Origin of the sequence: Halopelagius inordinatus (genome assembly GCF_900113245.1) — an archaeon.
In the GTDB taxonomy this organism is placed as follows: domain Archaea; phylum Halobacteriota; class Halobacteria; order Halobacteriales; family Haloferacaceae; genus Halopelagius; species Halopelagius inordinatus.
Window position 1 is genome coordinate 1,387,798 of the sequence record NZ_FOOQ01000001.1, and the last position, 54,717, is coordinate 1,442,514.

Genomic DNA, 54,717 nt, shown 5'->3' on the forward strand with positions numbered 1-54,717 from the left:
ACTGATAACCTACCTCCCCGACGTGGCGGGCGAGAAACCGCCGCAGTCCGAGACGGTGCCGCCGAAGTACTCCCCCGACGGCATCGACGAACTCATCCCCGAATCGCCGAACCGCCCCTACGACGTCCACGACCTGTTGGACCGAATCGTGGACGCGGAGTCCGTCTTCGAACTCAAACCCGACTACGGCGAGGAGATAGTCACCGCCTTCGCGCGCATCGACGGCCGCCCCGTCGGCGTCGTCGCCAACCAACCGACTGCGCGTTCGGGAGCCATCTTCCCCGACGCCGCCGAGAAGGCGGCGGAGTTCATCTGGACGTGCGACGCCTACGAGATTCCCTTACTCTACCTCTGCGACACGCCGGGGTTCATGGCCGGGTCGCAGGTGGAGAAAGACGCCATCTTGGAGAAAGGAAAGAAGTTCATCTACGCCACCTCCTCCGCGACGGTGCCGAAACAGACCGTCGTCGTCCGGAAGGCGTACGGCGCGGGCATCTACGCGATGGGCGGCCCCGCGTACGACCCGGAGAGCATCATCGCCCTGCCCTCCGGAGAGATAGGCATCATGGGGCCGGAAGCGGCCATAAACGCCGTCTACGCGAACAAACTGAACGAGATAGACGACCCGGGGGAACGCCGGAAGCGAGAGGCGGAACTCCGCGAGGAGTACCGCGAGGATATCGACGCCCACCGAATGGCCAGCGAAGTCGTCATAGACGAGATAGTGCCGCCCTCGGACCTGCGCGCGGAACTCGCCGGGCGCTTTGCCTTCTACGAGACGGTGGAGAAGTCCCTCCCCGACAAGAAGCACGGCACCGTCCTGTAGGCCGTTCCCGGACGCTAAGGAGAGTCCGTACCGACGGCTATCGTGGCCGAGAGCCGGTCTTCCCGCCACGCGAGACTGAACGTCGCTTTCGGGTCGTCGGTTTCGTAGTACGTCTCGGGCCGGTATCTGTGCGTCCACTCGTTCGTCTCACCGGCGTCGAGTTCGAGCGAGACGCTCTCGACGGGCATGTACGCTATCTCCGGTCCCTGTCGGTTGAGTGCCCCGACGAACGTGCCGGGCGCGTCGCCGACGTTCTCGACTGTCACCGTCACCGTCGCCTGTTCGCCCCCCGCCACGGAGTCGGGCGCGGTGAGTTCCGCGTCGAACTCCGTCGGGGGTCGGTTCAGGGCGTCGAGAGCGCTCTCGCCTAACGGCTCCGACCCGTCGGACCACCGGAGTTCGACCGACTCGGCGTCGAGGGGTTTCGGGAGGGAGAAGACGAGGACGTTCTCGGGGACGTTCCGGTACTCGCCGTAGTCCCAGATGCCGTTCGTGAACCGCCCGCCCTCGTCGTCCGCGACCGGGTCGTACGTCGCGTCTCCGGCCGCCAACGCGAACTCGCTTTTCTCGGGGAACGGTTCGTCGTCCGAGAGGGTGACGACGAGGAACTGTTCGTCGCGTTCCCCGACCGTTCCGATGGAGTCGGGTGAGTTCGGCGAAACGACCGCCGGCGTGACCTCGACGCGTCGGAATGCGACGGTCGTCTCTGTCGTCGGTTCGGTGGTCTGCGGTCCGTCTGTCGGCGTCGCGGAGGACTGCGCTGTGGGGTCCGACCGGGTCGCGCAACCGGCCAGCGAAGCGAGTACCGCCCCGCCGAGGAGGAGGACGCCGCGCCGAGACTGCGTGGAGGGCATGGTGGTTCGACCTTCGACAACGCCGGAATAAGTCTTCTGTGCCGACCGGTCGGCGCGCGAACGGGCGAGGTTCCCGTTGGAAACCCGATAAGACGCGCCTACCGTCGGGGGTAACGTTCTATTTATCCTGATAGTCGTTCCGTATGCGACGATTACTGAGGGTAGTCCCCGCTGACGCCTGAGGCATGGCCGCGCCGAACTCGACAGCGTTCCCGTCGCCTCTCCCGGCCGCCCTCGACGCGGTGGCCGAACACGAACGGAGCCTCTGGGCTCTCGTCGTCGTGACGTTCGTCCTCGACGTTCTCCTGACGGCCTACGGACTGGAAGTCGGCTTCACCGAGGGGAACCCGTTCGCGCGGGCGGTCATCGCGTCCGTCGGCCCGTTGCCGGCGATGGTCGGCCTGAAAGCTCTCGTCGTCGCGTTCGCCGTCGGTGCGGCCCGCCTCGTTCCGCAACGGGGACGACCGCTCATCCCCCTCGCTGTGGCGACGCCGTGGGGTCTCGCGTCGGTTTCGAACTTCGTCCTCGTCGCCGGACTGTGAGCGTCGCGAGAGCGGACCGACTTCGTGACCCGGAATCCGCGGCGAGAGCTCACTCCTCTCGGAGAGAGTCGAGAAGCACGGACCACGCCAGTCCGGTGAGTCCGACGTCGCGAGCGAGGACGTCGCCGAACAGACCGGCTTCGAGAACGAAGACGGCGGCGAGATAGAGACAGGTCGCAGAGAGCGACACGGCGGCGACGGCACTCGCGAGGGCGGTGTACCGGTCCGCGAGAATCGCCGCGCCGAACCCGATTTCTAACACCCCGTTGACGAGCATGAACGCGACTGGGGAGACGACCACCCACGGCGCCAGCCAATCGACGACGTAGACGGCCCACGCCGCGGGGTCGAGCAGTTTGTGGACGCCCGCGGAGAACACCATCAGACCCAACCCGACGCGAGCGACCGTCGACGCGTCGGGCGCGAACGCCGCGGCGTCGCGGAGGCTACCGACGACCCGTCGCGTGTCCATGAGATATCCTCGCGTCCGAGTCGCAAAAACCGGTTGGTCGCCGTCGCCCCCGGCCGCCGCGGCGCGGGCGTCAGGAGTCGTCGCCCGGCCGTTTCAACGACAGCACCGTCCGCTCGAACGAGCAGACGACCGTCTCCGTTTGGTTCAGGACCTCCACGCGCATCGTCACGACGCCGCGTTCGCCGTCCGACGTCTCCCGTTTCTCCGTCACCGTAGACCGCGCGCGGAGCGTATCGCCGTGGAACACGGGTTCCGGATGCTCTACGTCGTCGTACGAGAGGTTGGCGACGATGGTGCCGTCCGTCGTCTCCGGAATCGTGAGTCCGACGCCGAGAGAAAGCGTGTAAAGGCCGTTGACGAGTCGCTCTCCGAACTGGGTCTCGGCGGCGAACTCGGCGTCGAGATGCAACGGCTGTTGGTTCATCGTCGCGTCGCAGAACCGTTGGTTGTCGGATTCTGAGACGGTTCGGCGCTTCTCGTGTTCGATAGTCTCTCCCACCTCGAACTCCTCGTAGTACCGCCCGGTCATGGGCGCACGTCGCGGGCGAGAAGAAAAGGTGTACTGGTGGACCCCGTCCGCGCCGCGTAGTTTCAACACGCCGCCTCGCGTAGAGCGAGTATGGCACGACGAAGTTTGCTCTTCTCGCCGGGGGACCGTCCGAAACTGATGCGAAAGGCACCCGAAACCGGTGCCGACGTCGTCTGTTTCGACCTCGAAGACGCCGTCGCCCCGGCGCGAAAAGACGAGGCTCGCGACGCGGTTCGGAGCGTCTTGGCGGACCCCGAGTTCGACCCCGACGCCGAAGTCGTCGTCCGCCTGACGGCCTCCGAGTTCGAGTCCGACCTCGCGGCCCTCCTCGACGGCGACGGCGGCGACGTGCGCCTCGACGCGGTGATGGTCCCGAAAGTCGGCTACCACGAGGACGTGCGCGCCGTCGCCGACGAACTGGACGCCCGCGGACGACCGCGTCCCGTGTTCGCTCTCGTCGAAAGCGCACGCGGCGTGTTGAACGTCTCGGAGATCGCCGCCGCGGACCCGACGACTGCGGTTCTCTTCGGCGCGGAGGATTTGGCCGCCGACGTCGGCGCGACGCGAACGCGCGAGGGGACGGAGGTGCTGTACGCCCGAGAACGCGTCGTCCTCGCGGCGGCGGCCGAGGGCGTGGACGCGATAGACACGGTCTACACCGACTTCGAAGACGAGTCGGGACTGCGCGAGGCGACGGCGTTCGGCGCGACGCTCGGATACGACGGCAAGATGGCGATTCACCCCGCACAGGTCGCGCCGATAAACGAGGCGTTCACCCCCGACCCCGACCGAGTCGAGTGGGCCAGACGGGTGATAGCGGCCCGAGACGACGCCGACGAAGCGGGGAGAGGCGTCTTCCGCGTGGACGGGGAGATGATAGACGCACCCCTCGTCGCGCAGGCCGAGCGGATTCTGGACCGCGCCGGATACGATTCGGCGTCCTAGTACAATATCGAGAGTGGGGTAGACAACGGTAGAAATCCCGGCAGACTTAACGTGCGCCCCACGGGTGAGTGAACTATGTCCGAGGAGGCAAACCCGTTCGAGAGTCTGCAGGAGCAGATAGACGACGCCGCGGGGCATCTCGACGTCAGAGACGACGTTATCGAACGTCTGAAGCACCCCGAGCGAGTGCTCGAACTCAACCTCTCTGTCGACATGGACGACGGCCGAGTAGAGCGATTCGAGGCGTTCCGGTCGCAGTTCAACGGCGACAGGGGTCCGTACAAAGGTGGTATCCGGTATCACCCGAACGTCTCCCGCGACGAAGTGAAAGCGCTCTCGGGGTGGATGGTGTACAAATGCGCCGTCGTCGATATCCCGTACGGCGGCGGAAAGGGGGGTATCGTCATCGACCCGACGGAGTACTCCGAGAGCGAACTCGAACGCATCACGCGGTCGTTCGCCGAGGAACTCCGTCCCATCATCGGCGAGGACGAGGACATCCCCGCCCCGGACGTGAACACGGGTCAACGGGAGATGAACTGGATAAAGGACACCTACGAGACGCTCGAACACACGACGGAACCCGGCGTCGTCACCGGGAAAGCGCTCTCCTCCGGCGGGTCCGAAGGTCGAGTCGAGGCGACGGGTCGGTCCACCATGCTCGCCGCCCGCGAGGCGTTCGACTACCTCGACATCGAGATGGAAGACGCCACCGTCGCGGTGCAGGGGTACGGTAACGCCGGGTCCATCGCGGCGTATCTCCTCGAAGAGTTGGGAGCGAACGTCGTCGCCGTCTCCGACTCCAGCGGCGGAATCTACGCCGAGGGCGGACTCGACGCCCGCGGAGCAAAGCAGTTCAAAGCGGAGACGGGGTCGGTCGTCGGATACGACGAGGGCCAAGAGGAACTCACGAACGAGGAACTCCTGACGCTGGACGTCGATCTCCTCGTGCCCGCGGCTTTAGAGAACGCCATCGACGGCGAACTCGCGGCGGACGTGCAGGCCGACGTGGTGGTCGAAGCGGCGAACGGACCGCTGACGCCCGACGCCGACGACGTCCTCACCGACCGCGACGTGACCGTCGTTCCGGACATCCTCGCGAACGCCGGCGGCGTCACCGTCTCGTACTTCGAGTGGGTGCAGAACCGCCAGCGCTTCTCGTGGACCGAAGAGCGAGTGAACGACGAACTCGAACGCGTCGTCACGGACGCCTTCGACACCCTCGTCGACGCCTACGAGACGCACGACCTGCCGAACTTCCGAACCGCGGCGTACGTCGTCGCCATCCGTCGCGTCGCGGACGCGTACGCCGAGAGCGGCAACTGGCCCTGAACCGCCGAATCCCGGTCGCGACGGATGCGTCCGGTCGACCTTTTCTGTTCGAACGCGTATCAAAAAGAGATATACGGTGCGTCACCGAGCCACATACATGTCCCTCCTCGAACTCGTCGCAGAGGTCGAAGCCGAGCGAAAGACGCTCTACGTCAACGCGGCGGACGAGGACGCCGTCGAATCGGTCGAACGGACGTTCGCGGACCGGAACCTGCGAGTCGTAGCGGTGCCGCCGGAGTCGGCCCCGCCGGAGTTCGCGATGTTGACCGACGGCGACGACGTTCTCTCTGCGACGTCGCTCTCTGCTCTCGTCGCGGACGACGATTCGCGGCGCGCGCCGGGGTTCGACGCCGACCCGTACCGCCCGATTCTCGACGAACTCGACGAGACGTTCTTTACGTCCTACGACGCCGCACAGATGCTGTCCGCCTCCCGTGAGATAGAAGACCGAGCGTGGCGGACGGGGTCGGGTCGCCTCTACGCGGGGTTTCAGACGTACTCGGTTCTGGCGGCGCAACTGCCGGTCTACGAGCAACTCGGGACGAAATCTGGACTGGACGTCGTCGCCCTCGCGGCACCCGACGGCGAACTGCCGCCGTACGAAGAGACGTTCGCCGTCTGCGGGCGTTCGACGCCCGAAGTTCGGAGCGTCTGGTTCGTCGCCTTCGACGGCGGGCCCGCCGCGGACGACGCGTGCGCTCTCGTGGCCGAAGAACGCGAGGCGGGGCGGTTCTACGGCTTTTGGACCTACGACCCCGACACCGTCGACGACATCTTCGACTACGTCACGGACCGGTATCTCGGGTCGAGAGACGATGCGCCGTCGTCGCCGCCGACTCGAAGCGACGCGTAGACCGCAGTGCTCGACGGGGGATGCACAGACGTGTATATCTCGCAGCGTTCTGAACCCGAGTGATTCAAGTCGGTCCATCACCCGCTACTCAACGATGCGTCAGGACCACCTCATCTCCGCGGCACAACTGTCGCGGGAGGATATCGAGGCGGTGCTCGACCGGGCGGCCGAAATCGACGCCGACCCGGCGGCGTGGCAGCAACGTCGCGCCGGGCAGGTTCTCGGCCTCTGCTTTTTCGAACCCAGCACCCGCACTCGGATGAGTTTCGACACCGCCATGAAGCGATTGGGCGGTCGCACCGTGGACATGGGCCCGGTCGAGTCCTCCTCCGTCAAGAAAGGCGAGACGCTCGCGGACACCGTCCGCGTCGTCGAAGGATACGCGGACGCCCTCGTCCTCAGACATCCCTACGAGGGGGCGGCTTCGATGGCCTCGGAGTTCGTCGACGTCCCCCTCGTCAACGCCGGCGACGGCGCGGGGCAACACCCCTCCCAGACGCTTTTGGACCTCTACACCATCCGCGAGAACGTCGGACTCGACGATATCACGGTCGGAATCATGGGCGACCTGAAGTACGGCCGAACGGTCCACTCGCTGGCGGAGGCGTTGACCAACTTCGACGTCCGTCAACACTTCGTCAGTCCCGAGAGCCTGCAACTGCCCCGGAGCGTCCGCTACGACCTCCACGAGTCGGGCGCACAGGTGCGAGAACACACCGAACTCCACGACGTCCTCCCTGACCTCGACGTCCTGTACGTCACGCGCATCCAGCGCGAACGCTTCCCCGACGAAAACGAGTACCGGAAGGTGGCGGGCGAGTACCAGATAGACGTCGACGACCTCTCGCGCGCGAAAGAGTCGCTTACGGTGATGCACCCGCTTCCGCGCGTGGACGAAATCGCGCCGGAGATAGACGAGACGGCCCACGCGAAGTACTTCGAACAGGCGCACAACGGCGTCCCGGTTCGGATGGCGCTTTTGGACATGCTGTTGGAGGGAGAGCGATGACGTCCGACGCAGACAAGCAACTCCGCGTCTCGAAGATTCGCGACGGAACCGTCATCGACCACGTCACCGCCGGGCAGGCGTTGAACGTCCTCGCCATCCTCGATATCGACGGGTCGGGCGGCGAGAGCGTCTCCATCGGTATCAACGTCCCCTCGGACCGCCTCGCGAACAAAGACATCGTGAAGGTCGAAGGCCGGGAACTCAGCCAATCCGAGGTGGACGTCCTCTCGGTCATCGCCCCGGAGGCGACGATAAACATCGTCCGCGACTACGAAGTCGTAGACAAGAAGCGAGTCGAACGACCCGCGGAGGTCACGGGAATCGTCTCCTGTCCCAACCGCAACTGCATCACGACGGCTGACGAACCCGTCAGCACCAGATTCGAGGTGCTCTCGGACGGCCTGCGCTGTGCGTTCTGCGGGACTATCGTCCGCGACGACGAGATAGGCGAACATCTCGCTGTCGCCTGACCGCCTCGATACCGGCCCTCTTTACCGCCCCTCTCGCCGTCCCCGTCGATTATCTGCGCTCGTGAATTCGAACCGCGCGCCGCCGTCAGTCCCCGACGTGAGCGACACCGCCCACCCCTGCGCTTCGGCCAGCGAACGGACGATGTTCAGCCCGATTCCCGTCCCGCGAGCGGTGGAGGTGACGCCCGGGTCGAAGACGCGTTTCCGGTCGGACTCGGGGACTCCCTGTCCGTCGTCTTCGACGTAGAACCCGTCGGCTAACTCGCCGACGCGCACGGCCACGTCGGACGCGACGTGGTGCGACGCGTTCCGAAACAGGTTCTCGAAGATGCGTCTGAGGCGCGCTTCGTCCGCATCGACGCTCGCGTCCGTCTCCACCGACAGCGTCGCGTCCACCGTCTCGACCGACGCCCACGCCGCCTCCGCGACGCGGCGCAGTTCGACGGGCGCGGTGCGTTCGACCACCTCGCCTTCGCGCGCCGCCGCGAGGACGTCGTCGATGATGTCGTCGACGCGTTCGAGGGCCGCCGCGGCCCGCCCGAGATACTCGGAGTCGTTCGTCCCCCGTTCGAGTTCGAGATAGCCCATCGCGACGGAGAGGGGGTTCCGAAGGTCGTGGCTGACGACGCTCGCGAACGTTTCGAGGCGGTCGTTCTGGCGGCCGAGTTTCCGTTCGTTGTGTCGTTGCGTCGTGATGTCGCGTCCGACGCCCGCGACGCCCGCGACGCGTCCGTCCGGCGCGTTCACGCTCCGACCCGTCAACTCGAACAGGACTCGACCCTCGGTCGTCTCCGCGCGGGCTTCGACCTTCGTCTCGCCGTCGACGAGTGCCTCCTCGAAGGCCGCTTCGACCGCCCGCCCGTCCTCGGGGAGGAAGAACTTCTCCGGGGTCATCTCCGAGAGTTCCTCGTCGGTCAGGTCGAACAGTTCGTTCAGGCGTTCGTTCCACCGTACGAGGCGACCAGTCGGGTCGAAGAGGTAGAACACGTCGTCGAGAGCGTCGAGTGCGCCCTCGAGGAGCCAATCGTCGGGGGCGTGTTCCTCACCGATATCGTCGTGTGCGGGCATCAGAATCTCTTCCTTCGGGTAACAGGCGACGTAAGTCGTCAAAAGCGTTCCGCGGGCGGCGTCGTCCGCCCGTCGGACACCGTTCTCGAAGCGAGAATATCTCGGGTCGAAATCACTTTGTATCCGGTGGACGAAGGACGCGGTATGTCCGGAAAGGCGAAACTCGTCCTCGTACTGGCCCTCGTAGCGACTCTCTACCTGACGCTCTCCGGTGGGTCCGAACCCATCGACGTGGACGTCGAAGAGTAGCGACGGAGACAACGTCGGCGGCGAACCGCGCGTCGAACGTCCGTTTTTTCGGCCGACAGCGAACGACTCTTCAGCGTCGGCGAGAAAGAAGAATGCATGTACGGCGTCGTCACGCGGAACGAGGAGGAAGTCGAGGGGGACGTCTTCGACCGCGGGTTCTACGAGGTCAAAGACGTGACCGGACGGGCGGCGGCCCCGTTACCGAACGCGGTGAACATGGTGTCTTGTTTCGGCGACACCGCCGCCGCGAACTCGGACCCCGAACTCGTCCCCGTCGACGACGAGGGGAACCTCGCGACGCGCGACCAGACGTACTTCGATTGGGCGTACATCTGCCCGACGAACGAGGAGTACCGAAGCGGCCTGCTCGAAATCGTCGAGGACTGTGCCGCCGAGAACGACGACGTTCGACTCGACGACGTGGGCTTTCCGCGCGAGGAGTACTGCCGGTGTGACCGCTGTGACCGACTCTTCGAGGAGAGCGACCACGACGACCGGATGGCGTGGCGCGCCGAGGTGATAACGGAGTTCGTCGCGGAGGCGGCCGACCGCATCCCCGGGCGGACGTATCTGACGCTCTACCCCGACCCGTATCCGGGGCATCTCTACCGGCGGGCGGGACTCGACGTGGAGGCACTCGCGGAGTACGTCGACGAGTTCGTCGTCCCCCTCTACGACGTGGACTACGGGACGACCTACTGGCTCGAGACCATCGCCAAAGGGTTTCAGACGCTCCTTTCTCCCCTCGACGTGCCGTTCTCGATAGAACTGTACGCCGTCGAGGTGGACGTGGACGCTCTCATCCACGCGACCGAGGTGGCCTCGGAGTACGGGAAAGACGTGTTCTTCGGCTACGACGCCTCGAACGCCACCGCGGCGCTTCGGCGGATGAACGCCGACGACCGGTCGGGCGTGACGCACCGCCCCGACGACGCCGAGTGAGAGGCCTCAGGTCTCAGAGATACCCCGACAGGACGAGGATGGCGAGGACGCCGACGACGAACACGAGGAAGGCGAAGACGAACAATCCGTAGAGGAGGCGACGCTGTCCCGCGGTCGGTTCTGCCATATCTAGCCGATAGGGAGCCACGCGTTTATTTCGAACGGTGGGGACAGTGGAGGCGAGGCGCGGGAACGACAGTCGGCGCGTCAGTCGCTCAGATCTTCGAGCGGTTCGACGTTGCCGTAGTTCGGCGTCGGTCCGTCGCCCGGTGCGGCCCACTCGGCGGCGTTCGCGAGAACGTCGCGCACGTCGTCGCGGAAGTAGATGGGGTACGTCTCGTGGCCCGGGCGGAAGTAGAAGACGCGACCCGACCCGCGGGCGTAACAGCATCCCGACCGGAACACCTCGCCGCCCTCGAACCAACTGGTGAAGACGAGTTGGTCCGGCGCGGGCACGTCGAAATGTTCGCCGTACATCTCTGCTTCGGGTATCTCGATGTACTCGCCGACGCCGTCGGCGATGGGGTGAGAGGGGTCGGTCACCCAGAGGCGTTCTTTCTCGCCCGCCTCGCGCCACTTCAGCGAACACCGCGTCCCCATGAGTCGCTTGAACGGTTTCGAGTAGTGCCCCGAGTGGAGAACGAGAAGTCCCATCCCGTCTAGAACGCGTTCGACCACGCGTTCGACCGCCTCGTCGTCCACCTCGTCGTGCGCGCGGTGGCCCCACCACGCCAACACGTCGGTGTCGTCGAGAACCTCCTCGGTCAGGCCGTGTTCGGGGTCGTCTAACGTCGCCGTCCGCGTCTCGAACCCTCGGTCCTCGTATCCCTCGGCGATGGCCTCGTGGATGCCGTCGGGGTACACCTCCGCGACTTCTTCGTCCTCCTTCTCGTGGCGGTACTCGTTCCAAACTGTGATGCGTACGTCGGACATACTCTCGGGTCGCGCGGGGCGAGTAAGTAGCCTGCGTTCGGCGGCTATCGGCCCTCGAACTCCGGGGGACGCCGTTCGAGGAAGGCGTCGATTCCCTCCTCGTGGTCTTCCGTTCCGAACAGCGCTCCTTGGGCGGCGGCCTCGTGTTCTATCGCCGTTTCGAGCGACACCTCGAACCCCCGCCGGAGCAGACGCTTCGACGTGCGCAACGCGGCCGTCGGTCCCTCGGCCACGTCGGAGACGAACGCCGCAGTCTCCGCTTCGAAGGCGTCAGCGTCGAAGACGCGGTTCGCGAGTCCGAGGTCCGAGGCGCGTTCGGCGTCGAGAACCTCGCCGGTGTAGACGAGTTCCTTCGCGACGCCCGCGCCCACCTCGCGGGGGAGGAGATAGGAGACGCCGGAATCGACCGCGAGCCCGAGTTTCTCGAAGCCGAATCCGATCCGCCCCTCGGTCGAAAACAGGCGAACGTCGCAGGCGAGAGCAACGGCCGCGCCCGCGCCGATGGCCGGGCCGTCTATCTTCGCGACGGTGGGATACGCGCAGTCGTGTATCCGCTTTACGACGCCCGCGGTGTCCTCTATGACGTGGCGAACCGCCTCCTCCGTGGTCCACTCGTCACCGCGCAGTCGGAGCATGGCGTCTACGTCGCCGCCCGCACAGAAGGCGTCGCCCGCGCCCTCGAAGACGACACAGCGCACGTCGTCGTCGAGTCCGTCGAGCGCGTCGCGCACCCCCGCGGTCACGTCCGTCGTCAACGCGTTCCGCACGTCGGGTCGGTCGAGCGTCACGGTGACGACGCCTCCGGTCGAAGAAACGAGAACCGAGTTTTCAGTTTCGTCGCTCATGCGCGACCCGACGGCTGCAGGGAACAAAAGGTCACGGTCGATAGAGAGATTCGAGACCCGTTCCGAGTCCCGGCCCCTCGGGGACGCGGAGTTTCCCCTCCGAGACGGGTGCGGGGTCCGAAGCGAGGTCGGACGACAGCATCGACCCCGTCGCGAGTCCGCAGGCGGGCACGTCGGGTATCGCGGCGGCGACGTGCGCCGCACCGACGCGCGCGACGACGGCGTCTATCGTCGTCGTCACGACGGCGTCCGCGCCCGCGTCTCGGGCGCGCCGAACCGCCGCGAGCGTCCTGTCGGGGCCGCCCAACGCCATCGGTTTGCAGACGAGGACGTCCGCCGCGTCGGCGTCGAGGACGGCCGATACCGTCGTCGTCGCGAGTGACTCGTCGAGTGCGACGCCGACGCCGCGTCCGCGGAGGGCGGCGTGTTCGGACGCCTTCTCGGCGGGAAGCGGTTGCTCGACGTACGAGTAGTCGAGTTCGGCGGCGGTATCGAGCATCCGTTCTGCCGTCTCCTGGTCCCACGCGCCGTTGGCGTCGGCGCGGAGTTCGACCGAATCGCCCGCCGCATCGCGGGCGGCCCGGAGGCGCGTCTCGTCCGCGTTCGGCGCGCGCGCGCCGACTTTCAGTTTCACGCAGTCGTAGCCCTCCGCGACGGCGTCTCTCACGGCGTCTCTCGTCTCCGCTACTGACCCGTCGCCGACGGTGGCGTTGACGGGGACGGACTCGGCGGCGGGGACGGGACGTCCCGCATCCGCGGCGAGTGCGTCGCAGAGACGCTGACCCGACTCGCGCGCCGCGGCGTCGGCGCGGGCGAGGGAGTAGCCGTGTCTGGCCGCGGGCGTTGACGAGCGTTGCTCGTCAGGCCATCGGACGTGGTCCGATGAGGCCGAACCGTCGGGATTCCCGGCTTCGAGGGCCTCTCGGCACTCCGCGAGCGATTCCGTCCACCCCGGAAGCGGCGTCGCCTCGCCGAGACCGGTCCCCTCGTCGGTTCGGACGAGAAATCCAGTCCGCGACTCGATGGTCCCGGCGGCGGTGCCGAGAGGGCGGGCGAGTTCGACGGAGAAGCGTTCGAGACGCATCAGACGGGGAGTTCGACGGCGAGTCCGACAGCGAACAGGGCGGCGTACAGAGCGAGCAGTTTCCCCGTGCGTTCGAGTGCGGGGTTGAGCGCCTCGCCGGACGTCTCGGTTCGGACGGTTCGGGCCACGGAAGCGGCGTACGGAAGCGTCAGGAGGGGAAGCAAGACGGAGACGCCGTAGTCGGGGCGGGCGACGAACCAGAGGGGAACGAGGTACGCGAGTGCGGACAGTCCGACGAACTCCGCGCGGGCGAACCCGTAGCCGAACCGGACGGCGAGCGTCCGTTTTCCGGTCGTCGCGTCCTCGTCTCTGTCGCGGACGTTGTTGACGACGAGGATGTTCGTCGAGATGGCGGCGACGGGGAGGGAGGCGACGACTGCCGCGAGGGGGAACGTGTTCGGCGGAACGCCGACGGTGAACGGGGCCGCAAGAACGGACGCGGCCTGCACGTAGTACGTCCCGGTGACGGCGACGACGCCGAAGAAGACGAAGACGAACACGTCGCCGAGTCCGTGGTAGCCGAGGGGGTACGGCCCGCCGGTGTAGGCGATGCCGGACGCGACCGAGAGGAGGCCGACGACGAGGATGGGCACCCCGCCGACGTAGACGAGGTACGTCCCGACGAGGACGGCGGCGGCGAAGGTGAGGTACATCGCGCGCTTGACCTCGGCGGGGTCTATGAGGCCGCCCGCGGTGACGCGGGTGAACCCCTCGCGGTTCTCGGTGTCTGCGCCCTGTATCGCGTCGTAGTAGTCGTTCGCGAAGTTGGTCCCGATTTGGATGAGAGCGGCCCCGACGAACGCCGCAAGCGCCGGAACTGCGGCGAACACGCCGTCGTGGAACGCCAACCCCGCGCCGACGAAGACGGGGGCCGCCGCCGCGGGCAACGTCTGCGGACGCGCGGCGATGACCCACGCCCTCGTCCGCGAGATGTTCTGCGTACTCATTGCGTCTCTCTCGGGACGCGGTGAGCCTGAAAGTTGGCATCTCGCGCCGCCGCCGGGGGCAGTCCGCCCGCGCCGTCCGGGAGACGCAGCGCGAAGAATAATATTCAAATATAACTCGTGGAGTATTAGAATATATGACAGAGAGCCCGCAGACGGGAGGTGAACCGCAAACGTTCGGCCGGTGCGCCGAATGTGGCGAAGTCTACCCGGTACAGAGAGCCGAAAACGGGTTGCGTCCGGTCGGAACGGGCGGGGCCTGCGCGTGCGGATGCGACGATTTCGAGTCGGTCGAGGAAGGGTAGCGACGGGCGACGGCGAAAGAGCGGAGAGGGGAGCGTTCTGCGGCGGCGGTGTGGGGGGTGCGAGAGTTCTGTACCGCGCGGGAGGCCGTCGGCCGACCGCGCGGCCCTTGTTGGTCCAGATTTTTCGAGGGCGCACTCGAACCCCCTCGAAAAAGGTGGGTTAGTAGTACCAGGGGTACTGTCGGAACTCGGGTTCGCGCTTCTCTAAGAACGCGTCGCGACCCTCTTGGGCCTCCTCGGTCATGTAGGCGAGACGCGTCGCTTCGCCCGCGAACACCTGTTGGCCGACCATGCCGTCGTCGGCCATGTTGAACGCGTACTTGAGCATCCGCATCGCCGTCGGCGACTTCTTCGTCATCTCGTCGGCCCACTCCAGAGCAACGTCTTCGAGTTCCTCGTGCGGAATCGCCTCGTTGGCCATGCCCATCTCGACGGCTTCCTCGGCGGAGTAGGTCTTTCCGCGGAAGAACACCTCGCGGGCCTTCTTCTGGCCGATCTGTTTCGCGAGGTACGCGGAGCCGAACCCGCCGTCGAAGGAGGCCACGTCCGGGTCGGTCTGGAGGAACTTCGCGTGTTCCTCGGAGGCCAACGTCAGGTCGCAGACGACGTGAAGCGAGTGGCCGCCGCCGACGGCCCACCCCGGGACGACGGCGACGACGGGTTTCGGCATGAAGCGGATGAGTCGCTGGACTTCGAGGACGTGGAGGCGACCGGCCTTCGCCTCGCGGACGAGTTCGTCGTCGGACTCGTCCACGTCGTCGCCCTCGCGGTACTCGTAGCCCGACCCCCCGCGGACCGACTGGTCGCCGCCCGCACAGAACGCCCAGCCTCCGTCCTTCGGCGACGGGCCGTTCCCGGTGAGGAGGACACACCCCACGTCCGCCTGTTTGCGGGCGTGGTCGAGTGCGGCGTACAGTTCGTCCACCGTCCCCGGGCGGAACGCGTTCCGGAGTTCGGGTCGGTCGAACGCGATTCTGACGACCGGCACGTCCTCCGCGCGGTGGTAGGTGATGTCGTCGAACTCGTCCGCGCCGTCGACCTGACGCCACCGCTCTTCGTCGAAGATGTCGGAAACCATGGCGGAGAGGGGGACGGCGCGCGCAAAAAGATTCGCTTCCGTAGCGCCGTCGCCCCGAGTCAGACCCCGCGAACCGTCTCGATAGCCGCGGCGGCCGACGACAGTGAGAGGACCGCGACTGCCGCGACACCGCCGCCGACGAACCCGGCGACGACGAGTTCCGACGGCGCGACGGGGGTGGCGGCCGACGTCGCGCCCACGAAGAGCGCAGCGACCACGGCGACGTTGTACCACACGACGCGGAGGAGGACGAAGGCGGTGTTCATCGGCGGCCACTCGGGACCGACCGAGAGGCGGCCGTTCCTGTACGCCGCGATACCGACCGAGAGGACGACGGTGGCACCCATCGCGGCCGACGACGCGGCGATATCGCTGGAGAGGATGGAAAACAGGAGCGCCGGGATGGCGAGGACGACGGCCTCGGCCGTCCCGTCGAACAGGTCTTGGAGCCATCGACCGAGCGGGTCGTTCTCGGACTCCTCGCGCGCTCTGAGGCGACGCTTTTCGGTCGCGGGGTCCGTGCCTCGCTGGGACATGGTCGATAGTTCGGCCAGTACCGTCAAAAACGTACTGCGGAGTCGCAGTCCGACCCACCGAGTGGCCGAGGCGACGAGCGAGAGTCAGCCGCCGTCGGTCAGTCGGTCCACGACGCGTTCGTGGAGGCTCTCGCGGGCGCGGTGGCTTTCCTCCGCGTCGGTGACGACTTCGACGACGTGCGACCCCGCCGAGGACGTCGCTTCGGCGTACGCCTCGCGGAAGCCGTCTCGGTCGTCGCCCGCGACGCGCGCGTACGAGAGTCCGTAGAGGTCGGCCGTCGGTTCGAAATCGAGGCCGTGCGGCGTCTTGAACTGCGAGGTGAAGGGTGGGTCGTACTCCTCTATCGGGAGCATGTGGAAGATGCCGCCGCCGTCGTTGTTTATCAGCACCACCGTCGCGTCCACGTCGCACCGGTCGAGAGCGAGCAGTCCGTTCGTGTCGTGGTAGTAGGCGACGTCACCCGTCACGAGAGTCAGGTCGTCGGTCGTCGCGCTTCCCGCGCCGAGTGCGGTGGAGGCGATGCCGTCGATACCCGAGGCTCCGCGGTTCCCGAGGACGGTCCGCGCCTTCGTCGTCGGGCGGGCGAACCGGTCCGCGTCCCGGACCGGCATCGAGTTCGAGACGAAGACGGTCGAGGGTTGGGGAGCGAGTTCGGTCACGTCCGCGAGGACGCGCCCCTCGGCGGGGAGGTTCTCCTCGTCGTCGAACGCGTCCCAGTGGGCATCTTCGGCCGCCTCGAACCGCCGACGCCACTCGGCGCTTCCGGGCCCGGCGACGAGACGAGAGAGGCGAGCGAGGAGTCTGGAGGGGTCCGCGACGACGAGTTCCGTCGCGGTGAACTCCGCCTCGCGCCACTCGCCGCCCGGGTCTACGACGAGTTGTTCTGCGTCCGTCCGAGCGAGGTAGTTCCGGAGCGTCTTCGAGGTGGGTGACGCGCCGAAGCGAATCACCACCTCGGGGTCGGGCCACTCGGCGGTGACGCGCGGGTCGAGAAAGGAGTCGTACCCTCCGAGCGTCGGCGTGACGCGGACGTGGCCGCCGAATCGGACGCTCGACAGGGGGTCCGCGAGGACGGGGAATCCGCTCGCGTGCGCGAACGCGGCGACCGCTTCCGCGTCCACGCCGGGGGCGTCCGCCGGTCCGGCAACGACGAGTCCGCGCGGCACCGAGATGCGTTCCGCGAGCGACCGCAGTTCGTCGTCGGAGAGTTCGGGGACGCCCGGCGTCGTCTTCACGAACGCGCCGTCTCGGCCCGACGCCGCCAGTTCGGACAGGTCGTCGGGCACGTCGCCCGCCACGGGCGTCGGTTCCAGCGGTTTGCGGAACGGGACGTTGAGGTGGACCGGTCCCGACGGCGTCCCCGTCGCAGTAGAGAGGGCGCGCGCCGCCGTCGTCCGAAGCGAGCGGAGTTTCCGCGAGTCCGCCTCGGGTTCGGGGAGGTCCTTGTACCACCGGACGGCGTCGCCGTACAGTTTCTCTTGGTCTATCGTCTGGTTCGCGCCGGAGTCGCGGAGTTCCGGCGGGCGGTCCGCGGTCAAAAGCAAAAGCGGGACCCGCGACTGGTACGCCTCTATCACCGCGGGGTGGAAGTTCGCCGCGGCGGTGCCCGAGGTACAGACGAGGGGCGTTACGTCGCCCGTCCGCCGTGCGCGGCCGAGTGCGAAGTACGCAGAGGAGCGTTCGTCGAGGTGCGAGAAGACGTGGATATCCTCGTGTCGGTCGAACGCCGCGGTCAGCGGCGTCGAGCGACTACCGGGGGTGATACAGACGGCGGAGACGCCGCCTTCGGCCAGTTCGTCTACGAACGCGCGCGCCCAGAGGGTGTTGCGGTTAGGTGCGGTCATAAGCGTGGTGTGAGTCGGAGAGTCGTCAGGGACGTTCCAGTTCGTCGAGTATCGGTCGGTACTTCAGTTGCACTTCGTCCCACTCGCGGTCCGGGTCCGAGTCCGAGACGACGCCGACGCCCGCAAACAGCGTCGCCGCGGTACCGCGGGAGACCGCAGACCGGAGGGCGACGGCGAACGAACCGTAGCCTGCGGCGTCTATCCACCCGACCGGGGCGGCGTACCACCCGCGGTCGAACGGTTCCGTCTCGCGTATCGTCGCGAGCGCGCGGTCCGGCGGTAACCCGCCGACGGCGGGCGTCGGGTGAAGCGCCTCGACCAGAGAGAGAACGTGTTCGTCCGCCGCGAGTTCCGCCGTTATCGGCGTCCAGAGATGTTGGACGGTGGCGAGACGCTTCACCCGGCGCGTCCCGGCGTTCACCGACGAGGCGAACGGCGCGAGTTGGTCGCGAATCGTCTCCGCGACGAGTTCGTGTTCGTGGACGTTCTTCTCGTCTTCGAGCAGTTCGGTCGCCAGCCACTCGTCTTCGGCAGGCGTCTCGCCGCGACCCGTCGTTCCGGCGAGGGCGTCCGTCTCGACGGTCCGCCCGCGGAGGCCGACGAGTCGTTCGGGCGTCGCGCCGAAAAAGGAGGCCCGCGGTCCGTCGTCGTCGCCGTCGGGTTCGACGAGGAAGCGATAGCAGTCGGGGTACGCCTCGCCGAGTCGAGCCAGAACGTCCGGAACGGAGAGTTCGTCCGCCAAATCGACGTCGAGAGCCTGCGCGAGGACGACTTTCTGCAGGTCGCCCGCGCGGATGCGTTCGACGGCGGCGTCGACGCTCGACCGCCAGTCGTCTTTGGCCGTGGTCCGTCGGCGTCCGACGACGCCTGGCGGACCGCCCGAGTCGCCGGACGCAGAGAGCGACCCGAGGCGTTCGCGGTGGCGGTCGAGTTCCGCCTCGACCGCATCGGAGTCCGCGTCGGGACCGACCGCGTTGACCGTCAGCCACGTCCCGTTGTCGGCGTACGTCACCTGCACGCGCGGGAGGACGAAGCGCGCGCCGGGGAACTGCTCCCACGGCGACCCCGAGACGCTGTCGTCGTGAAACGCGAACCCGCCGAACAGTCGGGGACGGGCCGCCTCGGTTCCGGCGTGGACGTCCCCCGACGAGAACAGCGATTCCGCGGCCTCGCGGACGCGTTCGAACCGGTTCGGGCCGTTCGCGGTTATCGTCGCCGCCGCGTCGCTTCCGACCACCGTCGCCTCGTCGGGCGCAGACCAGACCGTCCGCGGCGCGTCCGCGGCGCGAAGGACGGCGCGGAACGGCGGTTCCGAGATACGGACCGACCTGCTGACGGGACGCGAACCCACCTCGTCAGTCCCCAGCGATTCCATCGGCAGAAACTGAGGACGCCACGCTCTTTTACCTGACTATCCCCGTCAAGCGTCGAATCGGACGGCACAGTCGGTCGAGACCGGTAAAATCCTCCGCACGTCTCGCCTCAACTGTACCGCTCTTCGTTCCACGGGTTCGCCGTGTTCGAGTAGCCGCGTTTCTCCCAGTAGCCGCGTTCGGGTTCGGTGAGGAACTCGACGCCGGAAACCCACTTTGCGCCCTTGTAGGCGTACTTGTGGGGCGTCACGACGCGGAGGGGGCCGCCGTGGTCCGACGGGAGGGGTTCGCCGTCGTACTCGTAGACGAGCATGACCTCTCGGCGCTGACACTCCTCTAACGAGAGGTTGGTCGTGTAGCCGTCGAGGGCGTGGAACATGACGTGGACCGCCTCGTCGTCCACTCCCGCCCGTTCTGCGAGTGTCGGAAACGTGACGCCGGTGAACTCGCAGTCGAACTTGCTCCACCCGGTGACGCAGTGGAAGTCCTGTCGTTGCGTCTCGGCGGGGAGCGAAGTGAACTCCTCGTAGGAGAGAGCCAGGTCGTCTTCGACCGCTCCCCACACCTCGAACTGCCACGAGTCTCGGTCCCACGAGGGGGTTCCGCTCTTCGAGAGGACGGGGAACCGAGACGTCTCTCTCTGTCCCGGCGGGAGTCGCTCGTCGCCGAACTCCTCGTACAGGCCCGTGACGTCTTTCGCCATGCCCGACTGTTCGCGGCGACGCACCTAACGCTGACGACTGCGACGGCCGCCGACTACGGGAATCGGCAACTCAGTTTCGGCAGCCCGAAAGGAATCTCTCGGAAACGTCGGCTTTCGTTTTTCGAACGGTAACGCGGGGCGTAGGAATTAAATAACCCGGCTTCAAACCCCCGGACGTTCAGATGCCCAAAGTCAACATAAACGTACCAGAGCACCTCGAGATGCAGATCGCACAGCTCGTCGAACAGGGCGAGTTCGTCAGCCGCGAAGAGGCGATCTCCGAACTCCTCTCGACCGGAATCCGCGCGTTCAAAACGAGCGGCCCTATCGACGACGACGACCGGGGGTACGAGGACGACGGAATGATGGGTCACGAAGACGAGTACGTCTTCTGAACCCTCCGTGAGACGAATAGCCAAAAACTCTTAAACCGACTTCTCGCCTAACTTCGGACATGCACAAGGACGAACTCCTCGAACTCCACGAACAGATGCTCATCATCAAAAACAACTTCGCCGCGCGCGAGGACGTCGATTCGTCGATATTCGACGCCTACGACCAACTCGAAGTGGACCCCTCGCACGTCCACAAATCCAAGAGCGAACACAAACACGCCGTGTTCGTGCTCGGAAACGCTCTCGCGACGGCGATGAGCGAAGACGAGTTCTCGAACGCCGGGCGCGTCGGAAAGCGGATGCAGGAACTCGCAGACGATGCGGAATCGAAGCTCTGAGGCGGCGATATCTCCTCTCTTCTCTGCCGTTCGGCGCGCGACGCCGACGGCGCGTTCTCCGCTCTGTACTATCGATTTCGTGGCTGTCTCGAATACCGACACGAGTATCAGGCCCGAGCGCGTAGCTCGTGGTAACGCCCCGCACGAAAATCGCCGACGTCGGCGGTGAACGGTCGGCGAGAGGTTGATAACGGGGCCGTAGAAGTCATACGCATGATTGACGTTCCGGGATGGGTACCGATACAACAGGGGGCGATAGTCGTCGCGTTCCTCGTGGCCGGAATCGCCGTCTACGCGATCGACCGACCGGGGGGTCGGTGGGGGGCCGCGCTCCGTCGGCGGTTCCTGCTCGGGATTCCGTGGGGGACCGTCGTGACCGTCGGGTTCGTCGTCGGGGTGTATCTGTTCTTACAGGGCGGACTCCGTCACTGGCATACGCCGGTGACGATTCCGTTCCGCGCGTGGTCGTACTTTTATCCGCTCGGCATGGTGACCGCCGGGTTCTCACACAACGGCGTCGGACACCTGCTCGGGAACCTCGCGGCGACGCTGACGCTGGCTCCGTTGGCCGAGTACGCGTGGGGCCACTACCCGCGCAAACGGGGGTCTACGTCGATGTCGTCGTGGCGGACGAACCCCTACGTGCGAGCGTTTGTCGTCTTCCCCGCCGTCGTCCTCGTCGTCGGCCTCGCGACCTCCGTCTTCGCGCTCGGACCGGTAATCGGGTTCTCCGGCGTCGTCTTCGCGTTCGCGGGGTTCGCACTCGTGAACTATCCGCTGAAGACCGTCGTCGCGTTGGCCGCCGGGCGCGCACTCCGTCTCGTCTACAACGCGATGCAGGAACCGACCGTCACCGCGAGCGGTCGTCCCACTTACATCACGCCGTGGTGGGCTGACATCGCGATTCAGGGACACGCGCTCGGCCTTTTCATCGGCGTCATCTTGGGTCTGTACGTCGTCCGCGCGCGGCCTGCGACCGACCGCCCGTCGGCGCTGAAACTGTGGACCGGGTCCGTGCTCTTCGCCGTCTCGCAGTCGATGTGGGCCATCTACTGGTACCGCGGCGGCGAGACGTACGTCCTGTTTCGCGCCGTCGGCCTCGCTCTCGTCGTCGTGCTGGCGTTGGTCGTCGTCTTCGCCGCCGTCACCTCGGACCGCCCCACGTTGACGCACGCCTTCGACGGCCAGTTCTCCTTCCGGCGGTGGCAGGCGGGCGCGGCCTGTCTCGTCGTCGCCGCCGCCGCCGTCTCCGGCCCCGCGGTGCCGTACAACCTCTACACCGCGAACGGAGGTGACCTGCCCGGCGAACCGGTGCAGGTCGAAGATTACGAGGTGACGTACGCCGAGGACGTGCCGAACGGGATGGTCTCGGCGTTCCAGTTCGACGCGTTCGGCGAGACGACGAACGTCGACACGTCGGGGGTGATAGTCGAAAGCGAGTCCCGCGCCATCTGGACCACGGCGGTGAGCAAAGGCCGATTGGCGTTCGCGGGGAGAGCCCCCATCACCCTCGGCGGCGTCGGGTGGCGCGAGACGGTGTACGCCGAACGCGACGGGTGGGTCGCCGTCGGCGGCGGGACTGCCTACAGGGTCGCCCTCCGCAACGACGGCGAGTCGCGCATCGTCCACACCTCCGAGGCGGCGACCGCAGGCCCCGTCATCGCCGGACGGAACGTCTCCGTCGTCCCGACGGCGGACGGCTACTACATCGAAGTAGAGCGCAGAGACGAGACGGTGAGCGCTCTCGTCCCCGAACGAGGCGAGTCGGTCACCGTCGAACAGATAACGTTCGTCCGAGAGAAAAACAGAGTCTACGCGGAACGCGACGGAACGCGCGTCCGCGTCCTGCAGAAAGAGCGATATCGCGGGTCCTGAGGCCGCCGCGTCACGTCCACTCGATTCTGTACAGTTCCGTCTCGATGTCTTTCGAGTCCTCGCCGTGGAAGTCGAACTGGCTCTCCAGCGTGAACGTCGCGCGGAACGCGTGAGTCACCTCGCCGCCCTCGTCTTCTGTGAACGCCTCGACGAACTCTCGGGACCCGGCGTTGTGAATCGAGTACGAGACGTCAGCCACCTCCGCGGCGGTGGAGAGAAACGCGCGGTCGGCGTGTTCGTGGCCCCGTTGCGCGCCGAACGGCGGGTTCATGAGCACCGTGGTCGGCCCCTCCGGGCGGAGTGGCGGGCGCGTCGCGTCCGCGAGCACCCAGTCGATTTCGGTCGTCGTCCCGACGCGGACGCGGTTCTCCACCGCCGTCTCCAACGCCTCGCGGTCGATATCGACGCCGACGACCCGATTCGGACCGCGGAGTGCCGCGCCGAGTGCGAGCATGCCCGTTCCCGTGCCGAGGTCCACGACGGTTCGGTTCTCCACGTCGCCGTTGAGGTCCGCGACGTGGACGACGTGCGCGGCGAGATCCGGCGGGGTCGGATACTGTTCGAGGTCCGCGCGCGGCGCGTCGAACCCCGCGACGACCGCCAGTTGCGTCTCCAAGGCGGATTTCGTCGGCATCAGCGAGACAGTGTACCGGAGATATCGACCGCGACGCCCTCTCTGCGTCCGCGTTCCTCGACGGCGCGGAGGGCCGCGCGGGCGGCGTCTTCGTCCGCGGCGTCGGTCACCGTCACGTCGACGCGGGCCGCACCGAGGAACGCGGCCGCGCGGACGACCCCGCGAACGTCGTCTGCGACCGCCTGAGTCGCGAGTTGACAGTCCTCGTCGAAACAGGTCTCGACGGTCACTACGGCGGGTTGGCGGCCCTCTGCGGCGAGTCCGGCCTTCAGGTCCCGCAGGTACGACGGCGCCGTCGAGGCCAACTCGCTCGCTTCGATTCGGACGGGCGTCACGTCCGCGACGGTGTCGGCGTCGATGGTCTCTGCAACGTCGGCGCTCCCGTTCGGTGCGTTCGTCGTGCTCATGTTGCTCACCGATAGTCACCGGTTATACAAAAGCCTTTTCGAAATGAGCAATAGTAATATTACCGCCCCGTTATCGCGGTGCGACGACGCGGAGAAGCGAGAGTGAAACAGTCGGGGCCACTCAAGTGAGACGGGTGGTAACTAGTACCGGGGAGCACGCTCCGCTTCCCTCCCCCGAGACAGGTCCGCCGTTCGATATCGAGCGTCGCGCCCGCAGTCGTCGTTCGGTTCCCCGTGACTGCGTCGCACGCGCCCGCAGTCCGCGCCCAGTCTCGCCCGTCGCGCACCGTTCACGTTCGGTAAATGTACCACCGAACAGACAGAGGTATCCTCGTGCTCGTCGGACGGGTTCGATTTGCGTCGCTTCGGTATCTCGACTGCGAAGTGGCCGACGACGTCGCGCGAACCGTCGGAAAACGCGACGTTCACCGCGTCTCCGTCCGCGACAGACGTGACTATCACGCGGACGTCACCGTCGGAGGTGCCTCCGGCCTGCATCTCCCGTCCCGACTTCGACGCGAGAGGCCGCGAGAGGCACAGAGAGGGCCGAGACTCGCCGTACGCGTTCGTCGGTCACCGCGGCCGCGCGTCCTCGACGGGACCCGAGTCGTCGGTTCTCCGACGCGATAATCGGTTAGTTCGCTCATACGTTAGCACAAAGGTTTAAATTTGCGCTCCACCACAAACCTTATAATGGAACGTCCCAGCCGCCAGCGCCAGCGAGAGCAGGAGTCGGAGACTGAAACAGAGGCTGACGAACTCATCGCGTGCCCGGAGTGTGAGTCCACCGACATCGTCACCGACGCAGACCAGGGTGAACTCGTCTGTGACGACTGCGGGCTGGTCTTAGACGAACGACAGATAGACCGCGGTCCCGAGTGGCGCGCGTTCAACCACTCGGAGCGACAGTCGAAGTCTCGCGTCGGCGCGCCGATAACGGAGACGATGCACGACCGAGGGCTGACGACGACCATCGACTGGAAGGACAAAGACGCCTACGGCCGGTCGCTCTCCTCGGAGAAGCGCTCGCAGATGCACCGTCTCCGCAAGTGGCAGGAGCGAATCCGAACGAAGGACGCGGGCGAGCGCAACCTCCAGTTCGCGCTCTCCGAAATCGACCGCATGGCCTCCGCACTCGGCGTCCCGCGGTCGGTCCGAGAAGTCGCGTCCGTCATCTATCGCCGCGCGCTGAACGAGGACCTCATTCGCGGCCGGTCCATCGAGGGCGTCGCCACCTCAGCGCTGTACGCCGCCTGCCGTCAGGAGGGCATCCCCCGGTCGCTCGACGAAGTCGCGGAAGTATCTCGCGTTCCGCAAAAAGAGATCGGCCGGACCTACCGCTACATCTCTCAAGAACTGGGTCTCGAACTGAAGCCCGTCGACCCGAAGCAGTTCGTCCCCCGTTTTGCCTCCGCTCTCGGTCTCTCCGAGGAGGTACAGGCGAAAGCGACCGAGATAATCGACGTCTCCGCCGAACAGGGACTGCTCTCGGGGAAGTCGCCGACCGGATTCGCCGCCGCGGCCATCTACGCCGCGTCGCTTCTGTGCAACGAGAAGAAGACCCAACGCGAAGTCGCCGATGTCGCGCAGGTGACCGAGGTCACCATCCGCAACCGCTATCAAGAGCAGATCGAAGCGATGGGCTTCCGCTGAGTCGGCGTCTCACGTCGCTCGGACGACCGAATCGGTCTCCTCTCTTCTCTCCGTTCCTCGCCGTTCGACGAAGACGACCGTCTCTCGACCCCACAGGCCGAGTCGGTACGTCGTCGCCTTGTAGTCCTCGCCGAGTCTGTCGCGCATCTGTCCGCGGAGACTCGGAGTCGTGACGACCACCGGCGGCACGGGGTCGCCGCGCTCTGCGCCTTGGTCGAACGTCGTCACGTTCTCGGTGCTTATCTCGTCTACTCCGGCGCGTTCGAAGTACCACGGAAGCGGGAGCCTGTTGCCCCACGCGTCCACCACCGGGGGGTGTTCGGTTCCGGGGTCCCACCCCGTCGCGTACTCGGACCCGACGTACAGCACCTCCGGCGTCGACCGGTCGCCGTCGGCGAACCGAGAGACGTTCGCGACGAGCGGTTCGATATCGTCGCTCGGTTGGGCGAACTGCGCGAGGCGATTCTCTCGGTCGGAGGGGCCGTAGACGCTCGACGCGGTCACCGCACCGGCTTGCGCGAACACCGCGAGAAAGACGAGAACCACCGCCGCCACCGTCGCCGCGTCCGCGGACGCGAGACCGGTCTCCGTCGCGTCTGTCGTCCGCACCGCCGCGACGGCACCGTACAACAGGAGGGAGATACCGACCGCCGCGGGAAGCGACAGGGGAAGGAGGACGTGGACGGCGACCCACGGCGCGGACACCTCGGTGACGACGGGAAAGACGAACGCCGCCGCCGCGCCCCAGTAGACGAACCCGGCGACGAGCGGTCGGTCTCTCCCGCGGGCGTACCGCGTCCAGAGAAACGCCGCCGCGGCCGCGACCAGTATCGGGAGGCCCGTCCGTGCCAGCGTGTCGGCGATATCGGCGAGATACGGGAAGAGTTCGTGGGTACCTGCGGGGTACCGACCCGCCACGCGGACGCCGAAGAACCGCCAGACCGCGCCGCCCGTCGCCTCCCAGAGGACGAGATGCCACGTCGTCGGCGACCACAGGCCGACGTCGGCCTGCGAACCCGCGCGCGGAGCGAAGCAGTAGACGGTCGTCGCGAGGAAAATCAAAGCGGCGCGCCCGACGACGTTCCACCGACCCCTGATGCGGTCACGGAGGTCGGCAATCCGCGCCTTAGCGGACGCGCCCCCGTCCACGACGACACTCGGTTGGTCGAAGATGAGGACGCCCGCGGCGGCCCAACAGAGGAGATATCCCGCGGCGAACCCCGAGGAGGCGACCGCAAGCGGAAGCGCCGCCGCCGCGGCGTACGCGTCGCGACGACTCCCTCGGTCGTACGCGCGAAGCGCGAACCCGACGAACGCCAACGCGAAGAACGCGAGCGGAACGTCGCCGCGGAGGAATCGCGAGTAGTAGACGAAAAGTGGGTTGAGAGCCAGCAGGGCCGCGAAGACGACGGTCTCGACGCCGTCGAGTCGGTCGCGAAAGAGGAGGGCACAGAGCGGTAAGAGACCGCCGAGGACGGCCACGGGGAGTCGCGCCGTCGCGTCCGACGCGCCGAGGAAGGCGAAGACGTGGCGGTCGAGGAGGTACAGAAGCGGTCCGCCGGCGACGGGACGGTACTCGAAGGCCCCCGTTTCGAGATATCTGAGCGTCCAGTAGCCGACGCGGGCCTCGTCCCAGTGGAACGGACGCGCCCCGAGGGAGACGAGACGCGCGAGGAGGGCCACCGCGGCGAGACCGACGACGGCGGCGACGACGGCGTCCCACCGGCGCGGGCGCGACGGGCCGTCCGTCGAACCCCCCCTCCTTCGCCCACCGTCGGCAGCGTCGCGAGACATGCCGGTGTCTCGCGCGTGCCCGGGTAGAAGCTTTTTGGTGCGCGGACGCCTCGGCGCGGTTCGCAAGGCACAAGCGGCGTCGCGGCCGATGCGACGGCATGTCACTCGTGGAGTCGCTTCCGCCGCGACCGTTATCTCCGAAGGAACTCACCGGTCTCAACACCGCGGACGCGTTCGAGTTGGCCGTCTCCGTCGAGAGCGACGACGGCGACGAGGCTCGGAGCCTCCTCCTCGCGACGGACGCGTGGGTCAAGGCTCTCGCGTTCGACGGGGGGTCGTGGACTCTCGTCGAGACGGTGTCGCTGGACGGGAGAGAGCGAATCGAGGGGTTGCAGGCCTGCGAAGAGGCGGTACGCGAGTTCCGCGGGGAGGCCGAGGGTACGGAGGATGCGAGAGACGCCGCCGACGCGTCGTGAGAACCGCCGGACCCGGGCCTAGTTTCTAACCGTCCCCCTGCGTACGACACCGTATGTACGAGCGAATACTCGTTCCGACCGACGGGAGTCGAGCGACGGAGAGAGCGGTGCGTAACGCACTCGACATCGCCGGGAAGTACGACGCCACCGTTCACGCCCTGTACGTGGTGGATACGAGCGTCTACTCCTCTATCGAAGCGGGGGCGGACGTCGTCATCGAATCGCTCCACGAGGAGGGACAGACCGCGGTCGACGAGGTAGCCGACCGCGCGCGCGCCGCGGGCGTCGAAGCTGAGACGGAAGTCGTCTCCGGGTCGGCCCACCAGGCCATCCTCGACTACGCCGACGAGGAGGCGATAGACCTCATCGTGATGGGGACGCACGGCCGGACCGGAATCGACCGGTATCTGCTCGGGAGCGTCACCGAGAAGGTCGTCAGAAGCTCCGACGTGCCGGTTCTGACGGTTCGGATGGACGAGGAGGCGGGCGACGCGGCCGGCGAACCCGCCGACTGAGTCGGAGATGAGACCTTTTTTCGAGGACGGAATCGCTCCATAAAGAGTTTAGGCGCGGTCCGCCGTACCGAAGTTCATGACCGAGTACACCGTCGAGTTCGTCGGGACGGGCGAGACCATCGAAGTGTCCGACAAACAGACCATCCTCAAAGCCTGTATCGACGAGGGAATCGCACAGGAGTACTCCTGTCGCGTCGGCATGTGTCTGGCCTGTTCGGCCGAAATCGTCGAGGGCGACGTGACCCAACCGGCCGCCCGAGGGCTGACGGACGAGGAAGCAGAGGAGTTCGCTCTGACCTGCATGGCGCGCCCCCAAAGCGACCTGAAACTCGACCGCGGCGTCTACCCCCCGAGCATCGAGGACGACGCCGCCTCGTCTGCCGCCGCGGCCGACGACGACTGACGGAGTCGCCGCCGAGAACGCGCGTTTTTCGCCGCAGTCGGTGACGCGTAGCGCAGACGACGAGCACCGCGAACGGTTGTCACACGGCCCGCCGCCCGGAGCGAGGGCGTCTCGTCCGACGAGGCGTCGCCGGGGCGCGTCGTAGCTTCGAGCGGAACTCGCCGAGACGGCAAGAGGCGACTGATTCGGAGGCCAATAGGCCGGTATGTCCGCAGACGAGAGCGACCGAGAGGGGAACGTTCACGAACGAGTCGACGCCGCCGCCGACGAACGCGACGACTGGGCGAGACGGCGACGCAAGGGAATTCCGACGGACGAACGACTGCTCGTCGTCGCGTGCATGGACGAGCGAATCCCCGTCGAGTCCGCGTTGGGACTCGAACTCGGCGACGCGCAGGTGTACCGCAACGCCGGCGGAAAAGTCACGGACGACGTGATTCGGAGTGCGGCGCTGACGACGAACTTCTTCGATACCGAGGAGATTATCGTGGTGAACCACACGGACTGCGGCATGATGAGCGCGCCCGACGACGCCGTCGTAGAGGGACTCGAAGCCCAAGCGGGCGGGTCCCTGGAGGACGTGCATCTCGACCCGTCGCTGCCGGAACTCGACATCGGCGACGCGTCGATAGCCGACTGGGTCCGCATGACCGACGACATCGACGAGGCGTGCGCGGCGCAGGTGGCGTACCTCGAAGACCACGAACTGATTCCGGACGACGTGACCGTGACGGGGTACGTCTACGAAGTCGAGAGCGGGGAACTCAGACGCCCGGGCGAACGCGTCGCCGCGCGGGTGAACACGAGAGTCGAGGAGTGAGGGCGTAGTCGCCGCTAGGCCGTCGCGGCGCAGTTGTTCGGGCCGAGTTCCAACTCGAACGCCTCCTCGTCGTCCACCGCCTCGCGGCCGAGGTTCGCCGCTACGAGCGTCTCGTAGTTGGCGGGCCGCGGCGGCATGTTTTCGAGGACGTGCGCGACGAACGCCTCCTCGTCCATCGAGAGCGCCGACAGTCTCCCGCGAAGCGTTCCGAGCGTCGCCGCGTACGTCCCGTCGGCGGCGGCGTCCGCGGCGTCGCTGTAGTGGCCGGGCGCGACGGTCATCTCGTCGTCGAACGCCGCGTACGTCTCAGTCAGGGTGCGGTGGAGTCGCCGTGCGGCGGCGGGTGCGCCCTCGTCGCCCGCCTCTAAATCGGGGCGGGCGACGCTCTCGACGAAGAGGCTGTCGCCGGAGAAAAGCAGGTCCGAGAGCCGGTACGCCGTCATCTCGGAGGTGTGTCCGGGCGCGCCGACGGCGGTGAGCGTCGCGTCCCCGACGCGAATCTCCGCGCCGTCCGCGACGACTCGAACGTCGTACTCGTCGGCGCCGTCGTAGGTGAGGCCCCTCTCGCGGGCACCCTCCGGAACGACGACGTCCGCGCCCGTCAGGTCCGCCACGTCCCGGACGCCGCTGACGTGGTCGGCGTGGACGTGCGTGTCGAGGGCGTATCGGAGTTCCGCACCGCGTTCGCGGGCGTCTTCGACGTACCTGTCGGCGAAAGCCCGAAGGGGGTCCACGACGGCCGCCTCCCCGTCGGAGACGACGAGGTAGGAGAGGCATCCGCTCGACGGCCGCCGGTACTGGAGCACCGTCGCGCCGCCGGACGGGCTGTGAGCAACCGAACTCCGCTCGGTTCCGTCCGCCGCCGCGGACAGTTCGCTCGCGACGTAGACGCGCGCCCATCCGCGCATCCCCCGTTCGAGGTTCTCGGCGTCGAACCCCTCGTCTCGGAGGAGTTCCGCGACGTAGTCGCTCGCCTCCCCGCGGCCGCAGACGACGACTGTTCGCTCCGTCTCCGACAGGTCGTGTTCGGACGCGAGGGTCCCGACGGTCCCCTGCACGTCGGCCGTCATGAACCGGGCGTAGGGAACGACGGACGTCTCGACCGAGTCCCCGGAGACGTGCCACGAGTCGTACTCCTCTCGGTTCCGAACGTCGAGGAGGCGAACCGAGTCGCCGCGTTCTATCGCTCGGTGAAGTTCCTCGGGAGTCATGCCCGAGGCTACGTCGGCGAGAGGCAAGAACGCTCCGCGGACCCGACTTCAGTCGTCGGCGTCGCGAACTCTCTCGGCGACCCCCGGAGGCATCTCGGTTCCGCCGTCGGTGCCGACGTCGACGGGTCCGGGCGGCGAGGCGTCCGCGGAGACGCCGTCCGGGGCGGGCGAATCGTCGTCTTCCACGAGGCGGCCGGTCGCATCGCTGATTGCGCGCACCTTCGAGGTCTGGTCGTGGCTGGCCTCGGCGACGTCGTCCACCGCGTCCGCCGTCTCGTTCGCGCGTTCGCGGGCGACTTCGACCATCGAGGAGACCTGTTCGGCGCTGACCGCTTGGTTGTCCGTCGCCTCGGCGACTTCGGCGATACCGTCCGTCGTTCGCTCGACCGCGTCGACAATCTCGCCGAGACTGCTCATCGCGTCCTCGCCGCGGTCGATTCCCTCGTGGAGTTTCTCCGTGGTCTGCGAGAGACTCTCGACGGTCTCGTCCGCCTCCGTCTGAACGCTGTTTACGGTCTCTTCGACTTCGGCCGCGCGGGCTTGCGACTCCTCGGCCAACGACTTGACCTCGTTTGCGACGACGGCGAAGCCCTCCCCCGCATCGCCCGCCCGCGCCGCCTCGATGGAGGCGTTGAGAGCGAGCAGGTTCGTCTGTTCGGCGATGTCGTTTATGGTCTCTATGACCTCGTCTATCTCGTCTATCTGGCGTCGGAGGCGGCGAACGTCGTCGGACGCCTCGACGGCGGAGTCGGACACCTCCTCCATGACGTCGATGGCTTGGTCGGCCGCGGATTCGCCCTCGGCCGCCAGTTCGGCCGCCTCGGAACTCGTCCGTTCGACTTCCTCCGCCGTCGCCGCGACTTCCTCGACGGTGGCGCTCATCTGCGACACTTCCTCGGAGACGGTCTCCATGTCCGTGGCCTGTTCGTTCGCGATGTCGCGGATGCTCTCTGCGCGGTCTGAGACGACCTCAGAAGAGTCTATGAGTTCGTCTACGGGCGCGCTGACGTCCCGTTCGACGTCGGCGGCGAGTTCCCGTCGGCGGGCCGCTTGCGTGCGGGCCTGTTCGCTGTAGGAGTGGATGTACGTCTCCATGGCGACCTGCTGGTCCATCGAGAGGAGTTTCAGAATCGAGAGCGCTCGTTCGACCACGGCGTCGACGGCGTCCGCGACGTTCTCACCCGCGGCGTCGCCGCCGTCGAGGCCGAGGCGGCCGAGAACGCCGGTGGGCGACGTATCGGACGGCCCGCCGAACTCCCGTTTGACCTCCTCGCCGATGGCCGAGATGAGGCCCTCGTAGTAGACGTTGTACGCGCCGAGGTAGAACGTCGGGCCCACGTCGAGGTAGTCGTGAATCTTTCCGATACGGGCCCGCCGCGCGAAGTACTCCCTGTCGTACTCGCCGCGCCCGAGGCTCTCGACGTAGTTCGCTTGGTCCCGTCTGAGCACGTCGAGTCCCTTCGTCGAACTGTCGATGATGTCGACGGCGTCGGCGTGGTCGGTCAGGTGGTCGTAGAACGTCTCGGAGAGGTCCGCAGACACCGACTCGAAGAGGTGGTCCATCTCCGCGAGGCGCCGCGCGTCCGCGTCCGTGAACTGATTGAACTCCTTTCGCCACTGAATCTCGTCGCTGTCGACGCCGAGTTCCTCGAGGAGGCCCTCGCCGTCGACGGATCCCCGAATCGCCGCGTCGACCGAGGGCGCGTTGTCTGCCATACCGAATCGTCGGGTAGTTCGGTCCTTGAATATTACCTGCCAGTTATCAGCCGGAATAACCGCACGGCGGGCGAAGTTTCACGGGACGCCGACGCGTCTCTCGACGCATGGACGGAGAGCGATTCCGAAGCGACGTCGAGGCGGCGAAGGAGACGGAGTTGAACCGACTCGGCTCCCAGCAGTTGCTCGTCGCGTTGACCGACGCGGAACTGACGGCCGAACGCGTCCTCGACGTGGCGGCGGCGAGCGAACACGCCGCCCGGGAGACGTTCCGCGGGTGGGCCGACGACGAGAACGACGCGGACGCCCGCGAGGCGTTCCTCGAGGTGGCGCAACAGGAAGACGACCACCTCCGCCGGGTGACCGACGAACTCGACGGGAAGTGGGAGGCGGACGGCGACGCGGGGCCGATGCACGCGTACCTCCGCGGGCGAGAGTCGACGATAGAACGCATCGCGGGCGGGATGGTCGGACGCCCGTTAGTGAGCCTCCGGACGCACATGCAGCTTATCGGCTTCTTCGTGAACGAGGCGGACGAACGCCGCGCGGACGTGATACGCGATTTGAGGGCCGAGACGGGAGACGTTCTGGCGGACGGCGTCGAACTCCTCGAAGCGAACTGCGAGACGGACGACGACTGGCAGTCCGCGCAGATGGTCGCCGAGTACACCGTCCAACTCGCCTACGACGACTACGCCGACGCCCTCAGAAATCTCGGGTTCGACCCCCGGTCGGTCTGTTGAGATGACCGCAGACGCAGACATCCGCGGACGCGTGGAGGCCGTCTGGACGAGTCCGGAGGAGGGCGCGCCGATGGAGTCCCGCGAGTCGGTGGAGGCGGTGGAGGGCGGACTCCGCGGCGACCGGTACCTCCTCGGAACCGGTTACTACTCGCCCTACGACGTCTGTCAGGTGACGTTCGTCTCGGCGGCGGCCATCCGAGAGATACGCGAGGAGACGGGAATCGACCTCTCGGACGGACGCCACCGACGGAACATCGTCGTGAGCGTCTCCGACCTCCGCGGGTTACTGGAGACGACGTTCGGAGTCGGGGAAGCGCAGTTCCGGGGAACGCGCCCGCGCCCGCCCTGCGCGCACGTCGAACGCGTCGCAGACGAGGAGGGCGTCGCCCGCGCACTCGGCGACGGGCGCGGCGGCATCTGCGCCGACGTGGTGACGCCGGGGACGGTTCGGACGGGCGACGAACTCGAAGTCGTCGAATCCGACCCGCGGACGGAAGGGAGGTCGATCATCGACCGCCTGCGCGGCGAGGACGGCGAGAACTCGGCGTAGACGGCGTAGCCTCGCCGTCGCCGACCGCTCAGGGGAAGATGCTCTCGGGGAGGTACGCCGTCACCGTCCAGTTCGGCGCGTCGACGACCTGACTCACCTTCAGGTCCACCGCGACCGAACAGAGGATGTACGCCTCCCCGCGCGTCAGGCCGCGTTCGGATTCGAGGTGAGTTATCATGTGTCGAACCGCTTTCTTCGTCGCGTCCATCAGGTCGTCGGCGATGCCGGTGGTGGCGTACATCGGTTCGTCCGCGCCCGTCGGCGTGAACGGCCCCGTCGTCTCCACCTCCGGTTGCTCGATGGACTTGTCCGTCAGAACGTCGAACCGCGCGGTGACGAACATCGGCGCTTCGACGCCCGTGACGGACACCTCGCCGTCCCCCTGCGCGGCGTGGCAGTCGCCCGTCGAGAACAGGGCACCCTCGACTTCGACCGGGAGGTACACCGTCGACCCCTCAGTCATGTGTTTCACGTCCACGTTGCCGCCGGTGTCCCGAGGCGGAAGCGTGTCGTGTTCGCCCGCCTCGCCGGGCGCGGTGCCGATGATTCCGGGGAACGGGTCCAGCGGTATCTCGATGCCGTCGACGAACGCCGCCGTGTCGCCGTCGAACCCCCAGACGTGGAGGCCGCCCTCGTCGAAGTCATCGGGGAGGAGGCCGAGGCCCATCTCGCCGGGGAGAAAGCCCGTGTACCCCCAGCCTTTGTGCTCGAAGTCGAGAAGTTCGACGGCGAGAACGTCGCCGGGTTCTGCGCCTTCGACGTAGACTGGGCCGGTGAGTGGGTGAACCGGGTCGAGGTCCACGTTCACGAGGTCGTCTACGGTCCCGTCGCGCCCGACCTGACCGTCGAGTGCGTCGCGGCACTCGAAACGGACCACGTCGCCGGGTTCGACCGTCGCCACCGGGTCGAGACTGTTGTCCCAGACGTGGTGGACGTTCTCGTCGTCGTCGCTCAGTTCGCGGTCTACCGTGTGGTCGTCGGAGGACATTCGCTACCGACCGACGCACCGAGAGAGCATCAATATGTAGTTGCCGAAAAGATACGTCCGAGGGGTCGATTCGACGCCGCGCGTCACCCGTTCGGCGACGTTACGCTTCGTCGAACCGCGCGAATCGCAGAATCGCTGGCTCGACGAACCTTACGCTTCGTCGAACAGCGTTTCGCCCGTGACCATCTTCTCTTCGACGACGTCCATGTCGAGCGTCAGTCCGAGACCGGGTTTCTCCGGAATCTCGATGTGGCCGTCCTCTATGACCGTCTCCTCGACGAGGTCCGACCACCAGTCGAGTTCGTACGAGTGGTACTCGACGGCCAGCGAGTTGGGGATGGCCGCGCCGACCTGCGCGGACGCCATCGTCGCGATGGGCGACGAGACGTTGTGCATCGCGACGGGGATGTAGTACTGGTTCGCGACGTCGGCTATCTTCCGCGTCTCGCGCATGCCGCCGACCTTCGGCAGGTCCGGCGCGACGATGTCCACCGCTTGGTTCTCGATGAGGCGGCGTTCCTCGGTGACCCGGTAGCGGTTCTCGCCGACCGTGATGGGCGTGATGGTGGACTTCGTGACCTGCTCTTGGACTTCGAGGTTCTCCGGCGGGACGGGGTCTTCGAGCCACCAGACGTCGTAGTCCTCGATGGCGTTCGCGAGGCGTTGTGCGGAGTTCGCCGAGAACGTCCAGTGACAGTCGAACGCCACGTCCGCGCGGTCTTTGACTCGCTCCGTCACCTTCTCGACGATTTCGGCCTTGTGACGGACCTCGCCGGGGCGGAGGTGGCGGTTCGCGCGGTCCTTCTCGTGGCCCGAGGGCACGTCGAGGTCGAACTTCAGGGCGTCGTAACCGAGTTCCTCGACGACGCGTTCGGCCTCGTCGGCGCACGCTTCGGGGTCGGCCTCTTCTTCGGTGTGGCAGTCGCAGTAGACGCGAACTTCGTCGCGGTACTTCCCGCCGAGCAGTTGGTAGGCGGGGACGTCGAGAATCTTGCCCGCGAGGTCGTGAAGCGCGATTTCGATGCCCGAGATGGCCGTGACGGTGACGCCCTCGACCGACCCCTCACCCGACATCTTCTGGACGAGGTGTTCGAAGAGGCGGTCGATGTCGAGGGGGTTCTCCCCGACGACGAACGGCTTCATCCGTTCGATGAGTTCCGGGACGCCCGCGCCCCAGTAGGCTTCGCCGGTGCCGACGACGCCCGCGTCGGTGTAGACGCGGACCAGCGTCCACGGGAAGTTGCCGTCTATCATCGTCGTCTGGACGTCGGTAATCTCGACGTCGCGGCTTCCGCCCCGTTCGCCGGTGACGCCCATCGTATCGGCGGAGAGTTCCCGCATCGTGTACTCCGCGTTCGGGTCGTGAAGCTCCGAGTAGTCTCTGCTCATAGCTCCGACTTCACTCGATATGTCGTAAAGGTTTTCGCTCTTGCAGCGAACCGCGACTGCCGCGCCCACTCTCGTCTGCGGGCGACTCTCGAAGCGGGGCTATCGATACCGGAGCGTTCAGAGTTCGTCGAGGACGTTCAACACGTAGGCGATGCGGAGCACCGACGCGGCGTCGCCGCGGTCGTAGACGAGTTCGTCGGTGTCTCGGACGTGGTCGAGAACCTCCTGAGAGGCGTGTTCCGGCGCGGCGGCGATGCCGGCGTTGTTCTCTTTGGCCCACCGCATCACGCGGAGGTCGGATTTGCTGTCGCCCATCACGAGGACGAACGGGTCGTCGACGTCCAGAACGCCGAGAGCGGCCTTCACGCCCTCGGTCTTGTTGAGTTCGAGCGAGCCGATTTCGGCCGCGTCAGCGTGGTAGTACGCCACGTCGATGCGTTCGAAGAGCGACCGGACCACCCCCGGAACGTTCTCGGGGTCGCAGTCGGGTGCGGCGTCCTCGGCGTCGAGGACGGTCGCTATCTCCGGGTCGGCGTCGGCGTAGTACGCCCGCGCCCACTCCTCGGGGGTGGCGTCCGCGGGGGCGGCGTCCGCGGCGTCCGCGGCGTCCTCGGCGGCGTTGTAGACGGCGCGGCCGAGAAGGTCCACGAGGTAGACCAGACCGCGGTCGATGACCGCCGCCGCCTCGTCGCTCCCGATGTCGAAGTTCGGTTTCAGCGTGACGTTGAACTCGTTTCCCTGCAGGTGGACCGATTCGCGCAGGTCGTCGGGCGCCTGCGGGAGGACGCGCGAGCGAATCTCGTCGAACACCTCGCGGACCGAAGCGTCCAACTCGTCGTAGAGGAGTTTCTTCGTCCGAGAGCCGTGTCCGGGCGTGAACACGCCGGTTCCGGCTTCGTAGACGATGCTGAACGTCCCCGAGTGGACGAGTTCGTTGCCGAGGCCCTGAATCATGAACCCCTTGACGTTCTCCAACGTCTGGCCGGTGCAGATGACGATTGGGACGCCCGCCTCGTGGAACTCCGTGAGGAGGTGAAGCGTCTGGCGCGGAATCTCGTTGTCCGTCCGACCGGCCGACCGAAGCGTCTCGTCGACGTCTAAGACGAGAGCGTTCACGCCACGGTCGTACTTCGAGTGGAGGTCTAAAGCCGTAAACGCCTGGTCGCGCGACGCCCGCGCCGCCACCTCGGCGAACTCCTCGCCCGCGGCGAAGGCGTCGCGTATCTCGTCTTTCCGTTCGTCTAGTTCGTCGCTCGCGTCCTGCCAGTAGTCGAGGGCCGTCCGGGAATCCACCGGGGGAAACACGTCCAGAAAGTCCTGTAAGTCTCGAATCGACTCGGCGTCGTAGTCGGCGTAGAGGCGAAAGACGAGGTCGTACCGCTCCATACCGAGTTGCCGTCCTCCGGGGTGAAAAAGGGTGCCTGCTCGGCGACGTCTGCCGCCGAGGCCGGTGCCGTCGGGGAAACCCTCAAACGGGTGCTATCCGTATCCGTCTGCATGAGCGATTGGACCGACAGCATCGTCGGCGACCGGATGACGGTCGACAGGGAGTTCAACGACCGAGTCAACGGGTCGGAGTTCACTCGCCAAGAGTGGGGCCTCATCATGACGGCGACGGAGTTCGAGATAGAGAACGCCTCCGACCCCGAGGAGGCGCGAATCGTCGCCGACACCGAGAAACTACCGCAGATAATGCCCGAACTGGACAACGTCCGTTCGCAGATGGCGCAGATGGGGGGGTCCCCCGGCAGTGGGGGTGGAGGTGGGGGTGGCGGCGGTTCCGGCGGAGGACTGTTCGACTCCATCAAGGGGGCACTCGGACTCGGCGGCGGGGGCGGTGCCGACAAAGAGAGACTGGAGGCGGCGGAGCGACTCGTCCAAGAGTACGCCGACGAACTGCAGACCCACCTCGAAAGCCGCGGCAAGTGGGACCAGGTCCGAATCGCGTATCAAGAGTGACGCCGCCGGGGACGACCCACAGAGGACTCCCTTGACGCGAGTCGACTCAGACTTCGTCGCCGCCGTGAAACAGGGTCATCTCCTCTGCCTCGTAGATGTTGATGAGTTCGGTCACGATTTCGTCGTAACTCTCGTCTTCGACCCGCAGGCTATCGAGGCGCGACACCGTCTCTTCGTCGAGGGTAATCTGCGGCATACGTACGCGGTCGGTTGCGAGAGGCATAAGTGCCCGGGAGAACGTAGCTCGACGGGAATTTCAGCGCCGATAACGTGTGGGTGGAGCGAACGCGCTCCGGCGCGCCTCGGGTCCGTCAGTCGTACAGACTCTGACCGGCGCTTCCGGAGACGTCCGCGAGTTCGGCGTGAACGTCCGCGATTCGAGAGCGGATATCTCGCCCGACGACGCGGGGGTCGAACACGTCTTTGTTCGGCGACCACTCGGTGTCGTTGAAGAACGTGTCTCTGTCGTCTTCGACGCCCTCCGGGGGCACGATGGCCTCGGGGTTCTCGCGGTAGAGGTCGTACGCCGTCCGCGTGTACTCGTACTGGTACCGGGTGTCTTTGTTCACCTTGCAGATGCCGTGTTGGAGCATCTGCTGGAGTTGGTCCGGTTGGACGCCCGACGACCCGTGCAGAACGAGGGGCGTGTCGAGTCCGTGGTCCCGCAGGGCCTCTCGGATGTCCGCGGCGAGGTCAGGACGGAGTTCGAGGTCCTTTCCCTTCGCGACGCCGTGTTGGGTCCCGACCGAGATGGCCAACAGGTCACAGCCGGTTCGGTCGACGAACTCCACGGCCTGTTCTGGGTCCGTGTAGAACGCCTCCTCGGACTCGATTTCGTCCTCGACGCCCTTTATCTGGCCGAGTTCCGCTTCGACGAGAACGTCCGCACCCGTCTCGTCGACCATCTCGACGACGCGACGACTCCGTTCGACGTTGTCCTCGAACGCCTCGTGAGAGGCGTCTATCATTATCGAGGAGGGGATATCGAGTTCCATCTGCGTCTCGATGAACTCCATATCCGTCTGGTGGTCCATGTTGAGGAAGACGCCGACGTCGTGGCGGTCGGCCATCACCTCGATGTAGTTGCCCATGGCCCGGAGTCCGGCCACCGGGTCACCGTTCCCGGCGAACGAACACGCACCACCGCTCATCTGGAGGAGGATGTCCGACTCCGCGCGTTCTGCGCCCTCCAAGAGCCCCATCATGACGTTCGGTTCGGCCACGTTACTGGCGACGAGGCCGAACCCCTCTTCTAAGGCCGCGTCGTACACGTTCGCGAGTTCATCTCCGCCGTAGAACGACAATCTGTGTCACCTCGTCTACGCCGTCACGGGCGACCCTAATAACGTATGCGAACGAGTACCGTTTCTGCGCGTTCGTTCGATTCCCTCCCGGATGAACGCTACCGCGGACGGGAGCGTTCAGAGTCCCCGCTCGGACGGTTCGAGAGCGTCTCGCCCTCCGGAACCGGTGACCGTTCGTGACTGTCAACTCTGGCGCGATGTTTGTTGCCAATCGTGACAGTCGGAAATACGCACGTCGACGGGAACGCCCGGCGGCGAGAGAGAGCGGAACCTCGAAAGAGAGACTAGGAGAACAGTTTTTTCAGTCGGGCGAACAGGCCTTTCTCCCTGTCACCGCCGCGACGCCGTTGTTGCTGCGGTTCGGGGTCGGCCGCGGATTCGCTCGCGGACTCCGCCTCGGGAGCGTCGGCGTCTGCTGTGTCGCCGCCGACTTCGACGGTTTCGGCCGCTCCGCTCTCTACGAGGTCCGCGGCCTTCTCGATGAGGCCCTCGGCGTCGTTGACGCCGTCTTTGACGGTTCCCTTCACGAGCGGTTTCCCCTCGAAGCGGTCCCGAGAGACGGAGGTGTCGGAGGCGACGATGACCGCGTCCGCCTCGGCGATGTCTCCGCTACTGAGTTCGTTCTCCGCGCCCATCGCGCCTTGCACTTCGACTTTGATGTCGTGGCCGAGTCTGTCGGCCGTCTGTTCGAGGTTCTCCGCTGCCATCTGACTGTGTGCGATACCGGTCGGACAGGACGTGACTGCGACTAGTTTCATGATAGGGTGCTGTTTGTTAACACGCGTTCTACTTCATCTTTCGTACTGGCTTCGAGCGCCTCGGCCGCGAGTTCCCGAGCGTCCGAAAGCGAGACGTTCGTCACCGCCGCTTTGACCTGCGGGACGGTGACCGCACTCATGCTGAGTTCGTCCAACCCGAGGCCGAGGAGTAACTCCGTCAGGTCCGGGTCGCCCGCCATCTCGCCGCACATCCCGACCCACGCGTCAGTTCCCTCCGCCGCCTCCACCGTCGCGCGGATGGCGCGGAGGACCGCGGGTTGGCGGTAGTCGCCGAGTTCCGAGACGCGTTCGTTGCCGCGTTCCGCGGCCATCACGTACTGCGCGAGGTCGTTCGTACCGATGCTGAAGAAGTCCACGCGCTCTACGAGGTCATCGGCCACGAACGCCGCGGCGGGCGTTTCGACCATCACGCCGAACTCGGGGCGGGCGTACTCGACGCCCTCGTCGTCTAAGTCGTCGGCCACCTCGGCCATCTTCTCGCGGGCCGCCGCCACCTCTTCGACGGTGGCGACGAGTGGGAGCATGACGGCCAGCCCACCGTCGGACGAGTCCGACGAGCCTCCGTTCTCGGAGCCGCAGGCGCGCAAGAGTGCCCGGAGTTGCGTCTCGAAGAGGTCCGAGTCCGGACCGAGAGAGCGACGGATGCCGCGTTCGCCGAGGAACGGGTTCTCCTCGTCCGGCAGGTCGAGGTAGTCGATGGGCTTGTCTCCGCCCACGTCCAGCGTTCGGACGACGACGCGGCCCTCGGGGAACGCGTCGAGAGCCTCGACGTACGCCTCGTACTGTTCTTCTTCGTCCGGCGGCGACTCCCTGTCGAGGAAGAGAAACTCCGTGCGGTAGAGACCGATGCCGTCCGCGCCGCGTTCCGTCGCCGGTCCGAGGTCTTTCCGCGTCCCGACGTTGGCGGCGACTTCTATCTCCGTGCCGTCGGCCGTCGAGACGGGGTCCTCGCGTATCTCCGCGTCGTCGTCGCCCGCGGCCGCCTCGCGCGTCTCCTCGTCGGGGTCGAAGACGACGACGCCGTCGGTACCGTTCACGACGACGTCGGTACCGCCCTCGACGTCCCGCAGTTCCTCGCCGACGCCGACGACGGCGGGGAGCGCGAGCGAACGCGCGAAGATGGCCGCGTGCGACGTTCGGCCGCCGGTTTCGGTGACGAACCCGGCCACCTTCGAGGGGTCGAGTTGCGCCGTGTCGCTTGGCGTCAGTCGCTCCGCGAGGACGACGCTCCCCTCGGGTAGGTCTCCGAGGTTCACGCGTTCGCCGCCCGAGAGGACGCGGACGAGTCTGTCGCGCACGTCGCGCAGGTCGTCGGCGCGTTCGGCCATCCGGCCCTCCATCCCCTCGAACTGTTCGATGAACCCCTCGAACGTCTCGGAGACGGCGTGTTCGGCCGGGAGGCCGCCCTCGATTCGCTCTGCCACGCCGTCGGTGATCTGCGGGTCGTCGAGGAACTGGACGTGCGCGTCGAACACGGCCGCCTCCTCTTGACCGACGCGTTCGGCGGTTCGGTCTCGTTCCGCCTCTAACTCCTCTCTGGCGGTCGTCCGCGCCGCCTCGAATCGCTCCGTCTCGGCCTCGGTGTCGACCGAATCGGGGTCCGGCGGGTCGTCGAGTTCCGCGTCCGGCGAGTACCAGACGACGGTTCCGACTCCCGAGAGGGGTGTCACGCCGACGCCGTCGAGTCGTCGTTCGGTCATGGGTTCAGAGTTCGTCCTCGGGCGTGGTGAGTATCTCTTCGAGGGCGTCGAGGACGTCCTCGGCGTCGTCGCCCTCCGCGACGAGTCTCACGTCGTCGCCCGCGGCGACGCCGAGGCCGGTGACGGCGAGCATGCTCGACGCGTTGACGAGTTCGCCGTCGGCCGGGCCGACTTCGACCGTCGCGTCGTACTCGTTTGCCGTCTCGACGAAGAGCGACGCTGGACGCGCGTGCAGACCGTCTTCGGGGACGATGGTGACGACCCGTTCCGGCATCAGTTGACCGCCTCCCGAACGGTGTTTTGGACGGTGTCTTCGCTGTCGGCTGTAAGCAGTTTCTCGCGGACGTCCTCGTGCATGAGGGCCCGAGAGAGCGAACTGAGAATCTGGAGATGCTCCTCGCCGCCCTCGGCGGGGACGAGAATCATGAACAGCAGTTTCGCGGGTTCGTCGTCCATCGCGTCGAAGTCGATGCCCTCGCGAGAACGGGCGAACGCGACGGACGGTGTTTCGACGGCCTCGGTCTTCGCGTGGGGGATGCCGATACCCATGCCGACGCCGGTGGTCGCTTCTTTCTCTCGTTCGTGCAGGGCTTCGAGAGCAACCTCGCGGTCGGTCACCCGGCCGTTCTCGACGACGAGGTCGAGGAGGTACTCTATGGCCGCCTCCTTCGAGGCCGGAGGCTCTTCGAGCGAGATGTGCGCTTTCGGGAACAGTCGGTCGATGTCGTCTTCGAGCATGTTCGTTTGTGTATGGTTATGGGAGTAGTAAGGCAGTTGTGCTCGTTCTCAGTCACCGGATGTCGCGGCGTCGGTCTCCGTCTCGGCCGCGACGCGGTCCTCGAAGTCGGGTTTGATGACCGTCGCGATGACGGCCGTGACGAGAGACCCGATGACGATGGCCGCGAGGAACATGAGCGGGTTGTTCGAGAGGGGAATCACGAAGATGCCGCCGTGGGGGGCGGGCATCGTGACGTTCATCGACATCGCTATCGCGCCGCCGACTGCGCTCCCGGCGACGATAGAGGGGATGACGCGGAGGGGGTCGGCCGATGCGTACGGAATCGCACCCTCCGTGATGAACGAGAAGCCGAGGACGATGCCGGACTTCGCGTTCTCGTACATCTCGGCGGCGTACTTGTGCGGCGCGATGAAGTTCGAGAGCGCGAGTCCGATGGGCGGAATCATCCCCGCTATCATCACGGCGGCCATCGGCTGGTAGATACCCTCGCCGATGAGACCAACCGCAAAGAGGTACGCCACCTTGTTCACCGGGCCGCCCATGTCGAACGCCATCATCGCGCCGAGTAGCGCGCCGATGACGACGGCCTGTCCTCCCTGCGCCCCTTCGAGGAAGGCGTTCAAGCCGGCGTTCGCAGTCGCCACCGGGACGCCGACGACGAAGAGCAGTATCGGCGCGAGGATGGCCACCGTCAGCACCGGCACGATGAGAACCGGCATCATCGGCTGGACGAAGCCGGGAACGTCCCGGTTCTTTATCCAGAGTGCGACGTATCCGGCGAGGAGACCGGCGACGAGTGCGCCGAGATATCCCGCCCCGGCCTCACCGCCTTGGAAACCGATGGCGTCGCCCGCCGCCTGCAGGACGGTTCCCTGCTGGAGTATCCACGAGAGGACGAACCCCGGGGCCAGACCCGGGCGGTCCGCGATGGCGTACGCGATGTACGCCCCGAGTGCCGGGACCATGAGCGTCAGACCGGCACTTCCGATCTGTGCGAGGAACCAGCCTATCGTCCCCGTCGAGTCGAAGACGTTCTCGACCCCGGTGCCGGTGACTCCCGCCACGGCGTAGCCGAGGGCGAGGAAGATACCGCCGATGGTCACGAACGGAATCATGTACGATACGCCGGTCATCAGGTCCTCTTTCACCGAGGTGACGTGAGACCTGAGCGCGCTCTCCGCTGACTTTTTGCTCATTGTTGGCTCCTTCACGATAGTTACTAAATGAATTCAAAAACCCTTTCGGATACGAACGTTTATGATCGCTTTCCATCGAAAGCTCGCACAAACGAACACGCCTCTCACGGCGAGGAGACGTCCACGGCGTCTCGGGCGTCGAACACGCCGTCGAAATCGGGCACGCGAGTGCCGGAGACGGCGACGACGCGCGCGGCGACGGCGACCCCCGTCCGGAGCGCGACGGTTTCGGATTCGCCGCGGGCCAGTCCCGCGAGAAAGCCCGAGAGGAGAGCGTCGCCCGCGCCGACCGTATCGACCACGTCGGCGTCCGCGGCGGGCGCGTGCGTCGTCTCCGACTCCGAAACCAAGAGCGCGCCGTCGGGTCCGAGCGACGCGACGACGTAACGGAACCCGCACGTTCGGAGTTCGTCGGCCGCGGCGGCGCACTCGGAGACGGTATCGACGGGCAGTCCGGTGGCCTCGTGGAGTTCCTCGCGGTTCGGTTTACAGACGAGATACTCCGCGTCGAGGTCGGTGAGAAACGACCCGCTCATATCGACTGCGGTGTCCCACTCGCCCGCGCGGGCGATTCTGTCCACGGCGTCGGTCGTGACGCCGACGGGGAGACTCCCGGCGACGACGACGGTGTCGGGGTCGTTCGCCGCGACCCGTTCGACGAGATTCGAGACGGCGTCGTCGCCGACGGTCGGGCCGTCGTGGTTTATCTTGTACTCGGCGTCCGGGCTCAGGACGGTCGTGTTCAGTCGCGTCCGGTCGGGAATCTCGACGAACTCACCCGGGACGCCGTCGTCGTCCAGTTGCGTCCGAATCATCCGTCCGAACGGACCGCCGAGAAAGCCCGTCGCCGGTGCCGACACGTCGAGTGCCGTGAGGTACTTCGAGACGTTGATTCCCTTCCCTCCCGCGTCGAACTGGGCGTCGTCCGTCCGCGCGACTGCCCCCGACGTCAGCGGTTCGTCGATGCGGAGGGTGTGGTCCACGGCCGGGTTCATCGTGACGGTTAGCACGTCGTCGGTCACTCCGGGGCCACCTCTCGAACCGTCATCCCCTCGTTTTCGAACGCCTCGCGCTCTCGGGCCGGGAGGTCACCGTCGGTGATGAACAGGTCGACGTCGGCGACGTCCGCGAACTGCACGAAGCTTCGCTTGCCGACTTTGGTCGCCCCCGCGACGAGGACGACGCGCGACGCCTTCTCGACCATCAGTTGCTTCATCCGCGCCTCGTCCTCGTTCGGCGTCGTCAACCCGGCGTCGACGTCGACGGCGTTCGTCCCGAGAAACAGCAGATCGAAGTTCGTCCGCTCCATGAACGACTCCGCCGTCGGCCCGACGAGAGCGCGCGTCCGGCGTCTGAGCGTCCCGCCGGTCAGTTTCACGTCGTTGTCCTCCTTGCCGAGTTCGACGGCCAGGCGCGGCGAGTTCGTCACCGCGAGGATAGAGCCGTCTTTCGGCGCCTTCTGGGCCACCTGCATCGTCGTCGTCCCGGCGTCGAAGAAGACGACCTGCCCGTCGGAAATCTCCGTTATCGCCTCGTCCGCGATGGCCCGCTTACCGTCGAGGTTCTGCACCTCCTTTTGTCCGTAGGTCTGTTCGCGTCCGACGGTGGTGACGGGAACTGCGCCTCCGTGGGACCGTTCGATGAGGCCGCGGTCCTCTAACTCCCGAAGGTCGCGCCGGATGGTCGCCTTCGAGTAGTCGAGTTCCTCCGAGAGACCTTCGACGGAGCAGCCGTCGTCCGCCGAAACGAGTTCCACGATTCGCCGTTTTCTCTCTGCGGGTAACATTGGCGTCGGTCGTGTCCACGGTTACCGCTGTTCGTTGTTAATTGTTCGTGTTCGAGATTCGTTCGTCTCTGTTCGGTTCGTGCAGAAACCGAGTACGAACTGTCACGTCGCGTCGCCGATGGACGGTCTCGGGTGCCGCAGTCGGGGACTGACGAGGCGAACGACCGCCCGGAAAACGAACGGAACCGACAGCGAAAGAAAGTATCGCGCCGTCAGTCGAGGCGTTCGAGGACGGCGTGCGTCACGTCCTCGGTGGAGGCGTCGCCGCCGAGGTCGGGCGTCCGCGGTCCGTCCGCTAAGACGCTCTCGACGGCGTCTCGCACCGCCCTCCCCTCGTCGTCGTAGCCGAGATACTCGAGCAGCATCGCGGCGGAGACGATGGTCGCAGAGGGGTTCGCGACGCCCTCGCCCGCGATGTCGGGCGCGGTGCCGTGGACGGGTTCGAAGAGGGCGCGGTCCGGGCCGATGTTCGCCGACGGGAGCAAGCCGAGTCCGCCGACCAGACCCGCCGCGAGGTCGGAGAGAACGTCGCCCGCGAGGTTCGGGCAGACGACGACGTCGAACTGCGTCGGGTCGAGACAGACGCGCGTCGCGAACGCGTCCATCAGGACTTCGTCCGTCTCAACGCCGCGGTCATCGGCGACGGAGACGACGGCGTCGCGGAACCGACCGTCCGTCTCGCGCATCACGTTCGCCTTGTGCGCGACCGAGAAGCCGTCGTACGCGCGGTCCTCGACGTAGTCGCAGGCGAACTCCGCGAGTCGCTCCGAGGCGGAGGTGGTCACGACGCGCGTCAGCGTCGAGAGGTCCTCCGAGAGTCTGTCCTCGTGGCCCGCGTAGACGCCCTCGGTGTTCTCCCGCAGGAAGACGAGGTCAGTCTCCGGTCGGAGAGCGTCCACCCCGGGGTACGCCTTCGCCGGGCGGACGTTGACAAAGGAGTCCACCGCGGTGCGGAGAGGGAGGATGACGTCGGCGGCCGTCTCGCCCGCCGCGCCGAAAAGCGTCGCGTCCGCGGAGGCGGCCAACTCGTACGTCTCCGCCGGGAGTGCCTCGCCCGTCTCCGCTTCGACGGCGTCTCCGGCGTCGGCTTCGACGAACTCGAAGTCGCCGACGGCTTCGAGGACGGACACCGCCGCGGGAACGACCTCTCTCCCGATGCCGTCGCCGGGGATGACGACTATCTCCTCAGTCATCGACGTAGGGCAGGGAAGCGGCCTTTTTTGCGACGGCGTCGGCGTTGGACTTCATCAGCGCCGTCGTGTCCCAGACACCCTCGGTGAGGGCCTTCCGTTGTGCGTCGTCCACCGTCGCCTCGACTGTCGTGTCGCCGTAGGTGACGGTTTCGTTCTCTACGTCCACGTCTATCTCCTCGTCGGGGTGGTCGTCGACCCACGCTTGGAGTTCGGTGATGGTCTCGTGGTCTGCGGTGACCGTCGGGATGCCGAGTGCGAGGCAGTTGCCCGCGAAGATTTCGGCGAACGACTCGCCGACGATGGCGTCGATACCCCACCGCATCAGCGCCTGCGGGGCGTGTTCGCGCGAGGACCCGCAACCGAAGTTGGCGTTTACTACCATCACGGAGGCGTCTTGGAACTGCGGTTCGTTGAACGGGTGGTCTTTCTCGTTGTCGTCGTCGTCGAACCGCAGGTCGAAGAAGGCGAACTCGCCGAGGCCGTCGAACGTGACAACCTTCATGAACCGCGCCGGAATCACCTGGTCGGTGTCGATGTCGTTCCCGCGGATGGGGACGCCCGTCCCCGAGACGGAGTCTATCTCCGGAATCTCTTCTGTCACGCGAAGGTCACCTCCTTCAGGTCGCGCACGTCAGTCACTTTCCCTTCGATGGCCGCGGCGGCCACCATACGGGGGTTCATCAGGACGGTGCGGCCGTCTTTCGACCCCTGCCGACCGATGAAGTTCCGGTTCGAAGAGGACGCACACGCCTCGTCGCCCTCCAGTTGGTCCTCGTTCATGCCGAGACACATCGAACAGCCCGCACCGCGCCACTCGAATCCGGCGGCCTCGAATATCTCGTCTAACCCCTCCGCCTCCGCGGCGGCCTTGACGCGTTGACTGCCGGGGACGACCATCGCGCGGACGTCCTCGTGGACCTCCCGCCCCTCGACGACGCGCGCCGCGCGGCGCAGGTCCGGGAGGCGAGCGTTCGTGCACGACCCGAGGAAGGCCACGTCTATCTCGTAGCCCTGCATCGTGTCGCCGGGTTCGACGCGCATGTGTTCTTGGGCGCGCCGCGCCGTGTCCTGTTTGTCCTCGGGGAGGTCCTCGGGGGCCGGAATCGGCTGCGTGATTCCGACGCCCTGTCCGGGCGTGGTCCCCCACGTGACGACGGGTTCCAGTTCGGAGCCGTCGATGGTGACGACGTCGTCGTAGACGGCGTCCTCCTCGGACCGGATGGACTCCCAGTAAGGCTTCAGTTCGTCGAACTTCTCGGGGTTCTCTCGGAAGTAGTCGGTCTCTTTCAGCCACGCGTAGGTTGTCTCGTCGGGGTTCACGTACCCCGCGCGAGCGCCGCCTTCGATGGACATGTTACAGATGCTCATCCGGCCCTCCATGTCGAGGCTCTCGATGGCTTCACCGGCGTACTCGTAGACGTAGCCGACGCCGCCCTCGGTGCCGAGGCGGCGGATGACTTCGAGGATGACGTCCTTCGCCTCGACGCCGTCGCCGAGTTCGCCCGTGACCTCTATCTTGCGGACGCCTTTCTTCTCCATCGCGACCGTCTGAGTCGCGAGCACGTCGCGAATCTGGCTCGTCCCGATACCGAACGCGAGTGCGCCGAACGCGCCGTGCGTCGAAGTGTGGGAGTCGCCGCAGACGATGGTCTTGCCGGGTTGGGTGATGCCCTGTTCGGGTCCGATGACGTGGACGATGCCCTGTTGGCCCGACGTGGGGTCCGAAAAGTCGATGCCCGACCCGCGGACGTTCTGTTCGAGTTCCGCCATCATCTCTTCGGCGGCGTCGTCGTGGAACGGCCGCGACTGGTCGGCCGTCGGGACGATGTGGTCCACCGTCGCGTGGGTGAGTTCGGGGTACGCGACGTCGAGTCCGCGTTCTTGCAGCATACCGAACGCTTGCGGACTCGTCACCTCGTGGATGAGGTGGAGGCCGACGAACAGTTGCGTCTGACCGGTCGGCAGTTCCGAGACGGTGTGTTCCTCCCACACCTTGTCGTAGAGCGTCCCTTCACTCATCTACATCACCGCGCGTCCATACCTCGTTTGCGCCCTCGCCCTCGCGGGGGGTGTGGTCCACGTCGGACATCTCGCCCGCCGCGTCGTCTCCGTCGTCTCGGTTCTCTCGGTTCTCGCCACCGTCGGCGACGGCCGGTCCGCGCCGGTAGACGTCGTAGCCGAACGTGTCACCCGTCTCCGGGTGCGTGTGGCTTATCTCTTTCATCGGGTTTCGGTCTGTCATCGGTGAGTCCTCGTTCAGTCGTCCGCGGGGGCTTCGGCTTTCTCTTCTTCCTCGTCTCCGTCGTCGGACCACGCGAAGAGGTCGCGCAGGGGCCGACCGACCTCCTCTATGTGGTGGTTCTCTTCGGCGTCCTTCAGTTGCGTGTAGGAGGGCCGTCCCGCCTGGTTCTCCGCGATCCACTCGCGAGCGAACGTGCCGTTCTGCACCTCTTCGAGAATCTCCTCCATGTTCTCGCGAGCGTGGTCGTCGACGACGCGGTCACCGCGCGTGAGGCCGCCGTACTCGGCGGTGTCGGAGACGGAGTTCCACATCTCTTCGAGGCCGCCCTCGTACATCAGGTCCACGATGAGTTTCAGTTCGTTCAGGCACTCGAAGTAGGCCATCTCCGGGGAGTAGCCCGCGTCGACGAGCGTCTCGTAGCCCTGCTTGACCAGCGAGGTGACGCCGCCGCAGAGGACGACCTGTTCGCCGAAGAGGTCCGTCTCGACTTCCTCTTGGAACGACGTCTCGATGACGCCCGCGCGGGTGCAGCCGATGGCGTGCGAGTACGCGAGCGCTTCCTCTTTCGCGTCGCCCGTCTCGTCTTGGTAGACGGCGATGAGTCCGGGCGTCCCCTCGTCGTTCTCGTAGTTGCGGCGGACGAGGTGGCCCGGCGACTTCGGGGCGACCATCGTCACGTCGACGTCTTCGGGGGGCTGAATCTGGTTGTAGTGGATGTTGAAGCCGTGGGCGAACTGGAGCGTGTCGCCCGCCTCCAAGCTGTCTCGAATCTGCTCGAACACCGCCGGTTGGACGGTGTCGGGGACGAGAACGGAGACGATGTCTCCCTCCTCGGCTGCCTCTACGGGCGTCTTCACTCGGAGGCCGTCGGACTCGGCCGCAGAGCGAGACGAAGAGTTCTCGCGCAGGCCGACGACCACGTCGACACCGCTGTCTGCGAGGTTCTGTGCGTGGGCGTGGCCTTGGCTGCCGTATCCGAGGATTGCGACCGTCTTGTCGTCGATTTGCGAGCGGTCCGCGTCGTCGTCGTAGTATACCGTCGTGTTGAGTTCCGTCATTTGTGTGTATGGGTGGGTTCTGTCGGTTCGCCGGAGGTTGCGGGCTTCTCTCCGGGGACTGTCGCTTGGTCGCCGCGCGCCAGTGCGGTCTGTCCCGTCCGGGATATCTCGATGATGCCGAACTGGCGGAACGCGTCTATCGCGTCGTCTATCTTCTGTTCGTCGCCGGTGAGTTGGACCGTGATGGTCCGCGGGCCGGCGTCGAGCGTCTTTCCTTCGTACATCTCCGTGACGGCGTGGACCTTGTCGGGTTCGTCGCCCTCGACTTTCAGGAGGACGAGTTCCGTTCGCACGGCGTCGTCGTCGAGTTCGCCGGCGTTTATCACCGGTTTCAGCTTCGAGAGCTGTTTTTTTATCTGGTCGATACCGGGGTCGGGCTCCTCGACGACCATGGTGATTCGGGCGTGGCCGTCCACCGTCGTCGGACCGACGGTCAGGCTCTCGATGTTGAACTGCCGCCGCGAGACGAGTCCCGCGATGCGCGAGAGCACGCCCGGTTCGTTCTCGACTAGCGCCGAGATGACCGCGCGGCGGGGGTCGTGTTCCGCCTCGACTTCGGGGTCGATGCGAATCCCTTGGGCGTTGCGTCGCCCCTCGGGGTGGGGCCGTTCGTCCGGTGCGGGGCCTTTCAGTCCGTGTTCGGGCAGGTCGTCGTCGTTAGCGTCCGAGCTCATAGCTGGTCCTCCGTGAGAGCGAACTTCCCGTTCGGTGCGCCCGAGGCGACCATCGGGTAGACGTTCTCCGCGGGGTCGATGTGGAAGTCGACGACCGAGGGACCGTCGTAGTCGAGTGCCGCCTCGATGGTGTCTGCGACTTCGTCGTACTCGTCCACGCGGAATCCGCGCGCGCCGAACGCCTCGGCGAGTTTGTCGAACTCCGGACACCAGTCGTAGTCCGCCGCCATGCGGCGGCGGTCGAAGAAGGCGTCCTGCCACTGTCTGACCATCCCGATGTACTTGTTGTTGAGGACGGCGACGGTGATGTCGAGGTCCTCGCGGACCGCGACGGACAGTTCCTGAATCGTCATCAGGAACGACCCGTCGCCGTCGATGCAGACGACGTCTCGGTCGTCATCGGCGGCGAGTCGCGCGCCGATGGCCGCGGGCAGGCCATAGCCCATCGTCCCGAGGCCGTGCGAGGAGACCCACGTCCGCGGTTCGGTGTACGTCCAGTACTGCGCGGCCCACATCTGGTGTTGGCCGACGCCCGTCGTCACCACCGTGTCGTCGTCGGTGGCCTCGTCCAGACACTCGACGATGAACTGCGGTTTCACCGGTTCGTCCTCGGGCGTCGCGTAGTCCATCGGGTACTCGGATTTCCACGTCCGGCACTGGTCGCGCCACTCTTTGATGTCCGGACTGCGCTCCATCGCGTCGTCGACCTGTTCGATGACGCGGCCCGCGTCGCCGACGAGCGGGTAGTCCGCGTGGATGTTCTTCGATATCTCCGCGGGGTCGATGTCGATGTGGATGACCTCCGCTTCCGGCGCGAACGTGTCGATGCCGCCGGTGAGGCGGTCGTCGAAGCGCGTCCCGACCGCTATCAGCAGGTCGGTGTGCGTGATGGCCATGTTGGCGTAGCCGGTGCCGTGCATCCCCGCCCACGACAGACACAGGTCGTGGTCCTCGGGGAACGCCCCGATGGCGGGCATCGTCGTCACCACGGGGATGCCGTGGTCGATGGCGAACGCGCGGGCCTCGTCCGCGGCGTTGCCTTTGATGACGCCGCCGCCGAGGAGCAACACCGGCTTCTCCGCGGCTTCGACGGCCTTCGCGGCCGTCTTCGCGTCGTCCTCGTCGGCCTCCATCTGGGGTTCTGTCGTCTTCGGCGTCTCCGCGGGGCCGGGTTCGCGGTCCGTCTCGCCGAGCGTCACGTCCTTCGGCAGGTCCACGAGCGTCGGCCCGGGGCGGCCCTGCGCGGCGAGGGCGAACGCCTCGCCGACGGTGTCGCCGACCGAGTCCGCGTCGCCCGCGAAGTAGTTGTGCTTCGTGATGGGGGCGGTGACGCCGGTGGTGTCCGTCTCTTGGAACGCGTCCGACCCGACCATCTCTGAGGGGACCTGTCCCGTCAACGCGAGCATCGCGTCTGAGTCCATGTTGGCGTCGGCGATGCCGGTGACGAGGTTGGTCGCGCCGGGACCGGACGTGGCCAGACAGAGGCCGGGGTCGCCGCGGACGACGCCGTAGGCGTCCGCGGCGTGGGCCGCACCCTGTTCGTGCGCCATCGTCACGTGTCTGATGTCTGAGCTGTACAGGGCGTCGTAGACGGGCATGATGGCTCCGCCTTGGACGCCGAACGCGGCTTCGACGCCGACGTTTTCGAGGGCGCGAACGACCGAGGACGCCCCGGTGGTGACCGGGACAGGCTCGGACGGTTCCTCGGACCCGGCCTCGGCGTCGTCGTCCCGAGAGCGCGGGGCGGGTTCGCTCATGTGGACGCCCCCGTTCTGTGGTGGCGCGTGGTCGGTGGTCGATGCGTCCGCCGTCGGTCGCGTGCGGTGTGGGGTTGCTGGTGCTCCATTACTGGGTTCTTCTGGTTGGCTGGTGGTACGAACGCGATGCGCAGTCCGTCGATAGAAGTGAAGTGAGGGGCTAGGCGGCCCCTACAATAATGAGCGACCGGACAGCGGCCGTGCGGCCCGCCGAGACCCCAGTCTCCGCGCCGGGGGCGGACGCGCCGGGTGCGGCCTGCTGTCGCATCGTACTGGTTTGATTCGTCCGGTCGCTTATCAACGTTTCGCGCGTCGCGACAACTGCAGGGGACCGCCCGGGCGTCGCGCACCCGCGGCTCACGAGCGTGAGCGAACGGGGCGCGCGGCATCAGGCGCGTACCTCCTCCTCTTCGTCGTCGCGCTCGACGCCCACGTCGCGGGCGAAGCGCGTGAGGACGTCCACCGTCACACGCTCTTTCTCCGCGCCGTAGTCTTTGACCAGACGCGTCACCTCGCGGACTTCGTCGTCCGTGGGGACGAAGCCCGAATCCTCCAGTCGCTTGCGGACGGAGTGCGCGCCGGTGTGTTTGCCGAGGACGAACTCGCGCTGTGCGCCCACCATCTCCGGCGTCATCACGCCCGGCTCGAACGTGTCCGAGTTCTCGATGACGCCCGCGGCGTGGATGCCGCTCTCGTGGGAGAAGGCGTTGCGCCCGACGACCGGCTTGTTCGCCGGCACCGGGATGTCGCTGGCCTCCTCGACCATGCGAGACAGTTCCGTGATGCGCGTGGTGTCTACGCCGCTGTCTACGCCGTACAGCGACTCCGCGGCCATGACGACTTCCTCGTAGGCGGCGTTGCCCGCGCGTTCGCCGATGCCGTTGACCGACACCTGCGCTTGCGAGGCGCCCGCCTCGAACCCGGCCATCGCGTTGGCGGTGGCGAGCCCGAAGTCGTCGTGGGCGTGGACGTCTATCTTCGCCGACGTGTGCTCGCGGACCGTCCGAATCAGGTCCGCAAAGCGCGTCGGCGTCGCGACGCCGCACGTGTCGGGGATGTTGACCCAGTCAGTCCCGGCGTCGTCCGTCGCTTCCAGAATCTCGGCGAGGAACTCCACGTCCGTTCGCGTGGCGTCCATCGGCGAGAACATGACTTCGACGCCGGCTTCCTTCGCACGCTCGACACTGGCGACGGCTCGCTCGACTGCTTCCTCTTTCGAGGCGTGCATCGAATCCGCCAGTTGCACGTCGCTGGTGCTGACGAAGACGTGGACCATCTCCACCCCCGAATCGAGGGCGGCCTCCACGTCTTTGTCGACGACGCGCGCCAGACCGCAGACGGTCGTGTCGGTGGCGGCGGCGATGTCGCTCACGGCCTCGAACTCCGCGTCCGAGTTGACCGGGAATCCCGCCTCGATGACGTGCGTCCCCATCTCGTCGAGGGTGGCCGCGATGTCCCGCTTCTCCTCGTAACTGAACGAGGTGCGTGGCGACTGCTCGCCGTCGCGCAGCGTGGTGTCGAAAATCCGTACGTTCTGAATTTCAGGTTCAGTAATCTGGGCTAATGTGCCCTTGAAGAACTCGACCCGCCGGGGTACCCGACGAAGCCTCCTTGTCGTTAGACATTGTATCTGTCCCGTGCTCGCAGCGGTATATAAACGTTTTCGTGGGAGAGTGTGACGGACGGTACGGACTACCTCGTGACTGACGACCGAACCCGAAAATCGCACGACGTAAACGGTGTGGGAGAAATCAAAGGTGTTTGTATGACCTTATATTCGGTAGCCGGTCGAACGCGTCATCGTTCGGTAACGTCTCCAAATTACGTTTCGTAACTGTAGAAATTATCTCTCGGCGTCCTCGCGCGCGGTTCGATGTGGACGAACGTCGAGCGAGTCGGCGTCGAACGCGGGTGCGAGTCGCGGGCCGCGTCGGCGTTCGTGTCCGTTTTCCGTCAGGAACCCGCGCGGACGACCGAACGCTTTTCGTGTCGGTCTCCAATGTGAGCCGATATGGGCGACTTCAAACTCAACCTCGCCTCCGCCGAAGAGCATCTCGACGGGGAGGACGTGACGGGGGACGTGGTGTTGGCGACTCTCGACGGAACGACCGACCCCGCAGAGTGGATTCGGAGCGTCGAGAACGGGAACACGCTCTTTCTCGCGATAGAGGGGGACCTGAACGAACTCGCGACGGGGTTCGCGCGGGAAGTAAAGGACGCGGGCGGGAGCCTGATGCATTTCAGGAACTTCCTCGTCGTCACGCCGCCGGACACGAACATCAACACCGACCGTCTGTGAATCGCCTCGGGGTCAAGCCCCGAGGCTTCCCGTTTCCACGACGCGCTTTGCAGACACGGAATCCGAGTCCGTCGGGAGCGCAGTCTCCACGGGCGTTCTTCGGGCCATCCCAGCCCTAATTCAGAAAAGCCGCGTTGCAGGACGTTCAACGAAGCGTTCGCGTCACGGTCGCACTCAAACCCACATGAAGGGCAGGAGTGTTCCCGAACCCGGATGGATTTCGCTGTTTCAACACCACACGACGCACACTCTTTCGTCGTGCCTCGTGCTTCCACCGGAACGACGTGACAGCCGTACAGGTCACTTTTGTATTCGAGCAAGGTGATGAACTGTCGCCACGCAACATCCTGCTTGTTACGGGCATTACCGTCACCCTGAAGCATACTCTGAACGTTCAAGTCTTCAACGAACACGGCGTCGTACTCCTTGACGAGCCACGTTGTGAGT

Annotated in this window: 58 protein-coding genes and 1 pseudogene (2 of these 59 cut by a window edge); 20 read left to right on the forward strand and 39 right to left on the reverse strand. The window is 66.3% G+C overall.

What is annotated here, in order from left to right:
- Positions 1-826, forward strand: the end of a protein-coding gene (locus tag BM167_RS07170) for an acyl-CoA carboxylase subunit beta (RefSeq protein ID WP_092890787.1). The gene continues 953 nt to the left of window position 1, outside the view; the window shows 826 of its 1,779 coding nt (coding positions 954-1,779); the start codon falls outside the window, past its left edge; its stop codon occupies positions 824-826.
- 14 nt (positions 827-840) lie between these two features.
- Here BM167_RS07170 and BM167_RS07175 read toward each other — a convergent pair whose 3' ends face one another.
- Entirely contained in the window at positions 841-1,680 is an 840-nt protein-coding gene (locus tag BM167_RS07175; RefSeq protein WP_092890790.1) for a hypothetical protein, read from the reverse strand.
- Positions 1,681-1,865: 185 nt separating this feature from the next.
- On the opposite strand from BM167_RS07175, the gene BM167_RS07180 reads away from it, so the two are divergent.
- Entirely contained in the window at positions 1,866-2,222 is a 357-nt protein-coding gene (locus BM167_RS07180) for a DUF5658 family protein (RefSeq protein ID WP_092890793.1), read from the forward strand.
- A gap of 49 nt (positions 2,223-2,271) precedes the next feature.
- On the opposite strand, the gene BM167_RS07185 is transcribed toward BM167_RS07180, so the two are convergent.
- Positions 2,272-2,694, reverse strand: a complete 423-nt coding sequence (locus tag BM167_RS07185; RefSeq protein WP_092890796.1) for a DoxX family membrane protein — start codon at positions 2,692-2,694, stop codon at positions 2,272-2,274.
- Between the two features lie 70 nt (positions 2,695-2,764).
- The gene (locus BM167_RS07190; protein WP_092890799.1) at positions 2,765-3,223 is read right to left on the reverse strand and encodes a MaoC family dehydratase; all 459 of its coding nucleotides are present in this window, start codon (positions 3,221-3,223) and stop codon (positions 2,765-2,767) included.
- A gap of 90 nt (positions 3,224-3,313) precedes the next feature.
- Here BM167_RS07190 and BM167_RS07195 point away from each other — a divergent pair, with 90 nt between their 5' ends.
- From BM167_RS07195 to pyrI, 5 genes are all read left to right on the forward strand, one after another.
- Entirely contained in the window at positions 3,314-4,168 is an 855-nt protein-coding gene (locus tag BM167_RS07195; RefSeq protein WP_092890802.1) for an HpcH/HpaI aldolase/citrate lyase family protein, read from the forward strand.
- A gap of 75 nt (positions 4,169-4,243) precedes the next feature.
- Entirely contained in the window at positions 4,244-5,500 is a 1,257-nt protein-coding gene (locus BM167_RS07200; protein WP_092890805.1) for a Glu/Leu/Phe/Val family dehydrogenase, read from the forward strand.
- A 97-nt stretch (positions 5,501-5,597) separates the two neighbouring features.
- On the forward strand, positions 5,598-6,353 hold the full coding sequence (locus BM167_RS07205; protein ID WP_092890808.1) for a DICT sensory domain-containing protein: 756 nt from the start codon (positions 5,598-5,600) through the stop codon (positions 6,351-6,353).
- A gap of 94 nt (positions 6,354-6,447) precedes the next feature.
- Positions 6,448-7,362: an aspartate carbamoyltransferase gene (pyrB, locus tag BM167_RS07210; protein WP_092890811.1), complete on the forward strand. Its 915-nt coding sequence runs from the start codon at positions 6,448-6,450 to the stop codon at positions 7,360-7,362.
- Positions 7,359-7,832, forward strand: coding sequence for an aspartate carbamoyltransferase regulatory subunit (gene pyrI, locus BM167_RS07215; protein WP_092890814.1), 474 nt, complete (start codon positions 7,359-7,361; stop codon positions 7,830-7,832). Before pyrB ends, pyrI begins: the two co-directional genes overlap by 4 nt.
- 21 nt (positions 7,833-7,853) lie before the next feature.
- Here pyrI and BM167_RS07220 read toward each other — a convergent pair whose 3' ends face one another.
- Positions 7,854-8,900: a PAS domain-containing sensor histidine kinase gene (locus tag BM167_RS07220; RefSeq protein WP_092890817.1), complete on the reverse strand. Its 1,047-nt coding sequence runs from the start codon at positions 8,898-8,900 to the stop codon at positions 7,854-7,856.
- Positions 8,901-9,245: 345 nt separating this feature from the next.
- Here BM167_RS07220 and BM167_RS07225 point away from each other — a divergent pair, with 345 nt between their 5' ends.
- On the forward strand, positions 9,246-10,091 hold the full coding sequence (locus BM167_RS07225) for a hypothetical protein (RefSeq protein WP_092890820.1): 846 nt from the start codon (positions 9,246-9,248) through the stop codon (positions 10,089-10,091).
- Between the two features lie 207 nt (positions 10,092-10,298).
- On the opposite strand, the gene BM167_RS07230 is transcribed toward BM167_RS07225, so the two are convergent.
- The 9 genes from BM167_RS07230 to BM167_RS07270 all read right to left on the reverse strand — a co-directional run bounded on the left by BM167_RS07230 (position 10,299) and on the right by BM167_RS07270 (position 19,737).
- Positions 10,299-11,024, reverse strand: coding sequence for a ThuA domain-containing protein (locus BM167_RS07230; protein ID WP_092890823.1), 726 nt, complete (start codon positions 11,022-11,024; stop codon positions 10,299-10,301).
- Between the two features lie 44 nt (positions 11,025-11,068).
- Positions 11,069-11,869 (reverse strand): enoyl-CoA hydratase/isomerase family protein, encoded by an 801-nt coding sequence (locus BM167_RS07235; RefSeq protein WP_092890826.1) that lies wholly within the window; start codon positions 11,867-11,869, stop codon positions 11,069-11,071.
- A 31-nt stretch (positions 11,870-11,900) separates the two neighbouring features.
- Positions 11,901-12,953 carry a mandelate racemase/muconate lactonizing enzyme family protein gene (locus BM167_RS07240; RefSeq protein ID WP_092890829.1) on the reverse strand — a complete coding sequence of 351 codons (1,053 nt, stop codon included), beginning with the start codon at positions 12,951-12,953 and terminating at the stop codon, positions 11,901-11,903.
- Entirely contained in the window at positions 12,953-13,900 is a 948-nt protein-coding gene (locus BM167_RS07245; RefSeq protein WP_092890832.1) for a 1,4-dihydroxy-2-naphthoate polyprenyltransferase, read from the reverse strand. The genes BM167_RS07240 and BM167_RS07245 overlap by 1 nt, the downstream gene beginning before the upstream one ends.
- 462 nt (positions 13,901-14,362) lie before the next feature.
- The gene (locus tag BM167_RS07250; protein ID WP_092890835.1) at positions 14,363-15,280 is read right to left on the reverse strand and encodes a 1,4-dihydroxy-2-naphthoyl-CoA synthase; all 918 of its coding nucleotides are present in this window, start codon (positions 15,278-15,280) and stop codon (positions 14,363-14,365) included.
- 59 nt (positions 15,281-15,339) lie between these two features.
- Complete coding sequence (locus BM167_RS07255; protein WP_092890838.1) at positions 15,340-15,816, reverse strand: DUF8215 family protein; 477 nt, start codon at positions 15,814-15,816, stop codon at positions 15,340-15,342.
- An 84-nt stretch (positions 15,817-15,900) separates the two neighbouring features.
- Entirely contained in the window at positions 15,901-17,661 is a 1,761-nt protein-coding gene (gene menD / locus BM167_RS07260; RefSeq protein WP_092890841.1) for a 2-succinyl-5-enolpyruvyl-6-hydroxy-3-cyclohexene-1-carboxylic-acid synthase, read from the reverse strand.
- Positions 17,662-17,686: 25 nt separating this feature from the next.
- Positions 17,687-19,036 carry an isochorismate synthase gene (locus tag BM167_RS07265; protein WP_092890844.1) on the reverse strand — a complete coding sequence of 450 codons (1,350 nt, stop codon included), beginning with the start codon at positions 19,034-19,036 and terminating at the stop codon, positions 17,687-17,689.
- A gap of 107 nt (positions 19,037-19,143) precedes the next feature.
- Complete coding sequence (locus BM167_RS07270; protein ID WP_092890846.1) at positions 19,144-19,737, reverse strand: sulfite oxidase-like oxidoreductase; 594 nt, start codon at positions 19,735-19,737, stop codon at positions 19,144-19,146.
- 182 nt (positions 19,738-19,919) lie between these two features.
- Here BM167_RS07270 and BM167_RS07275 point away from each other — a divergent pair, with 182 nt between their 5' ends.
- From BM167_RS07275 to BM167_RS07285, 3 genes are all read left to right on the forward strand, one after another.
- Positions 19,920-20,132 (forward strand): ribbon-helix-helix domain-containing protein, encoded by a 213-nt coding sequence (locus tag BM167_RS07275; protein ID WP_092890848.1) that lies wholly within the window; start codon positions 19,920-19,922, stop codon positions 20,130-20,132.
- 59 nt (positions 20,133-20,191) lie between these two features.
- On the forward strand, positions 20,192-20,470 hold the full coding sequence (locus BM167_RS07280) for a UPF0058 family protein (RefSeq protein WP_092890850.1): 279 nt from the start codon (positions 20,192-20,194) through the stop codon (positions 20,468-20,470).
- A 213-nt stretch (positions 20,471-20,683) separates the two neighbouring features.
- Complete coding sequence (locus BM167_RS07285; RefSeq protein ID WP_092890852.1) at positions 20,684-22,345, forward strand: rhomboid family intramembrane serine protease; 1,662 nt, start codon at positions 20,684-20,686, stop codon at positions 22,343-22,345.
- A gap of 10 nt (positions 22,346-22,355) precedes the next feature.
- Here the strand turns inward: BM167_RS07285 and BM167_RS07290 are convergent, their stop codons facing one another.
- Together BM167_RS07290 and BM167_RS07295 are read right to left on the reverse strand one after the other, a co-directional pair.
- The gene (locus BM167_RS07290; RefSeq protein WP_092890854.1) at positions 22,356-22,979 is read right to left on the reverse strand and encodes an METTL5 family protein; all 624 of its coding nucleotides are present in this window, start codon (positions 22,977-22,979) and stop codon (positions 22,356-22,358) included.
- Positions 22,979-23,386, reverse strand: a complete 408-nt coding sequence (locus tag BM167_RS07295) for a DUF7961 family protein (RefSeq protein WP_092890856.1) — start codon at positions 23,384-23,386, stop codon at positions 22,979-22,981. Before BM167_RS07295 ends, BM167_RS07290 begins: the two co-directional genes overlap by 1 nt.
- Before the next feature lie 693 nt (positions 23,387-24,079).
- Here BM167_RS07295 and BM167_RS07305 point away from each other — a divergent pair.
- Positions 24,080-25,039: a transcription initiation factor IIB gene (locus BM167_RS07305; RefSeq protein ID WP_092890860.1), complete on the forward strand. Its 960-nt coding sequence runs from the start codon at positions 24,080-24,082 to the stop codon at positions 25,037-25,039.
- A gap of 9 nt (positions 25,040-25,048) precedes the next feature.
- On the opposite strand, the gene BM167_RS07310 is transcribed toward BM167_RS07305, so the two are convergent.
- Entirely contained in the window at positions 25,049-26,833 is a 1,785-nt protein-coding gene (locus tag BM167_RS07310; RefSeq protein ID WP_092890862.1) for a flippase activity-associated protein Agl23, read from the reverse strand.
- A gap of 98 nt (positions 26,834-26,931) precedes the next feature.
- Here BM167_RS07310 and BM167_RS07315 point away from each other — a divergent pair, with 98 nt between their 5' ends.
- From BM167_RS07315 to BM167_RS07330, 4 genes are all read left to right on the forward strand, one after another.
- A complete protein-coding gene (locus tag BM167_RS07315) occupies positions 26,932-27,249 on the forward strand; it encodes a DUF7964 domain-containing protein (protein ID WP_092890864.1) in 318 nt (105 codons plus the stop codon).
- A 53-nt stretch (positions 27,250-27,302) separates the two neighbouring features.
- Positions 27,303-27,764 (forward strand): universal stress protein, encoded by a 462-nt coding sequence (locus BM167_RS07320; RefSeq protein ID WP_092890866.1) that lies wholly within the window; start codon positions 27,303-27,305, stop codon positions 27,762-27,764.
- 76 nt (positions 27,765-27,840) lie between these two features.
- Complete coding sequence (locus BM167_RS07325) at positions 27,841-28,167, forward strand: 2Fe-2S iron-sulfur cluster-binding protein (protein WP_092890868.1); 327 nt, start codon at positions 27,841-27,843, stop codon at positions 28,165-28,167.
- A 205-nt stretch (positions 28,168-28,372) separates the two neighbouring features.
- A complete protein-coding gene (locus BM167_RS07330) occupies positions 28,373-28,987 on the forward strand; it encodes a beta-class carbonic anhydrase (RefSeq protein ID WP_092890870.1) in 615 nt (204 codons plus the stop codon).
- Positions 28,988-29,001: 14 nt separating this feature from the next.
- On the opposite strand, the gene BM167_RS07335 is transcribed toward BM167_RS07330, so the two are convergent.
- Both BM167_RS07335 and BM167_RS07340 read right to left on the reverse strand, forming a co-directional pair.
- Positions 29,002-30,198: an MBL fold metallo-hydrolase gene (locus BM167_RS07335; protein ID WP_092890872.1), complete on the reverse strand. Its 1,197-nt coding sequence runs from the start codon at positions 30,196-30,198 to the stop codon at positions 29,002-29,004.
- Between the two features lie 48 nt (positions 30,199-30,246).
- The gene (locus BM167_RS07340) at positions 30,247-31,914 is read right to left on the reverse strand and encodes a globin-coupled sensor protein (protein WP_092890874.1); all 1,668 of its coding nucleotides are present in this window, start codon (positions 31,912-31,914) and stop codon (positions 30,247-30,249) included.
- A 107-nt stretch (positions 31,915-32,021) separates the two neighbouring features.
- Here BM167_RS07340 and BM167_RS07345 point away from each other — a divergent pair, with 107 nt between their 5' ends.
- Both BM167_RS07345 and BM167_RS07350 read left to right on the forward strand, forming a co-directional pair.
- Positions 32,022-32,657, forward strand: coding sequence for a ferritin family protein (locus tag BM167_RS07345; RefSeq protein WP_092890876.1), 636 nt, complete (start codon positions 32,022-32,024; stop codon positions 32,655-32,657).
- Between the two features lies 1 nt (position 32,658).
- Positions 32,659-33,207, forward strand: coding sequence for an MOSC domain-containing protein (locus BM167_RS07350; RefSeq protein ID WP_092890878.1), 549 nt, complete (start codon positions 32,659-32,661; stop codon positions 33,205-33,207).
- Between the two features lie 28 nt (positions 33,208-33,235).
- Here the strand turns inward: BM167_RS07350 and BM167_RS07355 are convergent, their stop codons facing one another.
- From BM167_RS07355 to BM167_RS07365, 3 genes are all read right to left on the reverse strand, one after another.
- Positions 33,236-34,195, reverse strand: coding sequence for an acetamidase/formamidase family protein (locus tag BM167_RS07355; RefSeq protein WP_092890880.1), 960 nt, complete (start codon positions 34,193-34,195; stop codon positions 33,236-33,238).
- Positions 34,196-34,345: 150 nt separating this feature from the next.
- Positions 34,346-35,584: a mandelate racemase/muconate lactonizing enzyme family protein gene (locus BM167_RS07360; RefSeq protein WP_092890882.1), complete on the reverse strand. Its 1,239-nt coding sequence runs from the start codon at positions 35,582-35,584 to the stop codon at positions 34,346-34,348.
- A gap of 117 nt (positions 35,585-35,701) precedes the next feature.
- The gene (locus BM167_RS07365) at positions 35,702-36,970 is read right to left on the reverse strand and encodes an HAD family hydrolase (protein ID WP_092890884.1); all 1,269 of its coding nucleotides are present in this window, start codon (positions 36,968-36,970) and stop codon (positions 35,702-35,704) included.
- Between the two features lie 111 nt (positions 36,971-37,081).
- On the opposite strand from BM167_RS07365, the gene BM167_RS07370 reads away from it, so the two are divergent.
- A complete protein-coding gene (locus BM167_RS07370; protein WP_092890886.1) occupies positions 37,082-37,543 on the forward strand; it encodes a DUF5799 family protein in 462 nt (153 codons plus the stop codon).
- 46 nt (positions 37,544-37,589) lie between these two features.
- Here BM167_RS07370 and BM167_RS18395 read toward each other — a convergent pair whose 3' ends face one another.
- From BM167_RS18395 to BM167_RS07450, 17 genes are all read right to left on the reverse strand, one after another.
- Positions 37,590-37,739 (reverse strand): DUF7557 family protein, encoded by a 150-nt coding sequence (locus BM167_RS18395; RefSeq protein WP_177213297.1) that lies wholly within the window; start codon positions 37,737-37,739, stop codon positions 37,590-37,592.
- A 115-nt stretch (positions 37,740-37,854) separates the two neighbouring features.
- Positions 37,855-38,847, reverse strand: a complete 993-nt coding sequence (fba, locus tag BM167_RS07375; RefSeq protein WP_092890888.1) for a class II fructose-bisphosphate aldolase — start codon at positions 38,845-38,847, stop codon at positions 37,855-37,857.
- Positions 38,848-39,131: 284 nt separating this feature from the next.
- Positions 39,132-39,605, reverse strand: a complete 474-nt coding sequence (locus BM167_RS07380) for a PTS fructose transporter subunit IIB (RefSeq protein WP_092890890.1) — start codon at positions 39,603-39,605, stop codon at positions 39,132-39,134.
- Entirely contained in the window at positions 39,602-41,326 is a 1,725-nt protein-coding gene (gene ptsP / locus BM167_RS07385) for a phosphoenolpyruvate--protein phosphotransferase (protein WP_092890892.1), read from the reverse strand. The genes BM167_RS07380 and ptsP overlap by 4 nt, the downstream gene beginning before the upstream one ends.
- A gap of 4 nt (positions 41,327-41,330) precedes the next feature.
- Complete coding sequence (gene ptsH1, locus BM167_RS07390; protein ID WP_092890894.1) at positions 41,331-41,600, reverse strand: phosphocarrier protein HPr; 270 nt, start codon at positions 41,598-41,600, stop codon at positions 41,331-41,333.
- A complete protein-coding gene (locus tag BM167_RS07395; protein ID WP_092890896.1) occupies positions 41,600-42,064 on the reverse strand; it encodes a PTS sugar transporter subunit IIA in 465 nt (154 codons plus the stop codon). Before BM167_RS07395 ends, ptsH1 begins: the two co-directional genes overlap by 1 nt.
- 48 nt (positions 42,065-42,112) lie before the next feature.
- Entirely contained in the window at positions 42,113-43,261 is a 1,149-nt protein-coding gene (locus BM167_RS07400) for a PTS fructose transporter subunit IIC (RefSeq protein ID WP_092890898.1), read from the reverse strand.
- 104 nt (positions 43,262-43,365) lie between these two features.
- Positions 43,366-44,283 carry a 1-phosphofructokinase gene (gene pfkB / locus BM167_RS07405; protein WP_281244624.1) on the reverse strand — a complete coding sequence of 306 codons (918 nt, stop codon included), beginning with the start codon at positions 44,281-44,283 and terminating at the stop codon, positions 43,366-43,368.
- The gene (glpR, locus tag BM167_RS07410; RefSeq protein ID WP_092890900.1) at positions 44,280-45,047 is read right to left on the reverse strand and encodes an HTH-type transcriptional regulator GlpR; all 768 of its coding nucleotides are present in this window, start codon (positions 45,045-45,047) and stop codon (positions 44,280-44,282) included. Before glpR ends, pfkB begins: the two co-directional genes overlap by 4 nt.
- Positions 45,048-45,259: 212 nt before the next feature.
- A complete protein-coding gene (leuB, locus tag BM167_RS07415) occupies positions 45,260-46,240 on the reverse strand; it encodes a 3-isopropylmalate dehydrogenase (protein ID WP_092890902.1) in 981 nt (326 codons plus the stop codon).
- The gene (leuD, locus tag BM167_RS07420) at positions 46,233-46,841 is read right to left on the reverse strand and encodes a 3-isopropylmalate dehydratase small subunit (RefSeq protein WP_092890904.1); all 609 of its coding nucleotides are present in this window, start codon (positions 46,839-46,841) and stop codon (positions 46,233-46,235) included. Before leuD ends, leuB begins: the two co-directional genes overlap by 8 nt.
- Positions 46,838-48,259 carry a 3-isopropylmalate dehydratase large subunit gene (gene leuC / locus BM167_RS07425; RefSeq protein ID WP_092890906.1) on the reverse strand — a complete coding sequence of 474 codons (1,422 nt, stop codon included), beginning with the start codon at positions 48,257-48,259 and terminating at the stop codon, positions 46,838-46,840. The genes leuD and leuC overlap by 4 nt, the downstream gene beginning before the upstream one ends.
- Positions 48,252-48,482 (reverse strand): DUF7989 family protein, encoded by a 231-nt coding sequence (locus tag BM167_RS07430; RefSeq protein WP_092890908.1) that lies wholly within the window; start codon positions 48,480-48,482, stop codon positions 48,252-48,254. The genes leuC and BM167_RS07430 overlap by 8 nt, the downstream gene beginning before the upstream one ends.
- A 14-nt stretch (positions 48,483-48,496) precedes the next feature.
- A complete protein-coding gene (gene ilvC / locus BM167_RS07435; protein WP_092890910.1) occupies positions 48,497-49,540 on the reverse strand; it encodes a ketol-acid reductoisomerase in 1,044 nt (347 codons plus the stop codon).
- Entirely contained in the window at positions 49,537-50,214 is a 678-nt protein-coding gene (gene ilvN, locus BM167_RS07440; protein WP_092890912.1) for an acetolactate synthase small subunit, read from the reverse strand. Before ilvN ends, ilvC begins: the two co-directional genes overlap by 4 nt.
- The gene (gene ilvB, locus BM167_RS07445; RefSeq protein WP_092890914.1) at positions 50,211-51,971 is read right to left on the reverse strand and encodes a biosynthetic-type acetolactate synthase large subunit; all 1,761 of its coding nucleotides are present in this window, start codon (positions 51,969-51,971) and stop codon (positions 50,211-50,213) included. Before ilvB ends, ilvN begins: the two co-directional genes overlap by 4 nt.
- A gap of 388 nt (positions 51,972-52,359) precedes the next feature.
- Complete coding sequence (locus tag BM167_RS07450) at positions 52,360-53,601, reverse strand: LeuA family protein (RefSeq protein ID WP_092891164.1); 1,242 nt, start codon at positions 53,599-53,601, stop codon at positions 52,360-52,362.
- 381 nt (positions 53,602-53,982) lie between these two features.
- Between BM167_RS07450 and BM167_RS07455 the strand changes: the two genes are divergently transcribed.
- Positions 53,983-54,270, forward strand: a complete 288-nt coding sequence (locus BM167_RS07455; RefSeq protein ID WP_092890916.1) for a DUF5779 family protein — start codon at positions 53,983-53,985, stop codon at positions 54,268-54,270.
- Between the two features lie 12 nt (positions 54,271-54,282).
- Here BM167_RS07455 and BM167_RS07460 read toward each other — a convergent pair.
- Positions 54,283-54,717: pseudogene (locus BM167_RS07460) on the reverse strand (RNA-guided endonuclease InsQ/TnpB family protein) (it continues 795 nt past the right edge of the window).

Coding starts and splice junctions, on each gene's coding strand:
- BM167_RS07175 (WP_092890790.1), bottom strand. CDS start 1,680: ATGCCCTCCACGCAGTCTCGGCGCGGCGTCCTCCTCCTCGGCGGGGCG.
- BM167_RS07180 (WP_092890793.1), top strand. CDS start 1,866: ATGGCCGCGCCGAACTCGACAGCGTTCCCGTCGCCTCTCCCGGCCGCC.
- BM167_RS07185 (WP_092890796.1), bottom strand. CDS start 2,694: ATGGACACGCGACGGGTCGTCGGTAGCCTCCGCGACGCCGCGGCGTTC.
- BM167_RS07190 (WP_092890799.1), bottom strand. CDS start 3,223: ATGACCGGGCGGTACTACGAGGAGTTCGAGGTGGGAGAGACTATCGAA.
- BM167_RS07195 (WP_092890802.1), top strand. CDS start 3,314: ATGGCACGACGAAGTTTGCTCTTCTCGCCGGGGGACCGTCCGAAACTG.
- BM167_RS07200 (WP_092890805.1), top strand. CDS start 4,244: ATGTCCGAGGAGGCAAACCCGTTCGAGAGTCTGCAGGAGCAGATAGAC.
- BM167_RS07205 (WP_092890808.1), top strand. CDS start 5,598: ATGTCCCTCCTCGAACTCGTCGCAGAGGTCGAAGCCGAGCGAAAGACG.
- pyrB (WP_092890811.1), top strand. CDS start 6,448: ATGCGTCAGGACCACCTCATCTCCGCGGCACAACTGTCGCGGGAGGAT.
- pyrI (WP_092890814.1), top strand. CDS start 7,359: ATGACGTCCGACGCAGACAAGCAACTCCGCGTCTCGAAGATTCGCGAC.
- BM167_RS07220 (WP_092890817.1), bottom strand. CDS start 8,900: ATGCCCGCACACGACGATATCGGTGAGGAACACGCCCCCGACGATTGG.
- BM167_RS07225 (WP_092890820.1), top strand. CDS start 9,246: ATGTACGGCGTCGTCACGCGGAACGAGGAGGAAGTCGAGGGGGACGTC.
- BM167_RS07230 (WP_092890823.1), bottom strand. CDS start 11,024: ATGTCCGACGTACGCATCACAGTTTGGAACGAGTACCGCCACGAGAAG.
- BM167_RS07235 (WP_092890826.1), bottom strand. CDS start 11,869: ATGAGCGACGAAACTGAAAACTCGGTTCTCGTTTCTTCGACCGGAGGC.
- BM167_RS07240 (WP_092890829.1), bottom strand. CDS start 12,953: ATGCGTCTCGAACGCTTCTCCGTCGAACTCGCCCGCCCTCTCGGCACC.
- BM167_RS07245 (WP_092890832.1), bottom strand. CDS start 13,900: ATGAGTACGCAGAACATCTCGCGGACGAGGGCGTGGGTCATCGCCGCG.
- BM167_RS07250 (WP_092890835.1), bottom strand. CDS start 15,280: ATGGTTTCCGACATCTTCGACGAAGAGCGGTGGCGTCAGGTCGACGGC.
- BM167_RS07255 (WP_092890838.1), bottom strand. CDS start 15,816: ATGTCCCAGCGAGGCACGGACCCCGCGACCGAAAAGCGTCGCCTCAGA.
- menD (WP_092890841.1), bottom strand. CDS start 17,661: ATGACCGCACCTAACCGCAACACCCTCTGGGCGCGCGCGTTCGTAGAC.
- BM167_RS07265 (WP_092890844.1), bottom strand. CDS start 19,036: ATGGAATCGCTGGGGACTGACGAGGTGGGTTCGCGTCCCGTCAGCAGG.
- BM167_RS07270 (WP_092890846.1), bottom strand. CDS start 19,737: ATGGCGAAAGACGTCACGGGCCTGTACGAGGAGTTCGGCGACGAGCGA.
- BM167_RS07275 (WP_092890848.1), top strand. CDS start 19,920: ATGCCCAAAGTCAACATAAACGTACCAGAGCACCTCGAGATGCAGATC.
- BM167_RS07280 (WP_092890850.1), top strand. CDS start 20,192: ATGCACAAGGACGAACTCCTCGAACTCCACGAACAGATGCTCATCATC.
- BM167_RS07285 (WP_092890852.1), top strand. CDS start 20,684: ATGATTGACGTTCCGGGATGGGTACCGATACAACAGGGGGCGATAGTC.
- BM167_RS07290 (WP_092890854.1), bottom strand. CDS start 22,979: ATGCCGACGAAATCCGCCTTGGAGACGCAACTGGCGGTCGTCGCGGGG.
- BM167_RS07295 (WP_092890856.1), bottom strand. CDS start 23,386: ATGAGCACGACGAACGCACCGAACGGGAGCGCCGACGTTGCAGAGACC.
- BM167_RS07305 (WP_092890860.1), top strand. CDS start 24,080: ATGGAACGTCCCAGCCGCCAGCGCCAGCGAGAGCAGGAGTCGGAGACT.
- BM167_RS07310 (WP_092890862.1), bottom strand. CDS start 26,833: ATGTCTCGCGACGCTGCCGACGGTGGGCGAAGGAGGGGGGGTTCGACG.
- BM167_RS07315 (WP_092890864.1), top strand. CDS start 26,932: ATGTCACTCGTGGAGTCGCTTCCGCCGCGACCGTTATCTCCGAAGGAA.
- BM167_RS07320 (WP_092890866.1), top strand. CDS start 27,303: ATGTACGAGCGAATACTCGTTCCGACCGACGGGAGTCGAGCGACGGAG.
- BM167_RS07325 (WP_092890868.1), top strand. CDS start 27,841: ATGACCGAGTACACCGTCGAGTTCGTCGGGACGGGCGAGACCATCGAA.
- BM167_RS07330 (WP_092890870.1), top strand. CDS start 28,373: ATGTCCGCAGACGAGAGCGACCGAGAGGGGAACGTTCACGAACGAGTC.
- BM167_RS07335 (WP_092890872.1), bottom strand. CDS start 30,198: ATGACTCCCGAGGAACTTCACCGAGCGATAGAACGCGGCGACTCGGTT.
- BM167_RS07340 (WP_092890874.1), bottom strand. CDS start 31,914: ATGGCAGACAACGCGCCCTCGGTCGACGCGGCGATTCGGGGATCCGTC.
- BM167_RS07345 (WP_092890876.1), top strand. CDS start 32,022: ATGGACGGAGAGCGATTCCGAAGCGACGTCGAGGCGGCGAAGGAGACG.
- BM167_RS07350 (WP_092890878.1), top strand. CDS start 32,659: ATGACCGCAGACGCAGACATCCGCGGACGCGTGGAGGCCGTCTGGACG.
- BM167_RS07355 (WP_092890880.1), bottom strand. CDS start 34,195: ATGTCCTCCGACGACCACACGGTAGACCGCGAACTGAGCGACGACGAC.
- BM167_RS07360 (WP_092890882.1), bottom strand. CDS start 35,584: ATGAGCAGAGACTACTCGGAGCTTCACGACCCGAACGCGGAGTACACG.
- BM167_RS07365 (WP_092890884.1), bottom strand. CDS start 36,970: ATGGAGCGGTACGACCTCGTCTTTCGCCTCTACGCCGACTACGACGCC.
- BM167_RS07370 (WP_092890886.1), top strand. CDS start 37,082: ATGAGCGATTGGACCGACAGCATCGTCGGCGACCGGATGACGGTCGAC.
- BM167_RS18395 (WP_177213297.1), bottom strand. CDS start 37,739: ATGCCGCAGATTACCCTCGACGAAGAGACGGTGTCGCGCCTCGATAGC.
- BM167_RS07380 (WP_092890890.1), bottom strand. CDS start 39,605: ATGAAACTAGTCGCAGTCACGTCCTGTCCGACCGGTATCGCACACAGT.
- ptsP (WP_092890892.1), bottom strand. CDS start 41,326: ATGACCGAACGACGACTCGACGGCGTCGGCGTGACACCCCTCTCGGGA.
- ptsH1 (WP_092890894.1), bottom strand. CDS start 41,600: ATGCCGGAACGGGTCGTCACCATCGTCCCCGAAGACGGTCTGCACGCG.
- BM167_RS07395 (WP_092890896.1), bottom strand. CDS start 42,064: ATGCTCGAAGACGACATCGACCGACTGTTCCCGAAAGCGCACATCTCG.
- BM167_RS07400 (WP_092890898.1), bottom strand. CDS start 43,261: ATGAGCAAAAAGTCAGCGGAGAGCGCGCTCAGGTCTCACGTCACCTCG.
- glpR (WP_092890900.1), bottom strand. CDS start 45,047: ATGTTACCCGCAGAGAGAAAACGGCGAATCGTGGAACTCGTTTCGGCG.
- leuB (WP_092890902.1), bottom strand. CDS start 46,240: ATGACTGAGGAGATAGTCGTCATCCCCGGCGACGGCATCGGGAGAGAG.
- leuC (WP_092890906.1), bottom strand. CDS start 48,259: ATGAGTGAAGGGACGCTCTACGACAAGGTGTGGGAGGAACACACCGTC.
- BM167_RS07430 (WP_092890908.1), bottom strand. CDS start 48,482: ATGACAGACCGAAACCCGATGAAAGAGATAAGCCACACGCACCCGGAG.
- ilvC (WP_092890910.1), bottom strand. CDS start 49,540: ATGACGGAACTCAACACGACGGTATACTACGACGACGACGCGGACCGC.
- ilvN (WP_092890912.1), bottom strand. CDS start 50,214: ATGAGCTCGGACGCTAACGACGACGACCTGCCCGAACACGGACTGAAA.
- ilvB (WP_092890914.1), bottom strand. CDS start 51,971: ATGAGCGAACCCGCCCCGCGCTCTCGGGACGACGACGCCGAGGCCGGG.
- BM167_RS07455 (WP_092890916.1), top strand. CDS start 53,983: ATGGGCGACTTCAAACTCAACCTCGCCTCCGCCGAAGAGCATCTCGAC.